The organism is Klebsiella sp. NPDC088457 (genome assembly GCF_044900465.1).
In the GTDB taxonomy this organism is placed as follows: domain Bacteria; phylum Pseudomonadota; class Gammaproteobacteria; order Enterobacterales; family Enterobacteriaceae; genus Klebsiella.
In genome coordinates this window covers 1-57,047 of the sequence record NZ_JBJDNH010000032.1, presented here as the reverse complement: position 1 = coordinate 57,047, position 57,047 = coordinate 1, and the positions used below count along the sequence as shown (strand labels likewise).

The following is a 57,047-nucleotide window of genomic DNA, read 5'->3' as shown; positions in this document are numbered from 1 at the left end:
CAATCAGGATTGACTGGCCGGTGATATAATTGGAGTCCGGGCCGGCCAGATAAGAGACCAGGCTTGCGACGTCATCCGGCGTTTCAGCGCGGCCCAGGGCAATGCCTTCAACGTATTTTTTATAGGTTTCACCGACCGGCGCGCCGGTAATTTCGGCAAAGCGTTTGTCGATCTCGGTCCACATACCGGTCCCGACAATTCCCGGGCAGTAGGCGTTCACGGTGATCCCGCGGCTGGCGTACTCTTTCGCCGCCGCCTGGGTCAGGGCGCGAACGGCAAATTTGGTCGCGGAATAGATCCCCAGCAGGGCGAAACCGTCGTGCCCGGCAATGGAGCAGGCGTTGATAATTTTGCCGTTCTGCTGACGATCGATGAATTTTTTCGCTGCGGCCTGAATCCCCCACAGGGTCCCCTGGACGTTGATGCGCATGATGCGGTCAACCTCTTCAGGCGTGACGTCGGCGAGGGCCTGCACCTGAGCAATCCCCGCATTGTTGACGATAATATCAAAGCCGCCGAGCTCCGCTTCCGCCCGATCGACGGCGGTAAATACCTGTTCACGATCGGCGATATTGGCGACGAAGGTGGCGGCTTTGCGGCCCAGGGCCTCGACTTCCGCGGCAACCGCGGCAATCCCCTCCGGATTGACGTCGACGAGCATCAGCGACGCGCCATCGCTAGCCAGACGTAAAGCAATACCGCGGCCAATGCCCTGGCCGGCCCCGGTCACTAAAGCAACTTTATTTTCGATAGCCATGTTCTGTACTCACCTTGTACTGATTAAGAAATGTGGGATGCCTGATGGGCAAAGGCTGGCCGCGTGAAGCCGCACGTCTGGCGTAGCGCCCATCGGTTACCGTGGATAAAACTACTCTATAGGTATGGATAACCGTGGCCTACCCCCCGGTTGGGGGGGATAATGGGGAACGCATGGGATGAAGAGGTAATGGCGCTATGGAATTTTTGCCCTCTACGGATGAGTCACTCACCGCGTTTGTTCACCAGGAACCGTTCCGCCTGACGCGCGGCTTACCGCTGATCGCCACCCGCTTTACGCCCCCGCGTTCGCCGGGCGCGCTGCAGCGGCGCGAGCGCCTGTTACAACGCCTGGATGCCGCTGCCACCAGCGCGTTGACGTTGGTGTGCGCCCCTGCCGGATTTGGCAAAACCACGCTGCTGGCTCAGTGGTATCGCCACCGCCAGCAGCAGGGCGATACGCTGGCGTGGCTGAGCATCGACGAAGACGACGGTACGCCCTGGCTGTTTATGCGCTATCTGCAGGAGGCGCTGCGTCCACTCTGGCAGGAGGGCAACCCGCCGTCGGCGGGGAATCCAGAGGGAGATTTCCGGCTGTTTCTGGCGGAGCTGATTAACCAGCTGCATCGCTGCCCGGCCCCGCTGTATCTGATTCTGGATGACTACCAGAATATTACCCACCCCGATGTGCATGATGGCCTGAACTGGCTTTTACAGCACGCGCCGCCGGCCTTGCATCTGATTATCGCCAGTCGCCGTCCGCCGCCGCTGACGCTGAGCCGTCTGCAAATCGAGGATCGGCTGGTGGAGATCTATGATAATGAACTGCGTTTTGACCTTACCGAAGCCAGCACCTACTTTGCGAACGCGCGATCGCCGACGCTCGACCCGCAGGATATTCCCCGGCTGATAGCCCTGACGGAAGGCTGGATCGCGGGGATGAAAATGACCGCGCTATCCTGCGGCAACGCCCATGCTTATCATCCCGACGGTAAGCTAAACACCGCTTCCCGCGCTATCTCCCGCTATCTGGACGAAGTTATCTTCGCGCCCCTGCCGACGGAGGTTTTCGCTTTTCTCCTGCACACCTCGATGCTTAACCGCCTGCACCCGGCGCTGTGCGATGCCGTCACCGGGAAAAACAACGGCGAAGCGATGCTGGCGTGGATAGCGCAACGCAATCTGTTTGTTTCCGCTCTGGACGAGAGGGGGTTGTGGTTTCGCTACCATCCGCTGATGCGCGAAGCGCTGCTGGAACGCCTGCGGCAGAGCACGGAGGTTGATATCCGCGCCCTGCATGAACATGCCAGCAGCTGGTTTGCCGGCCAGCAGCTGTGGGCGGAGGCGATACGTCATGCGCTGGACGCCGGAAAGGCGGGAGCCGGGCATGCGGAAGCGGGGGCGCAGTCGCTGGCGGAGGAGGGGGATATCGACACGATGGTGCGCTGGATCCGCTATCTGCCGGCGAATCTGGATCCCTCAAGAATTGAGCTGCAAACCCACCTCGCGTGGGCGTTAGCGCACCGCTTTCGCTTTCAGGAGGCTCGCCAGCTGCTGGATACTATCGAATCGCTGGCGGCGGCCAGCCGTAGCGAACTAGCCCACAGTTCATGGGTGAAGTTACGCGTGGTTCGGGCTATTTGCGAAGCTTTTGCCGACAATATTGCGCAGAGTATTGCGATCGTCGAACCCTTATTGCATGAGGTTCCCTGCGGTGATGTTTGGGTCGACGGCCTGGTGTGCAATATTCTCAGCTATTGCCATCTGGCGCACGCCCGGCCACAGCAGGCGCTGGATGTGCAGCAGCGGGTCGCCGGCGTGCGGACGGCAAACCGCAACCTGTTCGTGGCCGTGTATCGGGCTTTCGTGATGGCCCAGGGGTATCTGCGCCAGGGCAACCTGGCCGAGGCGGAGCGACAGGCCATGCGCGCGTTCCGTCACGCCGAACAGCATACCGGCCCGTATTCCAGTAGCGGCGCAACGCTGGCGCCGATCCTCGCGGAAATTGCCTGGGAGCAAGGCGAGGTGCAGCGCATTCATGGCCTGCTGACGCTACGCCTGGCGATGATCGATGACTTTTGCCCACCGGAGGGCTTTAGCCGTTGTTATATCGTGCTGGCGAGGCAGGCGCGGCTCAACGGTCAGCCAGACGAGATGGCCTCATTACTGCTGCATGCCGAAGGTCTGGCGGTTCAGCGCGGGTGGCTCCGGGCGCAGGCGCCGCTGTTGGCAGAACGTATTACCCACGCGCTTGAGGCTGGCGATCGCGCCGCTGCCGAAGGCCTGCTCCAGCGGCTACAGCGGCTGGCGGGGAGAAATGACGGGGTTGCCGCCTGTATTATGTTGAGTCAGAGCCGCCTGTGGCTGGCGACGGGAGAACCTCTGGCGGCCGCGCGGCAGCTGGATTCACTGGCCGATGAGCAGGAACGCGGCGGGGAGTGGCTGTTCGCCGTGCGTCTGCGGCTCATTCAGACCGTCGCCCTGTGGCGGGCGGGGGAGCAGGAGCAGGCGCTCGCGCTGTGCATTCCCGTGCTACGCCGCGCGTTTCGCCAGAAGCTTTTACGTAGCCTGCTGGATGGCGGGAGGGATCTGGCCTTGCTGCTGGCGGTTTTGCAGCAGCGCGGCGGACAGGACGAGGCATTCAGCGACGATCTGGCGCAGCTCATCGCCAGATTTAGCGCCGCCGGGATCCTGCCGGCAGCCCCTCGCCTGGCTCCGGCGAATCTCCGCTTAACCGAGCGGGAACGGCAAACCCTGCTCCTGATTGCCGAGGGCTACTCGAATAAAGAGATGGCGCGGGCCTTAGGGATTTCAGCGGAAACCGTGAAATGGCATCTCAAGCAGCTGTATGAGAAGCTGCAGGTGAAGGGGCGCATTCAGGCGCTAAATCAGGCGCGGGAATGGCAGGTATTAAACTAACGCCCTGCTCCCGGGGCGCTTTTTGCCGCCCCGTCGGCAGGCTTATCGTGCTAGCTTCTCCAGCGCCGGGCCGCGATAGTCCCCGCCTAACGCCTTGATCAGCGTAATGTCGCTACTGAGCTGCTGCGCCTGAATATCCAGCAGCAACAGCTGCTGGGCGATAGCCGGACGCCGCGCTTCCTGGGCCGCATAGTAGCTGACCAGCCCCCGCCGATAGTGGGCGCTGGCGCTGTGAGTGGTCGCCATCGCCGCCGTCACTTTCAGCTTTTGCAGCGCTACCTGCTGGTTAAGATCGTTCAACTGACTGGAGCCGATCGCCACATCGCGCACGGCGTCCAGCACCGCCTGATTGTACTGCTTGATCAGAATATTGCTGGCTGTTCGCACCGATTTCAGATTGGCATTCAGACGCCCGCCGTCGAAGATCGGCAGATACAGGCCCGGCAGCAGATTGATCTGCTGGAATGATGATTTAAACAGATCGCCGACGCTGAGCGCGTTGTATCCCCAGAAGGCCTTGATATCGAAGTGCGGGTAAAATGCCGCTTTCGCCGCGTCCACCTGGCTTAATGAGGCGGTGACGTAGCCGCGCAGCGCCTGGAGGTCCGGACGGCGGGCCAGCAGCTCAAAGGAGAGCGAGTCGGGCAGCGTCTCCTGCAAGGTCGGCAGCGGCACGGGATGGATCGCCGGCATGCTCTGCGCGTCGGCGCCGATCAGCGCCCGCAGCGTCTCCCGGTACTGCGTCAGCGTGCCTTTGGCCGTAATCACCTGTTGCTGCGCCGCCAGCAGTTCGGCCTGGGCATTGGCGATATCGACGCTATCCTCAACCCCGCGCCGAGTGCGATGTTCATGCGCCTGCACCGAGAGGCGGGCAATCTCCTCCAGCTGGTTGAGCAGCTCAATCTTCTGGAAGGTGGCCTGCATCGCAAAGTATAGCTGCGCCACGCTGCTGGCGAGATCCAGCTCAATACCGGCGGTCTCAGCCTGGCGGGCGTTTTTTTCGCCAATGGCGGCGGCAACGTGGGCGCGATCGGCGCCCCATAAATCGATATTCAGCGTCGCGCCGACGCCGACGGTATTCAGCGTGTACCAGGGGCCGTTTTTATCGACCGGCAACGAATAAGAGTAGGGCCAGGTGAACTGCTTGTTGGTCACCCGCAGCCGGTTCTGCGCCGCCACGGCGGTGGCCTGCACGCCCAGCGCCGACTGCGCCAGCTCAACGGTGGACTGCGATTGCGCAATTCGCAGCCGGGCGGCCTGCATCGTCGGAGAGTTTTGCAGCGCGCGGTTAACCAGCATGTTGAGCTGGGCGTCGTGATAGCCTTCCCACCACCTGGCCGTCGGCCAGCCGCTGTTGGCCAGGTGAATCACCTGCGCGAGTTCGGCCTGCTGTGGGTTCACTATTTTCACCTGGCCGGGGTCGTCCTGAATTAACGCGCACCCGGTGACCAGCGTCAGGGCGAAGGCGAGGGGGGAATAGCGCAGGAAGCGCGCCACGGTGTCCATTTTTTTCATGACTTATCTGCCTGTCGCGGGATCGCTGAAGGTGTGGACGACCACCGCGGGAGTGTCGTCAGCAAGGTGATCAGCGGCGCGCCAAAAGGATTATGGGGATCCGGATGTAGCCCGCCGGGGCGCGCCGGGGCCGCCTGCTGCTCAATATCATCGGCATAGGTCTGGAGCTGCGCGGCGCAGTGCTGGAGAAAATCATCTCCCGGCGCGGCATACAGCCGGTAGCCTTCGCTAAAGCGCACGATCTCCTGAGCCTGGCCGTAGGTCGCCTTCACCGGCCACGTTTTTGCCTGCGGATATGGGTGGGCCCAGGCATTGAGCGGTTCCGCCGCGACCCGGTGCATCAACGTTTCGGCGCCGTTCAGGGAGTGAAAGAGCGGCACCAGTTCGACCTCATCATCGCCGGCGCGCAGGGCATCCGCTATCTGCCGGTAGAGTCGCGCCAGCCGGGATTTAAGCTGCAGGGCTTCGCTATCCGGCCACAGGTAGAGATGCACAAGTGAGGAGACCAGCATGCCGAGCAAAATGCCGATCACCCGATCGCGCAGCTCGGTGAGATTGGTCAGCGGGCCAAACCAGCTGAGGAACGCCAGCGAAAAGGTAAAGCCGATCTGAATCCCGGCGTAGGCGATGCGTTCCGAGCCGGCCGCGATCCAGGCCGACAGCGCCATCACCGGCAGGGTCATGGCCAGTAGCCCGACGATAGATTCAGTATGCGGCTGCACATACACGATCATCAGCAGCGCCAGCAGCGTCGCCAGCAGGGCGCCGCCAATCCGTAGCCAGGTTTTTTGCAAGGTCGCGCCCAGTCCCGGCTGGGCGACAATCACGCAGCTGAGCATAATCGTGTGGATGCCCTGCCAGTCGGCGGCGGTGTAAAAAACGTAGCACAGCAGCGTCGCCAGCAGCGTCTTTAAGGCGAAGTGCAGATAGGCCGGATTGGTCCAGGCGTCGGGCAGCAGCAGAGGCGCTTTTTCCTCTTCCCCGGCCGGCAGCGCGACCGCTTCGCCGCGCGCCAGTTTGCGCAGCGTGGCGGCCATTTCCTGCAAAATGACGCTGTTTGCCGTATCCCGCGCGATCGCGTCAGGCTGGTCGGCGCTCAGCGCGCCGCCGTGCAAATGTTCTGCCAACGATGAGAGCGTAGCGGAAAGCCGCTGGCGCTCGGCGGGGTGGTCATCCCCCGGCTGGAGCAGCGCGGACAGATGGTAGCAATGCAGCGCGGCCGCCATCAGCGACTGCCACGCCTGCGGGTCGGCGGCAATCTCAGGGCTGGAACGGGTAGCCAGCTTAAACAGGGACTGCAGCTGGGTCGATTGTTCGGCGATCGCTTTAAAGGTCGGCTGGTTTTGCAGCGTACCGCTCTGTACAACCAGCTGCGCCACCTGGCGCAGCAGTACGATGATTCGCGCTTTGAACTGATAGCCGGGAAACGCCTGTTGAAAGCAGGCGTTAACCAGCAGGGTGACCACGATGGCGAGGTTGATGACCACCCACAGCCACAGCAGCAGGCGCACCAGAATCTCACTCTGGCTGGTCATCGACGGGAAGGTCTGGGCGTAGATCACCACCAGCGCCACCACGAAGAAGGCCATCCCCAGCTTGCCCAGCACCCGCATCAGGTAGATGGCGCCGAAAAACAGCAGCACCGAGGCGACGAGGCGGATTAGCGGATAGTCATAGGTCCATTTGATGATCAGCAGCACGCAGCCCAGCGCGATGCTGACGGTGAGAAAAAACACCACGCTCACCAGTTTGATCATCAGCACATTGGGCTGGCTGACGTAAAACACCACGATCAGCGCCACGGCTAAAAAAGGGATCTGCAGGGTCATAAACAGGGTAATCAATACCGCGCAGCTGAGGGTCAGACGCAGGGTATAGTTCGCCCGCCCCGGCACATCGCGGAGTTCCCGGTGCAGAAACGACCACAAGTTGTGCATACCGCTTCCTTATTGAGGCTGAAGCACGGCGCTGGCCGAGGCGCCCATGCGGAACAGTTCCGGGTCGGGGTCTTGCACCGCGATTTTCACCGGGAAGCGCTGTGAAACGTGGACCCAGTTAATACTCTTCTGAATAATCGGCAGACCTTCAATCACGCTCCCGCCTTCGGGCAGTACCCCGGAACCGACGGAGTCGACCACCCCGGCGAAGGATTTGTCATGGTTGGTCATGATGGTGACCCGCGCCGGTACGCCGGGACGGACGTTTTTAAGATCGGTTTCGCGGAAGTTGGCGATCACGTACCAGCGATCGTCATCCATGAGGGTAAAGACCGGTTTCAACGCCGAGGCGTACTGGCCGACGGTGGTTTTCAGCGCCACCACCACGCCGTTGAACGGGGCGCGGACTTCGGTAAATTCAAGGTGCAGTTCGGCCAGCGCAATCTGCGCCAGAATCCCCGCCCGCTGTGCGACCATCGCATCGACGCCGGTGACGGCGGCGGAAGCCTGCTTCGCCTGTAATAGCGTCGCCGCCAGTTCAGCGCGGGCGGCTTTTTCCGCCGTCCTGGCCTGATCGAGATCTTCCTGCGAAGCAAAACCCTGCGGCACCAGCGGTTCCAGCCGCGTGCGCGACGAGGTGGTTTGTTTAACCAGCGCTTTGGCGCGCTCCACGGCGGCGGCCACCGACTGTGCGTTGTACTCCTGAGCCTTAATCGTACGTTGGGTCAGCATGATTTGCGCATCCAGGGTGGTGAGTCTCGCCCTGGCGTCATCGAGCATCGCCTGATAGGGACGTGGATCGATACGAAACAGCAGCTCGCCTTTTTTCACCCGCTGGTTGTCGCGGATCGGCAGCTCGACGATCCGACCGCTCACTTCAGGCACCACATCGATGGTGTCAGTATAGACATAGGCGTCATTGGTTTCCGGCGACGTCTGGAGCTGCCAGATAACCAGAATGAGCGCCACGATGGCGGCGAGGACGAGGGCCAGCAGAGGCCACTTTTTGCGGAATACGCTTGGGCTGGAGTTTGTCATAGCGGCTTAGTTAGCAAAGAAAAGGAACCACAGGATCGTGGCGAACAGGAACATCAGAGCCAGGTAGCTGAATACCAGCGGCGAAAACCGCGCTTGCCAGCCTTTACGGACGATCAGGATATGGCAGGGGATAAGTAAAAGCACACCGCCCAATAAACAGAAAAACCAGCCAGGAAATACGGCGCCTAATACCGGAATCGCTGGCGATAATGTACAACCAGAGAGGGAGAATAAAATTAAAAATAGTGCCGGGCGTGCCAGCTTCACCAGACGATTCAAGGGATCTTTCCTGAGCGCTCATACCATTGTGGAGTGAGTTTAATCGCCCTTATCCATAAATAAAAGCCAGCGGACAGACTAACTTCTTCTATTTCTGCCGTTCGTTGCGGGAAGGTTTGGCTAAAAAGATGAATAGCAATGCGTTTATTTCGCATTAACAATGGAGCGCCTGGCATATATCAGCGAGCGGTTTCTGTTGACGCCTGTGGCCAGCATCTGTGGCGAGGACTATGCTTAGTTGCTGAATAATAAAAATAACGGAGGCAATGTCATGGATAAGGAACTGCTGGAAGCGGGCTACCGTGCCTATAGCGGAGAGAAGATAGATGTCTACTTCAATACGACCATCTGTCAGCACTCGGGTAACTGCGTGCGCGGTAGCGCAAAGCTCTTCAATCTGAAGCGTAAGCCGTGGATCGTCCCGGATGAAACGGATGTCGCCACGGTGGTTCGCGTCGTCGAGACCTGCCCGAGCGGCGCCCTGAAGTATCGCCAAAAATAAGCGAGGAGATAATGGAAATACTGGAAGGCCACAATAAATTTTACGTCAATGATGCCGAAGGGAATCAGGTCGCTGAAATTGTGTTTGTTCCCACCGGCGAGCATCTCAGTATTATTGAACACACCGATGTCGACCCCAGTTTGAAAGGGCAGGGGGTAGGTAAAAAACTGGTGGCGAAGGTGGTGGAAAAAATGCGGGGCGAGCAACGTAAGATCATCCCGCTATGCCCGTTTGCCAAACATGAGTTTGATAATACCCGCGCGTATGATGATATCCGCGCCTGAAATAAAGGCACCGGTGAAAACCGGTGCTAAATTTCAGGCTGCTGTGATGAAGGAGGAGCGTCTGCCTCCTGAAGATAAATCAGGTTACGCTTTCATTTTCCAGCTTCTGCCTTTTGCGCAGATGCGGGAAAATGGTCATCCATATGGCAACCACCACCAGCGTGCCTATACCCCCAAGGGCCGCAGCCGGAACGGCACCCATCCATGCGGCTAGCAGGCCGGATTCAAATTCCCCAAGCTGGTTCGAGGTATTAATGAAGATGGCGTTCACCGCATTCACGCGACCACGCATCTCATCCGGCGTATCCAGTTGCACCAGCGCGCCGCGAATCACCATGCTCACCATGTCGAAACCGCCAAGCGTGGCCAGTGCCAGCAGGGAAAGCCACAGCTGCGTGGAAAGCGCAAACACCAGTGTCGCCAGGCCAAAGCCGGCGACCGAGGCAAACATGATCAAGCCAACGTTTTTCTCCAGCTTGTGGCGGCTAAGCCAGACGCCTACCAGCAGGGCGCCAACCGATGGCGCACCGCGCAACATCCCCAGACCCCAGGGGCCAGTATGCAAAATATCCTGGGCGAAGATCGGCAGCAGCGCCGTCGCCCCGCCGAGCAGCACGGCAAACAGATCGAGTGAAATCACGCCCAGCACATCTTTGCGCTCACGGATAAAACGCACGCCGGCAAACAGGTTAGTGAGATTCATTGGCAGGCGGGTTTGCGTCGGCCGCTCGTAGCGCAGTCGGCTAACCAGCACAAGAGAGAACAAATAGAACAGCGCGGAAACGCCATACACGACTTCCGGACCCGCCACATACAGCAGGCCACCCAGCGTCGGGCCGATAATTACCGCCGCCTGCCCCCCGACTGAGCTGGCCGCCATCGCGCGTGCCAGGATCGGCGGCGGTACCAGCGCCGGCAGCATCGAGGTGATCGCCGGCCACTCGAGGGCCTTCGCCACCGAAATCAAAAAGACCAGTCCCCAGATCTCAATCTTGTCCGCCCAATGCAGCAGCGTCAGCGCCACCAGCCCGAGCAGCGCCACCCATTCAATGAATTGACCCAGCAGCACAATCCTGCGGCGATCGAACTGATCCGCCAGATGTCCGGCAGGTAAGGCCAACAATACTGAAGGTAAAAATTGCATCAGACCGATCATCCCGAGCGCCATCGCGCTATGGGTGATGGCATAAATTTGCCAGCTTACGGCAACTGAAAACATCTGAAAACCAAATGATGAACAGGTACGCGCCAGCCAAAATGCGACGAACGACCTGTGCCGCAGCAGTGAGTCTTCTGCTGTGGATACCTGTGAACCCATAGTCTTATCCCATTCTTGAACAAAATTATTCCGGCCGGCGTCGTGGCACCGGCCTGGTGAAAAGTCCGTAACGGACTCTCCTTATCTTTTTTCAGGTGACAAAGTGCGGCATCTTGTCTGTTCAGGCAGTGGCAAGGCGTGCGCTTTGCAAATCGTGCCTTATCTTAAAGAGTTTTATAGAAGTGCGTTAGTCATCGTTCAGGCCATAAATGGAGGCGATGTCAGCGGAGGGCCGGAGCTGAAACCGGTGACCATCTGGGGAACGTCATGGGCCGCTCTCAGCCCCGCTTCGGCGAAGCGCGGAAGATAGGCCGCACGCCGGAGCGGTATTTGAACAGCTTAACCATCCGCTGGAGGCCGCGCGCTATCCCGGATGCCGCTTTCCTGCGATAGGCGCCAGAAATCGTGACCCGCCGGATATTGATATAAGCGCAGGGAGAATTGTCCGGCGACCGCAGTAATATATTCAAATATTGCTGATTGAGTATTCTCATACTCCATCCACAACGTAGAAGAGGTAAAGCAATAAATTTCCAGCGGGATCCCGGACGGCGAGGGCTTCAACGTCCTCACCACAATGTACATATCTTTAATAATATCCGCTCGTTCGGCGAGATAGGCCATCAGATAGTGACGAAACAGCGTTAAATTCGTCAACCCGTTATCCATAAACCAACTGTCCGCCACCCCGGAGGGATCACGGCCATCGAGCAACTTTGCCAGCGGCTCATTCACCCCCCGTAGCGCAAGCATCGGGGCCAGCGTCTCCTGAGAGAGAAAGTTCACCGAGTGCTGATCGATATAGGTACTGCGCATAATTCGCCGCGCCCCGGAAGAAAACATGGCCTGCCAGTTGGTATAGGTTTCGGTCAGGAAATTTTTAGTCGGAATTCGTGAGATCGTATTATCCCAGTTGCGGATAGTAATCGTGTGTAGCGCAATATCGGTCACCTCGCCGCTCAGGTTTTTATCGGGCATTTCAATCCAGTCCCCCAGCTGGAGAACGTCATTTGACGAAAGCTGGACGTTGGCGACGAGCGACAGCAAGGTATGCTGAAACACTAACATGAGCACCGCCGCCACGGCGCCGAGGCTGGAAATAATGATGGCGGGCGATTTGTTCGACATGACGGCGAGGATCATAATCGCCGCAATGACGTGAATTAATATTTTTCCTATCTGGATATAGCCTTTAATCGAGTGATTTTTACGCTTGGTTTTGCGCAAATAAGAGCTGTTGACAATATCCAGCATCTCATTGAAAAAGACAGACAGAAAAATAAAAAACAAAATCCCACAGAAGGTATTAATCGCCGTCACCAGCGATGCCGGCATATTCGGCATAAACTGCAAAACGTAATAGACGATAATAACCGGAATGAAATTTGACAGCTTTTCGGCAATGCGCCGGTCCTTCTCCAGAGGAACGTCGTGTTTATGGCTGGCGAAGAAGACTCTGCGTACCACTTTAATCAGCAAAAATTTGCACATAAGGTGCGAAAACAAGCCAGAAATGATCAGCAGAATGATATTAAAACCCACCGCCAGCGCAGGATTTTGTTCAATAAATGTTAATAAATAATTCAAGTACGCCATCGTTCATCGCCTGAATAAGTATGCCATTTTGTATTCGCCACCGCCGGTGGACGACATATACAAAAATTTAACCCATTCGCATCATGACATGTCGGGGAGGTATAAGTCCACGCCTTAGGGCGCCTGACGTACCGGCATAAACTGTCACGCTCAGCCCCACCGTATTGTTGCAATTCAACCGAGATATCGCGTCTATCGCTTGAACTCACCGCCAGAAGTGGACGGTGAGATACCGCTTTAAGGCCATCAATTGCAATCAACCTGCTACCACCAGGGAATAATAATGGCGTTGCGTAGCCGTTAGCGCTATTAATATTGTCCTTTCATCCGTAGGGACTATCGCTAAGGAGTAATAAATGATCTCGTTTCACTCAATGACTGAAGACGAGTACCCTGCTTATCTTGAATATTTTATTCCTGATTACGCAGATGAGATCGCGTCAAATTATGGACTATCCCGCAGTGATTCCCTCGCGAGAGCGAAGCAGGAAATAGCGGAAGCGCTTACTGAGGGAGTTAATACGCATGGGCAAGTTTTACTGTCTCTTGTTGCGCAATTAGATGAGTCTGACAGGCATGTAGGCTATCTGTGGTATAAACCAGATGCGGCCAGGCGTAGCGTTTTTATCTATGATTTTCATATTTTCAACGCCTGCCAGGGACAGGGGCTTGGCAAACAGGCTCTGCGTGCTTTTGAAGCGTATCTGCGGGAGAAGGGGGTCAATGAGATCAGACTGCGTGTTGCAGGAGATAATACCCGTGCCCGCCATATCTATGAGACCAGCGGTTTTGGGGTCACGGGTATCAATATGCGCAAGGCTATCGCGGACTGAAATACTAAGTGCCTATCCCATTAGGGCTATTTTACTTGCCATTTTGACGCTGCGCAGCGCTCGAAACCCTCACGTACTACGTGTACGCTTCGGTTTCTCCGCGCTGTCCGTGGTCAAACGGCCTGCGATAATAACGCCTACAGGGATAGGCTCTAAAGAATAGTCAGGGTAATGAGGATAATACGCTCGCGCCTCGCTCATTGCCGTCCTTTACTCCTGATGCGGCTCGTTTCTGCCAGAGGCTGAGATGACGAACATCGCGATACGTCGTCAGTCGCCGCAGGGCACGGCGCTGCGTGCGATGTCTTTTGTCGCTTTCGTCATCCGGCCTACGGCTGGGGAATGGCGCGGTCACTTATTCAGTAAACAGCGATTATCCGGCAATGCTGGTGGGGTAACGGCCGGGTGAAAAACGCTGGATAAGAGCCGTCAGATTGTCGCCGCTGACCGGCGGGGAGATCAGGTAGCCCTGAAAACGATCGATGCCCAGCGTCTTCAGCCGGTTAAATTTCTCCAGGCTGTCAACCCCCTCGGCAATACAGCGGCTGCCGGAAAGCTGGCAGTAATAGATCAGGCTTTTGATCAGCGCCAGCGCCTGCGGGTCGCTCTGCAGATCGTTGACGATGCTCATGTCCAGTTTGTACTCATTAAAGCGCACCGATCTGACCGGAAACATCACGCTGCTTTGTGAAAAGCAGTCGTCGAGCATAATACGAAAGCCCTGCTGCTGTAATTGCGTGATATTTTCACCGATTTTGCCATGACGGTTAAGATCGACAGTTTCGGCAAATTCCAGTACCAGCCTGTCCGCCCACGCAGGCTCCAGCAGCTGCTGCCGCGCCGTCTCCATCATGCGGATAATGTTGTCATTCCCGGCAATCTCCGGCGGGACGTTAACGGCAAAATAGTAGTCGCCCGGGTGTTGGTTAATCTGTTGTACCGCCTCCTGCAGGACAAACGCGGTTAACAACAGCCAGGCGTATTCCGCTTTGATCTGCGGCAGAAACTCGCAGGGACGCAGTACCTCACCATTGCGTCGCCAGCGGGAGAGTACTTCGATACCCTGCAACATCAGACGACCGTCGGTAATCGGCTGGAACACCGGAAAGATTTGCCAGCAGTGAATGGCATGGACAAACTCGCGTTCAAAGGCCGAAAGCGTGGTGAAGATCCGTGCCTTCGGCCCTTTTATCTGGCTGCCGGGAAAGCGGCCGGCCAGGTGGGGATGATGTTCCAGCATCTTTTTTAGTCCTGAGCTTCTCTGGGTATAGAGGGTTTTGTGGCTGAGCCCCCGCCGCTGCGCCTGGTGATTGATGCTGTCTCCGGCGAGCCAGCCCAGCGCGGTCTCCAGCTCCGGTTTACTCACGCCTGCCGCCGGTTTGCCGCAGGCGGCCATCTCCTGAAACGCCAGTTGCTCCAGTAGAGGATACTCCGGCAAAGCATTGTGCCTGAGCAGCCTTGCCAGCTGCCGGCAGGGCAGGTCTGAGGCGACCGCGCGTACCGCCCCGAGATGGCGGCGGTGGGTGACCTGATAGAGCAGCGTGTGCCATAGCCAGTTTGCCGGGCTGCGGCTGAGAATCAGCATCGGCAGCGGAGCGGGGCTCTGCTGCAGTAGTCCTGCCGCCTGTCGCAGGGTGAACAGCAGCCAGAAGGGATCGTCCGGCAGGAACACCACAATGCGTCTGACCCTGGCCGTGTCGGCAATCCCGCGCCGATCGTCGGGGCGGAGGGATAAGCGCGCGGGGCGATATGGGCCGCCGCTCATCAGCGAGGAGAGCCCCTCGGCGGCCATCGCGCAGGGGGAGAGAATGTAGTCCTCCTGCGTCGCGTCCGGCGCCGGGCCGGCATTATTGATAGACAAACGTCACTCCAATAATGGACTGCACGTTGCCCGCCGTCACCTGACCGCTGGTTCGCGCGTAGGTGGCGGTTAAACCGAGGTTCACCGGCGAGGTGCCGACCGTGCCGAGAGTGACCGTGGTGTTGGCGGGCACGATGCCGCCGTTACGCGTCATCTGCACGCCAATCCCCTGCGCCGGCGAGGAGGACGCGGTATTGCTGAAAACCGAGTTGGCGGTATCGGCGGTGGTGCCCGAGAGATAATAACCAAGGTTCTGATTTTGCGCGCAGTGCACCGTGACCGGCACGGCCATCGAACCCGGGTAATCCGGTAAGGTCACCGTGACATCGCGGGCCGAAACATCACAGCCGCCGGTCGGCACCACCACATCATTATTCGCGTAAATGTTCCACACGAACTGAAAGTCGTCGCCGTCTTTGTTGTTGGTCTGCCGGAGAATAAGCACGGCGATTAATGATCCGGCGGAAATCGCCACCCCGCCAGCGGTGCTGACCGGCGTCAGGTAGAGCAGGGTCGGCCATGGCTTATCGGTTTTCGAGTCATAAATGACGCGGGCGGTTTCCGTGGTGGTGGGAAAAGGATATGAGGAACCGTTGTATTTTACGGTGCCGGAAAAGTTCGACAGCACGCCGCCGTAGGCCGAGCCGCGCTGCAGGGTCACGTAGTCGGTAATGGTCTCCGGGTAATCGTTATGGCAGAAGATCTGCGTCGACAGATCGACCACCAGATTCTGCCCGACGTTGACCGCGGGCGTCAGGTTGACGTAGACGTTGGCGCTGCCGCCGCCGATGGGAATCGTTGCTCCGGAGGCGGTTTTACAGGCGAAGGACCAGGCATTGAGCGACCAGCTCATCAGCAGCAGCGTGGTTAACAGGGTGATCACTTTTTTCATCAACTTACTCTCCTGTTTCAGGCGTAGGTGTAGGTGACGTTAATCACCGCCTGAAGGGTCCCCTGGGTGGCGCCGCCGTTGACCGTCAGCGCTCTGACCTGCAGCGGGAAATGGGCGGACTGCGTCGCATCATCCACCTGCACCGATTTCTTCGCCCCATTATTCAACGTGGTGCCGCCGTCATCCTGCAATTCCAGCTGAATATTGCCCGCGGTCCCCTGGTTTTTGTAATACCCGGTGGCGTCCGCGGTGCCGCTAAAGCTGGCGGTGACTCGCGAGGTGCCGATCGGGCAGTTGCTCAGATCGAGCGCTACGCTGTGCCAGGCCGAGGCGGAACCTGGCGAAACCAGACTGAAGGTGTAGAGATCGCCGAGATCGACGGTGGCATTGGTGGTGGAAACCGTGCACGGTTTGGCGACCACCTTGCCGTTTACGGTGATGGTGATATCGGCCGCCTGCTGCGGGAAGGAGGCCAGGGCCAGCACGCTCGCCAGAAGCCATCCTGGGTGAGTCCATTTCATCTCAGCCTCCGGTTATTGAAATTCCAGCGTGAATGTCGCTGTCGCGTTGACGTGCCCGGCGGTGACCGGTACCTGGGTAGCCATCAGACGGGCATAAAAGTTCAGGATATTGGTTTGCCCGGGCGATAGGGTGGTCCAGGCGATGGTTGGCGAGGCGGCGTTCAGCGGCAGCATACTCTGCTGACTATCCAGAATTTGCACCCCCATGCCCGCCGCCGCCGAGGCGCCGCTATCGAGCTTTAACAGGCTGGCGTTGTTGCTATCCGCCACGCCGGTAAAACCGACTTTGACCGCAGTGACCGAGGTGCCGCAGGGCGACAGGACGATGCGAAACGGCACCACGGGAGTGGTGGCGCCGATGGTATTGAACTGTTTGGCGGCGTTATCCATCAGATCGACGGTAAAATCTTTCGACTCTCCCGCTACCGCGCAGGCGTTATCCCGGACATAGCCGCTAATGGAGATGGTGCTGTCCGCCGCGCACGCGTTGGCGATGGCCAGCGACAGCACGGCCGCCAGCAGATACAGTGATTTTGTCATCATCATTCCTTCCTTAGCGACACACGGCCGACAGCTGGCTCAGCGCCTGCTGCTGGCTCTCTGGCGGCAGGCGATAGTCGGCCACGCAGCGGGCGTCAGGCCCTTCTCCCCACGTCACCTGCACCCGGCCGGCCAGCGGCATCCCGCTGAGATAGACCTGGCCGTTATCCGCCACAATGCTGCCGTTCTGGTTACTCGTTGACGTCACCATGGCGCCGAAGGGGATCGGCTTGCCGTTGCGGGTCAGGGTCATCAGCAGTTTCATCCCCACGTGCGCTTTGAAATCAGCGCGCACGATGGCGCCGTGCGTCGGTACCACGCTGACCACCGCCTCATCAAGATCGACGTTGTCCGCCAGGGTATTGGTGTCCAGCGCCACCCGGTTTTCGCGATATTCGGTGGCGTAAGGCAGTACCGCATATCCGCGCCAGTCGGTACGCACCCCGGTCTGGTTTTCGACCTTCACGCTATCGGCCCCCGGGGCTTTGATCAGCACCACCGTGTCGTTCAGCGGCTGGCTGAGGGTGACCCCGTTACTATGGGCGAGCACGCCGCCGCTGACGCCGTAGTACAGCTGCTTCAGGCCATCGCTGCGGCTGTAGCCGACGTTGGCGTTGCCGTAACCGCCGCGATAATTCAGCGCCGCGTATCCGGTGCCGCCGCTGCTGCCGTTGCCGCCGCCAGCATAGCCGGTCTGCACGCTGTAGCTCAGGTTATTGTCCTCCAGCAGCGTGCCGTACAGCCCGGCAAGGTTACTCATCCGGCCGTCGAGATCGTGCGACATGCTGTAGCTGGCGCTGGCATGTCGCCAGACCGATTTGCTGTCGGAACGCATCCAGTGGCTGAACGGAATATTGACGTTGACCGCCAGCATCTGATCGCGCCCGTCCTGCCAGGCGTTTTTGTTCACGCTATAGCTCAGCGTCCAGTTGATGTCGTCAACGGCGGCGTTAAGTCCGGCCTGTAATTGTTCATCGGCTTTGTCGGTACCCCAGTAGCTTTGGTGGCTGCCGCTTAAGTAGAGCGTGGCGGTCCGCCCGAGCTGCTGGGTCACGCTGACCTGTACCTTGCCGCGTTTGCTGTAGGCGAGGTTGTAATAATCGGTGAACTTCGGCTTCACCTGAATCACGCCGTCCTGAGTCTCTACGTCATAGCCGCTCATCCGCCGGTAGGTGGTATCGGCGAAGCTGTAATAGCCGCGCGTGGAGTAGCGATAGCCGACCAGCTGGATATTGGTACCCACTTCATTGAGCGATTTGTTGTAGAGAAAACGCAGCGATTGTCCCTGGTGCTCGCTGTTGTCTGGCAGCGTGGCGTTGGCCTGGGTGACGTCCAGCGACACGGCGCCGAATTCCCCCATGTTTTTACCCACCCCGAGGTTAAACGCCCGGTAGCGGTCTGCCAGCTGGGTGCCGCCGTATAGCGTCCAGCCCTCCGGTAGCCCGTGCAGCAGCGTGCCCTGGACGAATTTGGGTTTTTCCTGTTGGCCGTTACCGCTGCGGTATTCGCCCGCCGTCAGGGCATAGCGGGTATGACCTTCACGCTGCAGCACCGGCACCGTGGACCACGGCACGGTAAAGACCTGGCGGGTGCCATCGGCTTCTTTCACCGTCACCTGCAGGTCGCCGCCGTTGCCTGCGGCATACAGGTCGTCAATGGTGAACGCCCCCGGGGGAACGGTGCTCTGATAGATCTCATAGCCGTTTTGTTTAATCGACACCTGCGCCGTACCGCGGGCAATGCCGTGGATCACCGGGGCGAAGCCCTTCTGGCTGTCCGGCAGCATATTGTCATCGGAGGCCAGCTGGGCGCCACGGAAGTTAATGCCGTCGAAGACATCGCCGTTGGTGTAGCTGTCGCCCAGCGTCATGCGTGAGCGTAAAGGGACGATGTCCCGCTCCAGCCAGCTGTTCACATGCTGCCATTTATTCTCGTTTCTCGACGAACTGCCGCCGCTGCTATAGCTCCAGGTGGTGTTATCGCGCAGGCGCCAGGCGCCGATATTCAGGCCGCTTTGCAGATTTAGCCAGGCGTAGCTGCTGCTGCCGCCAATGTCGTTATGCACGTTGTTGCCGGTGAAGTTGTAGTTCAGCAGCCCGGCGGTAATGCCGTCATCCCACAATTCCGGGGGAATATACCCGCGCGCGCGATTGCCCATAAAAGCCTGGGGAACGGTGAGATACAGGCGCTGCTGGCCCACGTCGAAACGGCTGGTGGCGTCCTCGATCATCTCCGTCAGCGGGACGCAGGCATCGGCGGCCAGGGCATCCATTCCCGCTACGGCAGCGCTATTGACCCCCATGCTGACAAGCTGCGCGCGGGTCAGGCAGGGAGCCAGGCCATGATGATTCTCCGCGCCCTTAAAGGTGACATCGCGGGTGGTCATAAAGCCGTTATTCAGATAGATATCCACGCGATAGGTGCCCGGCGGCACCTCCTGCCCCTTTTCGAACCCCGACAGATCCGCTACCGCGGCCGGATCGTCGGCGAGAAAGCGCGGGTTAAAATAGAGTTCCGCCTGCGCGGAAAAGGCCTGCAAAGCAAGCAAAAGGGCAAAAGGAAGCGGGGCAAATACGCCAGCCGATCCCGCGCCGTCGCGCCGCGCACGCCGGATGCCCAAGCGGTCCAGTCCATATTTCAGATGTGACATAGTCCCTCCGGTCCGAAGTCGCCCGGCTGTCAGTTCTTTTTATCTTTCAGGGGATAACGCTGGTTTCCCCGTGACTATTGCAGTGTGCTCTTCATCCGAGGGGTCAGTGCGCCATAGTCGTTAATCGTCCGCCAGGTGATATCACGACCGGCGTCGGACGGTAATTTCACCGAGGCTTCGCCCATGGGGGGGACCAGCGCATTTTCCAGCACCCGGGTGCCGGCATTCAGTTCGGTGACCGTCAGATAGTAGGGCGTCGGATTTATCAGCGTGAGGGTGCCCGCGCTGCGGCGAAACGTCAGCTTTTCCGCCGCCTGATCCGGCGACAGGGCGAGTTTGGCCGGGCGATAGTAGAGCTTGATGCGGCTGATAATCGCCAGCTGCAAGGTGTTGTCACTGAGCTTTGATTTGTCCATTGATGGGATGGCCTTTACGTTCATCCAGAACAGGCTTTCCCGATCCTGCGGCAGCTGATTGTTGGTGGCATCGATAATGCGCAAGGTATTCTCTTTTTTCCCCTGCATCGCGAACAGCGGCGGGGTAATGACAAAGCGTCCGTCTTTCTGACCGTCGGCGTTTTCCACCCATGACTGAATCAGATAGGTGCTATTGTCATCATTGTTGGTTACCGCCAGCTGGACCTGCTTTTGTCCGGCCGGATAAATAACCCGGGTCGCACCGAGCGCCACGCCGGCTTCGGCACGGGCGGTGAAACCGGTGGTGACTATCATCAATAATCCCGCCAGTAAACAGCGCGTCATCCCCAGTGTTGTTCTCACGTTTTCCCCTTTTATACTCACCGTTGTTTCCTGCATCCGGTATGTCCGCTGGTTAATTACTGATAGGTCAGAGAAAACCAGGCCTGAGCATTTGCGGCTCCGCCGGTAACCTGATGCCCGGTCGCCCGATATTTGGCGACAAAATGGAGCGTGGTCGGCCCCGTATACAGCCGCGACCAGACGCCCGGTGGGCTATTAAGCGGAATCAGGCGATCTTCTTTATCAAACAGCGCGACGCCGATACCGGTCGCGATGCCAGGACCTTCGCCAACCGAAAGCACGTCCGGATTTTTGCCATCGGCCACGCCGTGAAACGCCACGCCCACGCGTTGGCTGACGGCGGTGCTGCACTCCTGGAGATGAATATCGAAAGGAACAGGGTCTGTATCTTCCCCTGCTGCATGAAAACGATTGCTGCTGATCTGCCCCATATTGACCGTCAACTGCTGGTCACCTGCTTCAACGCGGCAGGATTCGGCAATGATGACGCCCTGAAAGCGCATGTTTCCGCCGGGTAGCGTCACATTCCACTGGTTTCCGGCAAGCGCGAGCGGCGGTAGCAAAAATATCAACAGACCTGATTTCATTCCTTGCATCGTTATCACCCCAGTTCCGTAGTGGATAACGGGCCATCCTGGCCCGAAGTGCATCCCTGCCTGATGTGTCAATTATTCGTACTGAACTTTGAAGGTCGCGTCGGCGTTAGCGGTACCAGCAGTGGCCGCGCCGGTCGCGTAGTAACGCGCCTGGAAAGGAATGATGTTAGTGCCATCGTTCAGCGTGGTTGCCGCGCTGAACGTCGCGCCGTCCAGACCCAGAGCGGTACCGGTTTTGTCGAGGATCTGTACGCCAACGTTCGTCGCGCCGCCCGCTGCGGAGTTTTGCAGCGCCAGTACGGTGGTGTTGGTGCTATCTACCGCAGTACCGGAGAAGGCAACAGAGGCTTTGGTTGCCACGGTGGTGTCGCAATCATCCAGCTGGATGTTGAAACCAACGGCAGAGCTGGTGCTGCCTGCGGTGGCGAGTTTCGCTGAACGCACCTGGCCCAGTTGAACGGTCTGATCGATAGAGCCGGCATCTACTGCACAGGCTGCGTTGACCACTTCCCCTTTAAAGTGCACTGTACCGCCGTTTACCGTGGTGGTATCAGCCAGGGCCGCTGCGGAACTCAGGGACAGGGCTGACAGAACAACGATTGCCAGTGTTTTGATTTTCATGTTGTTTTCCTTTAAACAATGTCGATATTACGAACCGAAATTGGCAGTCGTTGTGCCTTCCAGGCATTCCCTATTTCAGCCGAATGGTCCGACTGCCGGCTCTGCGCAGTTTTCGCCCAACTGATGAGTCAATTGGGGCCATTTTGACTCATTGAGATAAAGTTCTTATTTTCCTGTTTTTGTAATAATATTTTGGTTTATTGAGCTGATTTATTTTATTTTTTGGGTTTATATTCTGTGGTGTTGCCGGGGAGAGTCGGGGGAAGCGGGCGAGGTCAGCGCGGATGATATTGCAGGTCAGCGGAAAGGATGGAAAGATAAGTAAAGTTTATTAAAGGTAAAATATGTTAATAATCAGGTAGATAAATTTAATTTGTGGAAATATATGCACTTGCCAGTTGCAAAAGATTGCAAAACATTTTTATGATATAAACAGTTTGGCCCCAATTGACTTGTTCACTTCTAAAATTATCCTTGTTTATCAAATAAATATATCATTTCTTTTGTCCGTGCGAATTTTCTTCCAGCAGGTTATTTCTTTCCCATAATCCGGCGAAACGCGCGGCATTGCTGGCGGTATAGCGCACGGTATGCCGAATATTACGATGACCAAGGTAATCCTGAATCAAACGTGTATCTGTGCCTCTTTCCGCGAGTTCATACCCGCAGGCGTGGCGCAGCATATGGGGGTGAGTATGGGTGGCGGTTCCGGCGACTTCGCCGGCGCTGCGAATAATGCGATACGCCTGCTGGCGGGAAAGCTGGGTTCCGCGGCGTGAGATAAAAATGGCGTTGGTTTGTTGCGCGGCCTTCCAGCCGGCACGGACCTGAGTCCAGCGGGCGATTGCTTCCAGCTCATCAAATCGCAGCGGGTGGATGGTGGAAAAGCCATTCTTTAAGCGTCGAACGTTGATTCGGCCCTCGTTGAGGTCAAGATCCCGGTAGTGCAGATCGAGCAGCTCGCTGATGCGCATCCCGTGCCGAAACGCCAGCAGGATCAGACAGTAGTCCCGTTCGCCGGTCGGCCCCTGTCGTGCCGCCAGCATCATGGCCTGCACTTCTTTGGCGGTAAGAAAACGACGTCGATTCACAATACATTGCTCCTGAAATAAAGTTGAACGAAGGTGCCCTCCTGAAGACGTTATCAGGACGGTTAAAAAATAATCCGCGATGTTAAAGGCGTATTATATGAAGGTATATATACCGTTCATCCTTCACGTTGCCATGGTGTTGGCACGGTAAAAATAGATGGTCACATTACATTTACACATAGTTAAAATATCGCCAGACGATAATTCTTATTTTTATAGATTTTATGTCATATCACAATAGCGCCATTCGTGCTTATTGCCAGGTATATCAAATTGCAGGGGGAAAAGTGAATGGTGGCGCCACTTTAGACGAAAAATATAATGCTGAATGGTTTTACCTGACAATAAATAGCGAATTGAAACCCAGATTATTTACAAGGATATCGGCGGTAGCGGCAGTGAGAATGAATTAAGAACTTGCAGGAACAATAATCATAATCACCGTATGGTTAATATTTATTAATGTTTTCAGCGGCCGCTGTTCACTTTAACGCCATCCATGGCGTTAAACGTCGCAGCCTGTCGTTGCCAGACGCCATTATTGCAAAATGTGGTTCCGCTGTTTCTCTTTCGCGTTGTCCCAGATTCCGTAAAAACGGCCTGCGTTGCTGGCGGTATACCAGACGGTATGGCGGATATTGCGGTGTCCGAGGTAGTCCTGGATAAGCCGGGTGTCGATCCCCATATTAGCCAGAGCGAACCCGCAGGAATGGCGCAGCATATGCGGGTGAATTTCAATCGTTAGCCCGGCGTTGCCGCCGGAGGACGAAATAATTTGATAAAACTGCTGACGGGAAAGCGGATTGCCTTTGCGGGATAAAAACAACCATTCGCTGTCAGCATGCGGATATGCCGCACGGATATCTAACCAGGTTTTGAGCGCCTGAATCTCTTTATTGAGTAACGGGTGAGTGGTCGAGAATCCTTTTTTAAGCCGATGGATGTAAATACACTTAGAGCGTAAATCAATATCAGAAATTTGCAGGCGACAAATTTCACTGGCGCGAAATCCATGAATAAAACAGAGTAATGTCAGGCAATAGTTACGTGCGGCATGCGTCCCTGTGTTGGCTGCTTTAAGAAGTGACTCAATCTCATTTTGAGTGAGGAAGTTCCTTTTTTTGATATCGGCGTTATTCTTCATTATATTCCCTTTTCTGTGCAGGCATATATTACATTCTGTCAGTCTTCGTCAGGCCAGCGTTATCGTCCGATTGCATTTGTAATCGTTTATTTTTTGCCATAGTATCAGGTGCTTTTTATAACGTATAAAGTTCTCCAGCATATATCATGCCGAACCGGGTTGTGAGAATGGCGCTATGGAGTTGAATCATGAAGTACCTCCGCCGGTGGGAGCGAGGCACTTCACGTAACATTCTGAGTCAAATGGATTTTTGTTAGTAAATGCTACATTTTCTGGAGGGGGCCACATCTTCCTCATCCTTCATTCCTCGTGGTTATGCGCTCCGGAAATACAGAGGCACAGGCTATCGGTCTGGCGATAACCCGACGGATAGACACACCATTATTCAAGTCGCGCGGTACGGAGAACTCCCGATGACGAGGTTCCCTCGCTGCCGGAGATGGATCAGTAACATTTTGATTCTCCCTTGCTGCCTCAGCGCAGATTGCATGAGTGTGTGGATAGTATGGTAATAATTAAACACCCGGAGACTCACCGTCATTACTCACACAGGAGAATCCTGGTTTCCGCTTCCGGTGAATATTGCGCAAGATGCTTCGCAGAGCTCGAAGAACGATATGACAGTCTGGATAGCATTCACTGCATCACTACAACGGCAATTAAACCATACTGCAAAATTATGTCAGAGAATAGCAATAATAAGCCTGGTGATATGAATGATACCCTGTATAGCTTAATTGACGAAGAGAGCCGTGAGTGAATTTCAGGACCTCATGAAGGCGTAGGGGAGAGGGAAAACAGTTTTTTTTGGAGTCTTTTGGAGTATGTTGTTGCAGGTGGTGAATGTATCTTATTATTTTTAAATAGCTTTAATGGTACCTGATGGTTTTTTATCAGTGGTTATTGGAGTTGTCAGGAGCTTGCTTTGCTGCATTTTTGACAACCTGCATTTTACACGTGGAATAGATCCTAAGCGCTCGCCGAAAAAATAGCTTTTTACGGCGCCGGACCTCTGTATACAGGGCTCAAATAGTTTAACGCAGGCGGTGATATATTTGTGCGGATTCGCTGGCGGCATTATCCCTGCCGGCTGTAGAAGAGCAGGAGCGCTATTGCCACCATAATGGCCCCGGACGCCATACTGACCCTTCTTGCCGCCTGCGGGCGGGTCGCTAATAGCCTTTTTGAACCGTAGCCAACCGCTAAATAGATCAGCGTGCAGGTCAGCAGATGGATACTGCCCAATGCCGACATTTGTATGGCCAGCTGTCGGCAGGGTCGGTAAATTGCGGCATCAGCCCCCGGAAACGCGAAAGATCGATATCGATTTTTTTCATTCGATTTCCATCAGCTGAGTATACTTGGCATAAACGTTAACCATCGGGAAGAAGGGAAACGCTTCTTTATGGAGGCGGCGTTCATGGCTGCTCAGCCGCGTTATGAGATTCCACAAGCGTCTCACGCTAGAATGGGCAGATGGTATGCGTATTCGCGGGCATGGTAACTCGCAATATCTGCGTTTTTCAGCGTGCCGGCAGGGCAGATCCCCTCCCTGCCGGGGGGCGATTCAGGTTCACATAATGGCAAAAAATGATGACAACTCGCATTCTCACTCGTGACCGGCGCCTGCTGTCGCTGGGGTTGCCTGTGCTGGCGCTGCTCTGGGCCGGGTTGGCGCTCCATGCGCACTGGGGGACTTTTCTTCAGTGGTGCCTGGCTACTCAGATCACGCTCCACCGCTATCTGGTGATGTATCTTTTACAGCTTAATAACCAGCAATATAGCGGCGGTATCTGGCTGCTGGGCGGAGCGTTTCTGTATGGCGTACTGCATGCCATTGGGCCAGGACATGGAAAATTCATCGTTACCACCTATCTCAGCACCCATCAGGAGAGTCTGCTGGCGGCACGAGTGGTGCCGTTTGTGGGTAGTCTGCTGCAGGGGGTAAGCGCCATCCTGTTTGTCTTTATTCTGGCGGTCGGATTGAATCTGGCGTCCGGCGATCTCAGCACCAGCCGTTGGTACGTTGAGAAAATCAGCGCGCTGATGGTAGGCGCCTTTGGCGCATATGTGATTTATCAAACGCTGAAAAGCCTGCGGCCGCGAAGAATGGTCAGCGGTTCGCTGGCTCCGCTCCATGACCATCCTGACCGCTGCGGCTGCGGGCACCATGGCGTCGGGCGCGAACTGGCGCACGTTGACTGGAAAACCCGGCTCGGCGTGGCGCTGGCGATAGGGGCCAGACCCTGCAGCGGCGCGATGATGATCCTGCTGTTTTCCAATGCGCTGGGGATTGTCAGCTGGGGAATCGCCGCGGTGATGACCATGTCGCTGGGAACGGCGTTATCGATTCTCGCTCTGTCTCTGGCGGTGCGCTACGCCCGCGAGCGTGCGGTCAGCCTGTTTGCCGTTCGGGACCGCCGCCTGAAATGGCTGGTGCCGGCGGTGAAAATTGCCGGCGGGGCGATCCTCATTTTATTTGCCTGCGTGCTGTTTCTGACGGTGATCCCGATGAGCGCCAACGGCGACTATATCGCCGCCGGCTGCTAGTCCGCTTCCAGCAGGCGCATAAAGACCGCCAGCGCCCGATCCAGCTGCTGGCGCTGTTCCGCTGATAGCCCCGCCAGCAGCTGGCGTTCGTTTTCTACGTGGGTTTCCACGGCCTTATCAATCCGCTCGCGTCCTTCCGCCGTCAGGGCGACCAGCAGACTGCGCGCATCGCCCGGATCGGGCAGCCGGGTGATAAATCCACGTTTTTCCAGCGCTTTCAGGCGGTGCGTCATGGTGCCTGAGGTGATCATCAGCGTGGAAAAAAGCCGGGTCGGCGAGAGAATAAACGGTGATCCGGAGCGGCGTAGGGTGGCCAGCATGTCAAATTCCCAGCGCACCAGATCGTGAGCCGTAAACGCCGCTTCGATACGCGGCTCCAGCAGCATGGCGCAGCGCTTCAGACGCCCCAGGGGGCCCATCGGGCTACAATCCAGATCCGGACGTTCCCGTTTCCACTGTTCCAGAATGCGATCTACGGCATCGGCCTGAGGTGATTTGTCCAATTGTGCTCACTTATCTTGATATCAAGATATTTATCGATACATACTTGAGTTACTAAATTACCTTGATATGAAGATAAAATCATGGCCTTTCTCTCACGCTCTCCCGGTGTCGATTTACTGTTGACCGCGTTGGCCCCGGCCATCTGGGGGACCACCTACATGGTAACCTCGCAGTTTTTGCCACCCGACCGGCCGTTTATCGCGGCGCTGCTGCGGGTGCTGCCGGCGGGGATCGCCCTGTTAATCTGGTGCCGTCGCTTTCCGCTGCGCAATGAATGGTGGAAGCTGGCGGTCACCGGGGTGCTGAATATTGGCGCCTTTCAGGCGCTGCTGTTTATTGCGGCCTATCGTTTACCCGGCGGCCTGGCGGCGGTCATTGGGGCGATACAGCCGCTGCTGGTGATGCTGCTGGCCTGGTGCGTGGACAGACAGCGTTCGCCGTGGACGGCGGTGCTCCCGGCGCTCAGCGGCATCATGGGGATGGCTTTGCTGCTGCTTTCGCCGCATACGGTGCTGGATGCGCTGGGGATTGGCGCGGCATTTTTGGGGGCGGTCAGCATGGCGCTGGGAACCTGGCTGTCTCGTCGTTGGGCGATAGCGCTGCCGGTGATGGCGCTGACGGGCTGGCAATTACTGATTGGCGGGGTGGTACTGGCGCCGGTGGCATGGTGGGTCGATCCGCCATTACCATCGCTGACGTTGACGCAGATCGCCGGCTATCTGTGGCTCTGCGTAGCCGGCGCTATGCTGGCGTACGGGCTGTGGTTTCGCGGGATTAGCCGCCTTCCCTCGGCGGCGGTGTCGGCATTGAGCCTGCTAAGCCCGGTGACCGCGGTCCTGCTGGGCTGGATTTTTCTCGGGCAGAAGATTCAGGGACTGGCGCTGGTGGGGTTGATGGTGGTCCTGCTAAGCGTGCTGTTGATTCAGCGCGCATTAACAAAAAAAGCCCCATAAGGGGCTCGACATTGCTGTGTGTTGATCAGCTGTGGGAGCGAGACGAGCCGCCGTCAGGCGGCCTGTCCGGCAGCTCCCTCTGCAACCATTCTCTTATTTAGACAGCTCGGCGGTCATATGCACCTGGTTACCGGTATAGGCTTCGGTAATGTGGTAAGACGCGCCCTGATCTTTAGCGATGGTGGCGATTTTTGCTTCCGCGCTGTCCAGGGTATCAGCGGTGACGCTGACCGGGTGTTGAGCGAAGCTGGCGAAAGAAACCAGGGATAGCATACCGGCAGCGGCAAGTAATTTTACGTTTTTCATGGTGTTTTTCCTTTTAACTTTTTAGGTGGAAAGCGCTGTGCTTTCGATGGGTTTATAATAAGCTTGCTAACTATAACGGGCGTTGCAAAAAGTGCGATTTAGATCACACTTTTATGGCAGCAAGATGAAGGCAGAGTAGGGGTTTAAATTATTTATTTAATAGAAACATATTGTTAGTCGAGTTTCTTCACCGTCTCGTTGAGCAAAAAAATGTGGCACGGCTGTTAATTTTTTTTAAGCGCCATGGTGACGCATGGTTTTGGTGAATGTCCTGGCGGTTTTTTGCCGCTGATGGCGGGGAGGCATACTTCGTTTACTGGCGAAGCATCGGGCTAACACTTCGCGATACCGTGGCGTCACCATTGCATGAGAAAGGACGACACGATGATTGCGGTACTCTTTGAAGCCGAGGTGACTCCGGCAAAGCAGGCACGTTATCTGAATCTTGCGGCGGAGCTTAAGCCGCTGCTCGTGACTATTGACGGCTTTATCAGCATCGAACGCTTTCAGAGCCTGACGACGCCGGGGAAAATCCTCTCACTCTCCTGGTGGCGGGACGAAGAAGCGGTGCTGGCATGGAAAAGGAATCTTTGCCACCAGGCGGCGCAGGCGGAGGGAAGAGCGACTATTTTTTCCGCTTACCAGATTCATATTGCGCAGGTTATTCGCGCATATGGCGTAGAAAAGCGGGAGGGACGCGGCGATGTATGATATTCATGTGATCCTGCCGAATCGGCCCGGGCAGCTGGCGTTGCTGGGGCAGACGCTGGGGAAAAACGGCGTCGGGCTGGAGGGCGGCGGGGTCTTCACCCTTGGCAATCAATGCCACGCCCATTTTCTGGTCGCGGAAGGGGAGCGGGCCAGAACGGTGCTGGAGCTGGCGGGGATCCCGGTGGTGGGCGTTTATCCGCCGCTTATCCGCAAGCTGAGACAGGAGCAGCCCGGCGAACTGGGCGCTATCGCCCATGCGCTGGCGGAGCAGGGGGTCAATATCCTGACCCAGTACAGCGACCATGCCAATCGTCTGATACTGGTGACCGATAATTTTCCGCTGGCGCAGGACGCGACGCGTTGCTGGGCCACCACTTTGTGAGGCGCTATGTTAAAACCTGCTGACGTTATTGTTAATGATGAGTCGTTGGCCGTCGCCATCACGACGGTGGCTTCCGCCATGGCGGACGCCTCGCGGGCGAAAATGCTCTGTGCATTAATGGACGGCCGGGCATGGACCGCCACGGAGCTGGCGACAGCGGCGGAGGTTTCCGCCTCGACCGCCAGCGCCCATCTCAGTCGTCTGGTCAGCAGCCGCCTGCTGGTGTGCCTGGCGCAGGGGCGGCATCGTTATTACCGCCTGGCGGGAGCCGACGTCGCCGGTTTGCTGGAAAATATGATGACGATGGCCGGGAAAAGCGCCATTGTGCTGACCACCCGGACCCCGGTCAATCTGCGAACGGCACGGACCTGTTACGACCACCTCGCCGGCGAAGTGGCGGTGGGTATCTATGATTTCTTATTGCGTGAAGCGTGGATCTCGCCGGACGGCAACGCGCTGACGGCGGCGGGGGAGGCGCATTTTGCTCGCCTGGGGATCGCCGTGCCGATCGGCACCCGGCGCAGAGTATGCTGCGCCTGCCTGGACTGGAGCGAGCGGCGCTTTCATTCCGGCGGGGCGGTAGGGGCGGGACTGCTGCGCCATGGTCAGCACAAAGGCTGGTTCACCCTGATCCCGGGGTTTCGGGAGGTGAATATCACCCGAACAGGCAGGCTGGCGCTGTGCGAGCATTTCCAGGTGACGCTCTAATGTGGCCGTTTAATGGCTGAGCCGCAGGCGACAGTGCCTGCGGGAGAATGTTTTATTGGGCTGCGCTTTGCTATTTCAGTAACCCGGGCCGCCGTATTATTCAGATTGTTCGCTATCGTCATGGAATAGCTTTTTTGCCATGATGTTTCCCTCCTCGATATATCCTTTGCGCCTTCTCCCCTCTGATGTAAATAACTTAATATTCGTTTTTGTCTATTGTTTTTTTATTTATTGATAGTCAAAAATTATCAATGGTGCGATGTAACAAGTTATAAGCAAATGTATATTTGTCGGCGAAAAATAGCATTCTTTGACGCCGACAGCATTAACGAATTCTTTAAACGGAGTTCGCGTCCTGACGCCTTAAATATTGCGGCTCCCGGTCAGTCGAAGTTTCTATTCACAGTTGCACAAGTGAGCATCGCATAACGCTTCTGACTTTTGTGCAGGTTTACTGTTGGTTTATTGATATAAAACTCACTCTGACAAGGAAATGGCAATGAAAAAGGTTCTTCTCTCTGCAGCGATGGCAACGGCATTTTTCGGTATGACTGCGGCAAACGCTGCTGATACTACCGTTGGCGGTGGCCAGGTTAATTTCTTCGGTAAAGTTACCGACGTATCTTGTACTGTTTCCGTCAACGGCCAGGGCAGCGATGCTAACGTATACCTGTCTCCGGTTACGCTGACCGAAGTGAAAGCGGCCGCCGCAGACACCTATCTGAAACCGAAATCGTTCACCATCGATGTCTCCAACTGCCAGGCAGCCGACGGCACCAAACAGGATGACGTGAGCAAACTGGGCGTGAACTGGACCGGTGGTAACCTGCTGGCCGGCGCTGCGGGCAAGCAGGTTGGCTATCTGGCTAACACCGAAGCCGCTGGCGCACAGAACATCCAGCTGGTTCTGTCTACTGATGATGCCACCAACCTGACTAACAAAATCATCCCGGGCGACAGCACTCAGCCTAAAGCAACTGGCGATGCTTCCGCCGTTCAGGATGGCGCGCGCTTCACTTACTTCGTCGGTTACGCGACCAATACCCCGGATACCGTCACGACCGGTGTGGTTAACAGCTACGCGACCTACGAAATTACTTACCAGTAATTCGCGTCTGAAAATAAAACCGCCTTTATCCCAGGCGGTTTAAAACAATGATAAAGCGGCAACGGCTGCCGCTTATTTTTTTCTTTTGAGGTCAGCATGAAGCATATTGTCCTTTTTTTCTATTTCATTTTTAGTTTTGCGGCCCATGCCAACAATATTATCGTCAATGGCACCCGCTTTATTTATCCAGGAAATGAAAAAGAAATAACGGTACAGCTTTCTAATACCGCCGACCGTCCGGCGCTGGCGCAGGCCTGGCTGGATAATGGTAATGCCGACGCTACGCCGGATACCATTACCACCCCATTTATTATTACTCCCCCGATTTCCCGGGTTGATGCGAAAAGCGGGCAGACCTTACGTATTAAACTGGGGAGCGCCGGCGGGCTGGCGCAAAATAAAGAGACGCTGTGGTGGCTGAATCTTCTGGAAATCCCCCCGGTGGTCGCCAATCAGAAAAATGAAGGTCAAAACATCCTGCAGCTGGCGATTCGCTCGCGGTTTAAGTTTATCTACCGCCCGAGCGGATTGGGCAACCGTGACGCTGCGCCGGAACAATTAGCGCTGGCCGCCAATGGCAGCAGCCTGTCGGTCACCAACCCCACGCCATTTTATCTCACCGTCAGCCGTATTTCCCGCGATGGCGGTAAGGCCCTGAACAGCAAAACGGTGATGCTTGCTCCGCAGTCCAGTCAGACCGTCGCCCTCTCTTCAGCAGTGAACCGGGGTGAGACCCTGACTATCAACAATATCAATGACTATGGCGCAGATGTGGCAGTGAAAGTAGCCGTTAAATAAGGGAAACGATCATGAAGCAGAGGTCCATCTGCCCGGGAAGATTAAGCACAGCGATCGCGCTGGCGCTGTTCTGCTTTCCGCCATTTTCCAGCGGACAGGAAAGCCCGGGAACGGTATACCAGTTTAACGATGGTTTCATCGTTGGCAGCCGGGAAAAGGTCGATCTGTCTCGCTTCTCCGCCAGCGCGATCGCGGAAGGGACCTATTCGCTCGATGTGTATACCAACAACGAGTGGAAAGGGCGCTATGAACTGAACGTCACCCGTGACAAAGATGGCAACATGGGGATCTGCTACACCCGTGAAATGCTCGAACGCTATGGTATTGCCGCGGAAAAGCTCAACCCGCAGCTGAGCCAGCAGGAAGGCTACTGCGGGCGTCTGAAGGCGTGGCATCATGACGACGCGGTGAAAGACAATCTGATTCAGTCCTCCCTGCGGCTGGAAATCTCCGTTCCGCAAATCTATGAAGATCAGCGCCTGAAAAACTTTGTCAGCCCGGAGTTCTGGGATAAAGGCATCGCCGCGCTGAATCTGGGCTGGATGGCGAACACCTGGACCAGCCACACCTCTGCCGCGAATGGTTCGGATAACAGCAGCGCCTATCTCGGGGTGAATGCCGGTCTGTCGTGGGACGGCTGGCTGCTCAAGCATATCGGCAACCTCAACTGGCAGCAGCAGCAGGGGAAAGCGCACTGGAACAGCAACCAGACCTACCTTCAGCGGCCGATCCCGCAAATGAACTCGATTGTCAGCGGTGGGCAGATTTTTACCAACGGTGAATTCTTCGACACCATTGGCCTGCGGGGGATAAACCTGGCGACCGACGACAATATGTTCCCGGACGGGATGCGTTCCTATGCTCCGGAAATTCGCGGCGTGGCGCAGAGCAATGCCCTGGTGACGGTGCGTCAGGGAAACAATATTATTTATCAGACTTCGGTTCCGCCGGGGCCGTTTACGTTGCAGGATGTTTACCCGTCCGGCTACGGCAGCGATCTGGAAGTTTCGGTTAAAGAGGCCGATGGTTCGGTGCAGGTCTTCAGCGTGCCTTATGCTTCGGTCGCGCAGCTGCTGCGCCCGGGGATGACCCGCTATGCCCTGTCGGCCGGTAAGGTCGATGACAGCTCGCTACGTCATAAGCCGATGCTGTATCAGGCCACCTGGCAGCATGGTCTCAATAACCTGTTTACCGGCTATACCGGGGTGACGGGCTTTGATGATTACCAGGCGTTTCTGCTGGGGACCGGGATGAATACCGGTATTGGCGCGCTGTCTCTGGATATCACCCAGTCGCGGCTGAAGAGCGACACCCTCGATGAGAAGGGGCAGAGCTACCGCGCCACCTTTAACCGGATGTTTACCGAAACCCAGACCAGCATCGTGCTGGCGGCGTACCGCTACTCCACCAAAGGCTATTACAACCTGAACGACGCGCTGTACGCCGTCGATCAGGAGAAAAACCGCAACAGCAACTACACCCTGTGGCGGCAGAAAAACGGCATGACCTTCACCGTCAACCAGAACCTGCCGGACGGCTGGGGCGGCTTTTATCTTAGCGGCAGCGTCGCGGATTACTGGAACCGTTCTGGTACGGAGAAGCAGTATCAGCTCAACTATAACAACATGTACGGTCGTCTCTCGTGGTCCGTGGGCGCGCAGCGCGTCTACACGCCGGATAACTCCGGCCACCGCCGTGACGACCGCGTTTCGCTGAACTTCAGCTATCCGCTGTGGTTCGGGGAGAACCGCACCGCCAACCTGACCTCAAACACCTCGTTTAGCAACTCGCACTTTGGCAGTTCGCAGATTGGGGTCAACGGCTCGCTGGATAGCGAAAACAACCTCAACTACGGCATTTCGACCACCACCGCCAGCGGCGGCCAGCATGATGTCGCGCTCAACGGCAGCTATCGTACGCCATGGACCACGCTCAACGGCAGCTATAGCCAGGGGGAAGGCTATCGCCAGAGTGGTCTGGGGGCCAGCGGTACGCTGATTGCCCACCGCCACGGCGTCGTGTTCTCGCCGGAAAGCGGCAATACCATGGCGCTTATCGAAGCCAAAGATGCCGCGGGCGCAATGCTGCCGGGCTCACCGGGAACCCGTGTCGACAGCAACGGCTACGCGATTTTGCCGTACCTGCGTCCTTACCGGATTAACGCCGTCGAGATCGACCCGAAAGGTAGCCAGGATGATATCGCCTTCGAACGGACCGTGGCGCAGGTCGTGCCGTGGGAAGGCAGCGTGGTGAAGGTGTCGTTTGGCACGACGGTGCAGAACACGCGCACCCTTCAGGCGCGCCAGGCAAATAGCCAGCCGCTGCCGTTCGCCGCCACTATCCTGGATCCGTCAGGAAAAGATATTGGCGTGGTCGGCCAGGGCAGCATGATGTTTATCAGTGACGCCAGCGTTCAGCGCGCGACCGTTAAGTGGAGCGGCGGACAGTGTACGGTGGATCTGGGTCAGGTAAAAACAAAGGAAACGGTATGTCGCTGAGTAAACGACTGATGATGGCGGTTGGCCTGCTGGCCCTGGGAACCTCCACGGCCTGGGCGGACTGCACGCGGAGAGCGGCCAGCACGGTTAAGCTGGATATGACGATGGGGCGCGTGGTTGTGTCGCCGGATCTGCCGGTAGGCGCGGTTATCGCCAGCCAGGACTGGACCATGCCAGCAGGCAACGGCGTCAGCTATTACTGCACTAACACCAACACCTTTAAAGCCGATATTGTTGCCGCCGGCGTCCAGGATCTGGGAAACAAGGTCTATTCAACGAACGTTCCGGGGATTGGCATGCGTTTTAGCCGCGGCGGCGCCACGGTCAATATTATCTATCCCGGGACCTTCACATCGAACGGCGGCAGAGGGACCAACTACTCTCTGGAAGGCTCGCGCTTTACCCTTGAGCTGATCAAAACCGCGGCGGTTACCGGAAGCGGTACCCTGGCAGCGGGAAAATATACCTCCTATGACTGGGAAAGGGGGAATAACCCGATTCTGGAAACCTACCTGAGCGCGAATGCGATCACCATCGTCTCCCCTTCCTGTACGGTGCTGAGCGGCAAGAATATGAATGTTGATGTCGGCAGTATTAAACGCAGCGATCTGCAAGGCGTCGGAACGACCGCTGGCGGGCGCGATTTCAATATTGAGCTGCAGTGTAGCGGCGGGTTGAGCGAGTCGGGATATGCCAATATCCAGACCTCTTTTTCCGGAACCCTGGCAACCAGCACGACGGTTAAGCAGGGGGCATTGCTCAATGAAAAAACCGGTAGCTCCGCCGCCAAAGGGGTCGGGATTCAGGTGCTGAAGGATGGCGTGCCGCTGGAATTTAACAAAAAGTACAGTGTCGGCACCTTGCGTTCTCAGGAGACGCGCTACTTTACGCAACCCTATCATGCGCGTTTTTACCAGTATCTGCCGACCACCAGTACCGGCGAGGTGGAATCGCACATGATCTTTAACCTGACATACGATTAATGCGGGAGGCGGGCATGAAGGAATATGGACGTGGCACCAACGGCAAACGGATCATCACGCTGGCCGTGGCAAGCGGGATGCTTGCCGCCTCATCGGCGTATGGTTTTATGACCAACGATGAACACGGGCGGGTCGAGTTTGTTGGCAAGGTGACGGATATCTCCTGTAGCGTAGCGCTTAACGGCGGCAATAATGCCGGGAGCGGCAATGTCTGGCTGGCGCCTGTGAGTCTGGCTGAGGTTCACGATCGCGGGGCCGGCGCCTTTATGAAGCCGCAGCCTTTTACGCTGGAGTTATCGAATTGCCAGTTACGTCATGATGGCGGCGCGGCGGATAAAAATGCCATTCGCTCGGTAAATGTGCGTTGGGTTGCTGGATTTACGCGCAATGACGTCGGCAACGAAGACGCGGGCTATCTGGCGAACACCCTGCCGGACGGCGCGCGCAATATCTACCTGGCATTGTCGACGAATGATAATAATACGTTGGATAAGCGTAATAAAATTGTCCCCGCCGACCCGGAGCAAAACCAGGTGTCGATTATGGAAAATGCGGTCAATGGCGGCGTATTTACCTATTATATCGGTTACGTCACCCCGACGCCGGAAAAAGCGACAAGCGGGCCGCTGACCAGCTGGGCAACCTGGGAATTAGTCTATAACTAACGGACGGTATTGTAGAGCATAAAAATACCGGATTGCTCCGGCATTTTTATGCGGTGATATTTTCCTGGACCAGCTGTTCAATGCTGACCTCTTTCCAGTAGTGACCCTGAACGGCAAACCACTCCATTCCCTGCAGCCAGTTTTTATGCGCTTCACTTTCTACGCCTTCAATAATGACATGATGATTATTACGAGCGAGGAAGGTTACCAGCGCATCCATTAATGGACGCCCCGATTCTTTCTGCATTAAATGCCAGAAAAAATCTTTATCAATTTTAACATAGTCAAAATGATATCCGCGGATAGCATTGATTCCGGCATAGCCTGAACCGAAGTCATCGAGCCATAACGTTGAGGTTTGCGGGTTATGCCAGTTGGCGAGTGCATTATTGAGCAGGTTGTTGGCATTTTCCGTGACCTCAAAATGCACACAGCCAAGACGCGCAATGTACTTTTCTATTTGAGGCTGATGTAGAATGCTGAGAATATGGTCATCAACGTTAATGGTGGCAGAGATACCGTTATTAATAAACCACGTTTTATGCTTTTCAATCAACGCCAGTTGTTCCATGAATATACTTTCACGTAGTGCTGCACTGGCATGGCGAAAGAAAAATTCCGGGGCCACGGGAATACAGTCGAAGCGACTCAAACACTCCACGGCGACCAGCGTGCCTTGCGGCGAAAACATTTTTTGGAAAACGTAACGCACAGAGATATCGCTACGGGATAACTTATAGTCGGAAAATATATTAGCGTCCATTTTCTCGTGTCAGGAGTTTTACGTACTATCGATGCAGGGTAAAATGATTATAAGTGACCTTTCTGCAGTTGGGAATGTTTATTAAAAGTAAGTTTTCAATTAATTCCCCGATTTTGATTGGCGGTCTGTTGCGTTTTTATACTCACGACGTTTTAGCATTGATAGAGGTTGACGATGCTGTTATGCATGGCCCTCGAATTGTCGATACCGAGCTTTTTCATGATATGGATTCGATGGCTATGAACCGTTTTATGATCAATGTCCAGCAGCGCGGCGATTCTTTTGTTGTTATGGCCAGCCACCGTCAGTTGCAGAACCTGGCGTTCCCGGGCGGAGAGTTTTTTCTGTACCGCCAAACCGCGCTCGTCGGCCGGTGTGCTGGCGACGCGATAAAAATCACTAAGTGATGATTTTTCTGTCAAAATCAATATATTGTCTATATCAATCAGCTCCTGGCACAGGCTGGCGATGTCGCTTTTGACCATCAGAACCAGCCGGGTACAGCGCAGCAGACAGCTGCGCATTTTGTTGAGTAACGACAGCGTTTCAGCAGCCGTCATCTCCTGATGAATGACATTAAAAATAACGATCCCGAGCAGGGGGGCGAGTGCCCCCTGGGTGATATCCTGATAACGAAAAGTGGTAATACTTTTATTGTTATCAATCATGTAGCGATGTATTGATTGGCCGATGATATTGTCATCGGTATACAGCAATATACTGTCCAAAGGGATCAGACTCTCTTTTTCCGCTTCGCTTCCAGAATCAGATCGAGCACCATTTTTTCTATTCTGGTCTTATCTTCATGATGGCGAAATTTAAACTGACAGGAAACCTGGTGATAGCTTTCTCTGTTTTCACTGTCTTCGTCGAATGTCATCTCGACCACATTCTTAACCGCCAAGTCGATGGTGATTTCACCATACTCGGCCAGCGAAAGAATTGAGTTTTTGAGAATCGCATTATGGGTGAGAAACTTCAGGTTGGGATTTTTGGCTATCAGCGCGCAGCCGCCATCTGAAATGTCTTTAATATCGAAAACATAGTTTTCACCGTTCTTATGCCGGCCGTGACAAAAAAAGTCATCGCGCTGGTGTAAGCGAAACCGGGGATCGCGACGTCGTTGAACCACCTGGATACATTCAGGTAACGCAAATGAGACTTTATTACCCTGGTGCGGGTCGGTTCCGTAATTCTTCTTCAGGGATGAGCAGAACTCTATCTTTCCTGAGTCACTATGCAGAATGAATTTCAATTTATGCCCGGGAGGGATTTTGCTGTGGGTGACGAGATGGAACTCAGCAAAATCTACCCTGGTGAGTTGAGTAATGATGTTTTTGTTATTAAAGAAAATTTCTATCTCTGACTGTTTCCTGAGTTCCTCTCTGAAAATAGCAATGATCTCATACTTACTGGTCTTTATTGTTCCCTCTGTCATGTAAATTCCTTGTTGATCTATTTATTGTGTGTAGTTAATTTTTCTTATAGCAATGACAACATTCTGATTGCATTAACCAGATGTTTTTATGAGCATTTGATGTTATTAGCTATCTTTGTCGCTAAATTGATTTGTATAAACGTCGAATCAGATATTGTTTTTCCTGTAATCAAGAGTGCGAAAAATTTTGGGAAGGGCAAAAACGACAGAGGTCTCCAATAAGGAGACCTGTCAAAATAGTATAACTCAATGCTGTATATAGGGTTATTCGCAGCAGAATAGCGCAGATCAACACCCATTTGTAGGATATATAGTGCCAGCAGTATTGGGTTAATTCCAGCCAAATAATAGGAGGGCGAAGGGCTGGGCGCCCGTGTAGCCGAAATCTGCACAGGCGCCGGGGGAGGGTATCAGACGGTTAATTTATCCAGGGTAGCAATGGCCTCGGGAGAGAGCGTTAATGCGCCCGCGGCGAGGTTTTCCTGCAGATGCTGGAGCGAGGAGGTTCCGGGGATCAGCAGAATATTAGGCGAGCGTTGTAGCAGCCAGGCCAGCGCGATCTGCATCGGCGTGGCCTCCAGCGCGGCGGCAATATCGTTAAGCTCCTGCGCCTGCAGCGGGGTAAATCCCCCCAGCGGGAAGAAAGGGACATAGGCGATATTCTGCGCCGCCAGTTGGTCGATCAGCCGATCGTCCTCGCGGTTGGCGACGTTATATTGATTCTGTACGCAGACAATGGGCGTTAGTTTTTGCGCATCCGCAACCTGTCTGGCGGTGACATTACTGAGGCCAATATGGCGGATCAGGCCGCGCTCCTTGAGCTCCAGCAGCGTCGTCAGCGGGGCTTCCAGCGACCCCTCTACCGGCCCATGGGTGCCGAGCATGCTGCGCAGATTGACCACCTCCAGGACATCAAGACCCAGGTTGCGCAGGTTATCTTCCACCGCCTGAGTCAGCTCTTCGGGCGACATCGCCGGCAGCCAGTTGCCTTTTTCATCGCGGCGGGCGCTGACTTTCGTCACGATGCACAGATCGTCTGCATAGGGATGCAGCGCTTTTCGAATCAGCTGGTTGGTAATATGCGGACCGTAAAAATCGGAGGTATCAATATGGTTGACCCCCGCCTCCACCGCCGCCTGCAGTACCCGAATGGCGTTATCCGGATCGGCCGGCGGGCCGAATACGCCTGGACCTGCCAACTGCATTGCTCCATACCCCAGGCGAAAAACCTGGCGATGGCCTAATGTTGCGCTTCCGGATAATGGTACGTTGGACATAGACTCTCCGCGACTCATGGGCAAACCATAAGTGTAAACCGGTCAGCGCGTTTCGAGTGGCGGGAATATTGGCAGAACGTGCGGCGACGGTGGTAACCGCCGCCGCAGGGGCGGGGCTAGCTAAAGAACATCACCGAAACGCAGAGTAAACCGACGACCAGAGTGATGAAATTCCCCACGGAGCGGTATGGCTTCAGCGTGGGAATGGTGTACGTCGACAGCGTTGGCATGATGAACAAAATCATGGCGATCAGCGGACCGCTGATGGCGTAGATCATTGAGATGGCGTTAGGGTTAACGAAGCAGACCACGAAGGTCAGCGTCGAAACCAGCAGAATCGACATCGCGCGATTAAAGGCGCGGCTTTTACGTATGCCGATCTGACCCAGAGAGGTTTTCACGATCTCGCTGGCTCCCTCTATCACCCCGAAATAGGTGCCGAGAAACGACTTCGACATCGCCACGACCGCCACCACGATCCCGGTCACCGCCAGCCATGCCGGGGAGCCAGGCATCATTGAGAGCGCGGAGAGAATCGTCACCCCTTCATTACGCGCGTTTTCAATATAAGAAACCGGAATCGCCAGCAGGCAGCTGAAGACAAAAAACAGTACGCTGGCGCAGATAATGGTGTAAGCCACCTTCATGATTTTTTTGCATTTACCCATGGCCTGCTCACCGTATTTCTCCTGCTGATCGATAGCAAAAGTTGAAATGATCGGCGTATGGCTAAAAGCGAAAACCATCACGGGAATCGAGATCCAGATTTGGTGGAACGTATGCGGATTCAGCTGCATCTGGCTGGTGAGATGTTCCGGTTGCCAGGCGCCAATCAAATAGATCGACAGGAACAGGAAACAGGCAATCAGCGGGAACACCAGAAAACCCATCACTTTAATCGTGATACGGCGACCCATCAAAAAGATCAGATTCAGTACCAGCACAACGCCCAGGCTGAGCAGCGCGCGAGCGGTTGGCGTAATCGGCATATGCCGGGCCAGCTGTTCGGCCAGCGAGTTGGTGATCGCCACGGCGTAAATCAGCACCACCACCAGGAAGGCGAGGAAATAGAGCGCGGTGATCAGGTTGCCGACTTTCTTGCCGTAGTAGTGGTTGACTGCGCCGGTGATCCCCGTACCGGCAGCGGCTTTAGCCGAGAGGATAAACTGACTCAGCGCTTTATGCGGCCAGTAGGTTAACGGCCAGGCGACCAGGGCGGTGATGAACAGGACAATGGCGCCGGCGGATCCCAGCTGGATCGGTAAAAATAGGGTGCCAGCGCCTACGGCAGTGCCATATAAGGCAAAACTCCAAAGAGTTTCTTCTTTAGACCAAATTTTAGACATTGTGTGAATTTATCAACCGTAAAACCAAAAAAAAGGAGTGTAATTTACCACAACAATCAATGAGCCGTTGCGATACTTTAGGCTGACAAATCCGACGGGAGAGCGCCGGGCGTTGTCCCGGCGCCGCGCAATCCGTCAGCTGCGGGCGAGGATCCGCCGCTGACGATACTTCAGTACCCGTACGCGCAGCGTATCCCATACCCAGTTGAACAGCATGGTATAGGGCAGGAAAAACAGCATGAAGCCGATTTCCAGCATAAACGCCTGCATCAGCGAGACTCCGAGGATCAATGCCACGGCGGTGACCCCGATAATGATAAATCCGGATTCAAATCCGATGGCGTGCAGGGCGCGGACTTTCAGAGTACGCACCACCCGCGATACCGGCCAGAGGCGGTCAAAAATCGCGTTATAAATCAGGTTCCACACCATCGCCAGGGTGGCGAGCAGGATGCTCAACCCACCCATTTCCACCACCGAGCGCTGCATTAACCAGGCGGCGGCTGGCGCGAGAATCAAGGTGGCGAGTCCTTCGAAACTGACCGCATGGATGACACGTTCTGTCAGCGTTTTACGCTGTAAAGCGTTCTGTTGCATGGCTTACTACCTCCGAAAAGCCGTGTTCTGCCCGCGGCCAGAGCGCCACGGGGGAAGCGATTACAGGAAATTACTCCGCATTTTATGGATAAATGTGATAAACAAAAGATGGATTCCATCGATAAAGTAGATAGTTTATGCGCTATTCTCCCGAAGCCCTGACCGCGTTTGTTGAAGCCGTTGCCTGCGGTTCGTTTTCTGCCGCCGCCCGTCGGCTGCGCAAAAGCCAGTCCACCATCAGTACCGCCATCGCCAATCTTGAAGCGGATCTCGGCGTCGCGCTGTTCGATCGCGCCACCCGCCATCCCACCCTCACGCCGCAGGGAGAGCAGGTGCTGAGCTATGTCAAAGCGATCCTGGCGGCCAGCGACAGGCTGGATGAACTGGCTGTTTCGCTCTCCGACGCCACGGAGGCGCGCCTGACCTTTGTGCTGTCCGATACCCTGCATCCGGATGTGCTGGAGGATCTTCTCCAGCAGTTCGATCGTCGTTTTCCCCATACGGAGTTCGAGTGTCTGATCGGTGAAGATGAAGATGTTATCGATCTGCTACAAAAGGAACGCGCGCAGGTGGGGCTGATTGAGGCCAGAGAGAGCTATCCGACGGAGATTGGCAGCACGCGCCTGCCGCTGCAAACCGCGATGGCTATCTACGTGGCGCCTGCGCACCCGCTGGCGGCGCAGGGCCGGGTGGCCTGGGATGAGTTGCACAGCTGGCGCGAATTACGCCTGAGCACCTTTCTCGCCAGCGCGTCAGAACCCGCCACAGGGCAGGTCTGGTCGGCGCCCAACTACCTACTGCTGCTCAGCATGGCGGTGCAAGGGCTGGGGTGGTGCATTTTGCCGAGCGCGCTGGTCGACGAGTTCGCCGGCTCCGGCGCGCTGGTCGCGCTGAATATTCCCGGCTGGCCCCGGGCGATCTCTGTCGATTTATTGTGGAATAAGAAGGCGCCGCCGGGAAAAGCCGGGAGCTGGCTACGCCAGCATTTGCAGCGCCATCAGCCCTGAGCGCGGCGCAAATCTTTGTGATTTGCCTCACTTTTTTTAAACAATTGCGAAATTTTTTGATAACAATTCTCTACTATGTTGCTGTTTCTTTGCGCAGAGGCAGGGCAGAGGTAGAGGATGAAAGATGTCGTGATCGTTGGCGCGTTGCGTACCCCCATAGGCTGCTTTCAGGGAATGTTGTCGCGGCACTCGGCGGTGGAGTTGGGAAGTCTGGTGGTCAAGGCGTTAGTGGAACGTGCCGGTATTGACCCGCAAAGCGTGGATGAGGTGATCCTCGGGCAGGTATTAACCGCGGGCACCGGGCAAAACCCTGCGCGTCAATCCGCGATTCGCGGCGGGCTGCCGAATACCGTTTCCGCGATAACGATTAACGACGTGTGCGGCTCCGGGTTGAAGGCGCTGCATCTGGCGACGCAGGCGATCCAGTGTGGTGAAGCCGATGTGGTGATTGCCGGCGGACAGGAAAATATGAGCCGCGCGCCGCACGTCCTTACCGATAGCCGCACCGGCGCCCGGCTGGGCAACAGCCAGCTGATTGATAGCCTGGTTCATGATGGTCTGTGGGATGCCTTCAACGATTACCATATGGGCGTTACGGCGGAAAACCTGGCGCGGGAGTATGGCATCAGCCGCGAACTCCAGGATGCATGGGCGCTCAGTTCGCAGCATAAAGCCCGGCGGGCGATTGATTCAGGGCGCTTTCGCGATGAAATTGTCCCGGTGACGACCGAGCTGAACGGCGCGCCGCGAACGATTGATACCGATGAGCAGCCGCGGGTGGATGCCAGCGCTGAAGGGCTGGCCAGTTTACAACCGGCCTTCGATCGGCTGGGTTCGGTGACCGCCGGCAATGCTTCAAGCATCAATGACGGCGCGGCGGCGGTGATGATGATGAGCGAAGCGAAAGCGCTGGAGCTCGGTCTGCCGATCCTCGCGCGGATCCGCGCATTTGCCAGCGTCGGCGTCGACCCGGCGCTGATGGGCATCGCGCCGGTACACGCCACGCGTCGCTGTCTGGAGAGGGCGGGATGGCGGCTGGATGAAGTCGACCTGATCGAAGCCAATGAGGCGTTTGCCGCCCAGGCGATTTCAGTGGGAAGAGTACTGGAATGGGATGAGCGTCGGGTCAATGTCAACGGCGGGGCGATTGCGCTGGGCCACCCCATCGGCGCTTCCGGCTGCCGTATTCTGGTCTCGCTGGTCCATGAGATGATTAAACGTGATGCCCGTAAAGGGCTGGCCACGCTGTGCATCGGCGGCGGCCAGGGCGTTGCGCTGGCGGTGGAACGCGCATAATCCTCGTCTACACTTCTGTTCTTCCAGGCCTCCGTCCGGAGGCTTTTTTATTGCCGTTTGTCTTGCCGGCTGTGACCGAATTCCGCGAAAACAGCGCCGCGAAGGCCTTTTTTGTTGAGCCTGGTCACGTCCTGCTGTGCCATGTTTTTTGAAACAAATAATTACGATCTCGATCACTAAAACGCGGGTGCTTAAAAAATAAAATGCAGTTTCATAAAATAGAAACATAATTTTAATTTTTAAAGGGGTACCCTATGTTTGCGAGATCTCTGGTCCTTGCTGCTCTCTGTGCCGCAACCTTTTCTGCTTCCGCTGTGACCGTCGATTTGCGTCATGAATTCATTGATGGTGGAAAAAGCGATAAGACCAACGCCGACCGCGTTTCTGTCTCCCACCGCTTTGCCAACGGCTTAGGTTTCTCCGTTGAGGCGAAGTGGAAGTCGGGAGGCGAGAATACTGACCAGCCTTATGCCGATTTCGTCGGCAGCGGTCATGAAGAGACCATTAGCTGGCGCTGGAAAGCGGCGCAGAACTTCTTTGTCACGCCTGGTTTCAATATTGAAAGTAACGACAGTCGTTCGATTTATAAGCCCAATCTGCACGTGCAATACAGTTTTGATAACGGCTTCTATCTCGCCGCTCGTTATCGTTATGAATACACGCGCTATCCGGCAAACGCCGGTAAAGACGACGATAAAGTGAACCGCGGCGATGCGTGGGCCGGCTTTGTTCTGGGCGACTGGCGTACCGAGCTTAACTACGTTTATGCCCGCAGTAGTGAAGGCGTGGCTCGCAATGACAACAAGCCGTACTCCCAGGAATATAATGTCAAAGTGGCCTATAAGCTGGATAAAAACTGGTCGCCTTATGGTGAGATTGGTAACGTTGGCGTGAACGATCGCAGCGATCGCCAGACCCGCTTCCGCGTCGGCGTGGCCTACTCTTTCTAAGCGCAGACAATTTTGCTGATTGCCCCGGAGCCGTTAGCCGGGGCTTGTTGTTTTTGTTGCCTGCCGGCGATGGCGGTTAGCAGAGCCGGCAGGCGGTAATGAAGCAAAAAAAGCCCTCCGTGAAGGAGGGCAAGGCCAGTGACAGAAACACTCACTCAAAAGGGGGGAAGCTCACTTTATGCCGGCAACATCACCGGTTGCTCCGGCAGCTTCGCAATATAGATAGCCGGCTTCCCGTCTTTATCCGAGCTGAACAGAATGGCGCTATCGTCCGGCGTAAAGGACGGGTGCGGATGGGTCACCTGGCGACTGTTGGCGACCGTGGCCCAGGAGGTATCATGGCGGGCTACGCGGCAGTAAGCCTGCTTCGCCACGTCGAAAACATACAGATAGGGGTCGTTATCAATGGTGTAACCGCTGGTATCGTTCACGTCGACCGGCGTCCCTGAACCGTCGCCAACCAGCAGCGTGCCGTCGAAATTACTCATCAGATGGGAACAGGCGGGCATCTGCATCAGCGCGGTGTTGACGCCGCTATCCGGGTTGAAGCGATAAATCGTCCGCCCCTGCTGGCCCTTCAAATAAGAGACATATATCAACGCCGAGCCGTCCGGAACCCAGAACTCGTGAGTACAGCTTTCACCCTCGGCGTGCGCTTTGACTTTACGCACGTTGCTGCCGTCTTCATTGACCAGCCACATGCGGGCGTCGACCAGATCGTGCGGCCCCTCATGGCAGAAGGCGACGGTATTGTCGTCGAAAGGTCGATAGATGGGATGGCCCAGCCAGTTCTTCTCTTCATGGATAACGCGGCTTTCACCGCTTTGCAGATCGACGCGGAGCAGGCGGCAGTGGGGGCCTTTATGGAAGAAGTCGTGGAATATTTGCCAGTCATTGAGCGGGGTCCAGTCGCTTTTTGCAATCTCGATGCCCACCAGCTGGCTGCACTCGCTGTTGGCGACCCAGGTGCCATAGCCGACCCACTGGTCAGCGACGCGATAGACTTCACGTTCCTGCAGGGTGGTGAGGTTCACTTCCCGCAGCGAGCGATCGTTTTTCACGTAATAGAGCGAAGCATCATCCGGCGAGAGAAAACCGCCGAAGGTATTATCGCCCGCCCCTTCCGTGAGCTGGATGGCCTCGGCTTTGGCGATATCTAACAGGTAGTAGTTCCAGTGGCCGTCGAACTCACCGGCAAATAACAGATGGCTGCCATCATTGAAAAAACATTTTTGATAGAAGTAGTTACGATGACAGGTTACTTCCGGAGGGGTTAAGCGGGTGATTTCCGCGCCGGTATCCGGATCGCGACTGACCTCATAGTTCAATGTTACCCGCATGCCTTTAGCCATGATGTGCTCCTTTTCCTTCCTGCGATGTCGCCTGCCTGGAGGGGACGTTTAGCCAGATGAAGTTGATTTAAAAGATGAGTGTCAATTTATCAAAACGACGTTTCATTATTTGTGATGGTGGGCGCAATTCGCCATAAAACCTTGCCCTGGATCGCAGTTTGCAGCCTCAGCGGGTGCCGATGTTCAGGTGAACTTTGTTTTTATGTTCGCTTTTTGCATTACGCTGTCGTTTTTCAAAGATCATTTAATTTGTTGTATTTTAATATATTTATTGGGTTTTCTCTCTCGGTGGATGCGCCGCTTCGTGATCCGTTTTGCATTTCTGGCAATTAGATGCTGAAAAGATGAAACATCGTTTTAATAAAAATTGAAAAGCGCTTTTTCCAGGTTTAAGATGTTCACGCCATTAAAACAAAACTATGTTTTATTTTTTTTGTGATGGGTAGCACCCGGAGCGTTTTCCCTGGTGTCAGAAGCCGTGCGGGTTGCGGATCGGACAAATAGAACCTTGCCTGTGTTGTACGGGCTCTGAAAGATTAAGGAACAAAGTATGATACTCGATGCATTCTCCCTACAGGGTAAAGTGGCGGTGGTGACCGGCTGCGACACCGGACTGGGCCAGGGTATGGCGGTTGGTCTGGCGCAAGCGGGCTGCGATATTGTCGGTATTAATATTGTCGAACCGGCGGAAACCATTGAGCGCGTCACCGCGCTGGGCCGCCGTTTTCTGAGCCTGACGGCCGATTTGCGCCACATTGATGGCATTGCGCAGCTGCTGGAGCGCGCGGTGGCTGAGTTCGGCCATATTGACATTCTGGTCAACAATGCCGGCCTGATTCGTCGCCAGGACGCCCTGGAATTCAGCGAGAAAGACTGGGACGACGTGATGGATCTGAACATCAAAAGCGTGTTCTTTATGTCTCAGGCGGCGGCGAAACATTTTATTGCTCAGGGCAACGGCGGCAAAATCATTAACATCGCGTCCATGCTCTCTTTCCAGGGCGGCATCCGCGTACCGTCCTATACCGCCTCAAAAAGCGGCGTGATGGGGGTGACTCGCCTGCTGGCGAATGAGTGGGCGAAGCACAACATCAACGTCAACGCTATCGCTCCGGGCTACATGGCGACCAACAACACCCAGCAGCTGCGCGCCGACGAACAGCGTAGCGCTGAAATTCTCGACCGTATCCCGGCGGGGCGTTGGGGTTTGCCGGACGATCTAATGGGGCCGGTGGTGTTCCTCTCCTCCCGCGCGTCGGATTACATTAACGGCTATACCGTGGCGGTGGATGGCGGCTGGCTGGCGCGCTAAGGCCGATGCAGACGGACAACAAACCCTGCTTTGACGGCAGGGTTTTTTATTGGCGGCTTTGCCCCGCGCCGGCGGTGTGGAGCCTGTACTCAGAAATTCAGCCGCGGAAATGCCGCGATTTTGGCATCACCTGTTCAACCGCCAGCAACCGGGGGGCGAACATGATTATCGGGCGACTTTCCTGACGCTGCTCGATACGATTGGCGCAGCGGGAACCTTCCGGCTGATCCCGGAAACCAAAAAGCGTCACGCTTGAGCATATCGAACGTAAGCTGATGTCCGGTGAAAAGCTGCGCAACATCGGCAATGAATTACAGCGACTCTCTGGGTAGCCACGGGCTGGCAATACGCACCGTGTCCCGATGGCTATCGCCGTTAATGATATGCAGGGCGCTCAGGCGCCCGATGTCGTAATGGGGTAGCTGAACCGTCGACAGCGGCGGTACAAACAGATCGCCAATCCCGACCATATTATCGTAACCCACCACCGCCACGTCCTGTGGAATGCGCAACCCCTGCGCCAGTAGCGTTTGATAGACCATAAACGCGATACGATCGTTGCCGCAGATGACCGAATCAAACCGAGGTTTACCGCGGTCGATATTGGCCAGCACCATGGCGGGCATATCACGATAGTGCTGATCGCCATATTCCATATAGCCATGTTCGAGGGTGTCCGGGTTGATACCGGCTTCCCGACAGGCGCGTTCCAGCCCCCTGCGGCGACGGACGGTCGCAAGATGGTTGGCCGGAAGATGCAAACAGAGCGGGCGACGGTAGCCCGCCGCGAGCAGAGCCTGCACGGCGGTGTACTGACCCTGTTCATCATCCGGAATATAGCTGGCGACCGGATCGTTGAGGCTTTCGCAGTTGGCGAGCACACAGGGGAGCGTTAACAGCTTGGCCGGCAGCGGCACCTGACGCAGCCCCATGGTGGTGTAGATAATGCCGTCAGGACGGTGCGAGAGCAGCAGGTCGACAATGGTTTCCGGGCTATCATCGGAAAACATGTTCACCACGAAGCTGTTCCAGCCGTGCGCGCGTGCGGTCTCTTCGATAGAGAGAGTGATTTCCACCGAGAACGGGGTGGTGACGGTATCCAGAGCCAGCACGCCAATGGTATTCGGCGTAGCGTGAGCGCCGCGGATCTTCTTGGCTGACAGGTCGGGGACGTAGTTGGTCTGTTCGATGGCTGACTGAACGCGGGCCAGGGTCTCTGGTTTCAGGCGCTCGGGGCTGTTCAGGGCCCGTGAAACCGTCATCAGAGAGACGTTTGCCAGTTTTGCCACATCTTTCAAGGATGCCATATTTGATACTCCACCGTTGCCACCATGCAACAGGCTATACAACTAAGTCGCTGATGTAAAAGGATCATACGATATTCTATCCCAGGCCGGGCGATCGCAGTGGAGAGGAATATTTGATCGCGATCTCATCTCTGTTATGTTAACGTTAACTTTTGTGATTAACATCATGTATCTCAGCAAAACGACATGATTTCGGTTTTTTGTTAACGTTACCATGCGTTCATTACTCCTACACGAGAATGTCATGATGAAAGCCCATCACTCTCACAGCTACCCGCTACTCAGTGCCTTACTGTTTTTCTTTTTCGTGACCTGGTCCGCTTCCGGATCGTTGCTCTCTATCTGGTTGCACCAGGAAGTGGGGCTGAAACCGGGAGATACCGGGATCATCTATTCCGTGCTTTCCGTTTCCGCGCTGTTTGCCCAAATCTGTTACGGTTTTATCCAGGACAAACTCGGGCTGCGTAAAAATCTGCTGTGGTATATCACCGCGCTGCTGATTCTCTCGGGGCCAGCCTATCTGCTGTTTGGCTACCTGCTGAAAATTAACGTTCTGCTGGGCAGCATCTTCGGTGGGATCTATATCGGCTTAACCTTTAACGGCGGTATCGGCGTGCTCGAGTCCTATACCGAGCGCGTGGCGCGCCAGAGTCAGTTTGAGTTTGGCAAAGCGCGCATGTGGGGATCGCTCGGTTGGGCGGTGGCGACCTTCTTTGCCGGACTGCTGTTTAACATCAACCCGCAACTCAACTTTGCGGTCGCCAGCTGCTCCGGACTGGTGTTCTTTATTCTCCTGGCGCGGCTGCGGGTCTCTTCCGCGCCGCAGGCCATGCAGGAGGCGATATCGGGCGGCAAAGTGACGCTGGAAGACGCTCTGCGTCTGCTGACCCTGCCTCGCTTCTGGGCGCTGGTATTTTTCGTGGTCGGGACCTGTATTTACGGCGTCTACGACCAGCAGTTCCCGGTCTATTTCTCGTCCCAGTTCGCGACCCTGCAGGAAGGCAACGCGATGTATGGCTACCTGAACTCGTTCCAGGTATTCCTTGAGGCCGCCGGGATGTTCTGCGCGCCGTGGCTGGTGAACCGCATCGGAGCGAAAAACGGCCTGATTTTCGCCGGGATGGTGATGGCGTTGCGTATGGTGGCCTCCGGCCTGGTGGAAGGGCCGCTGCTGATCTCCATTACCAAGCTGCTGCACGCGGTGGAGCTGCCGGTGCTGCTGGTCGCAATCTTTAAATACAACAGCGCCAACTTCGACAAACGACTCTCCTCCACGCTGTATCTGGTGGGCTTTGCCTGCACCAGCTCGGTGATTGCCACGGTGCTGTCGCCGCTGGCGGGCTATAGCTATGAGAAATACGGTTTCGCCCAGTCCTATTTGATTATGGGGCTGCTGGTGTTCTGCACCACCTTTATCTCCATCTTCTTGTTGCGATCCAGTAAGTCATCCGCCGAGCCGCGAATGCCGCAACCAACTGCTATCTGATTGAAAAGAGTGAAGAATATGATGTACTCAATTGCCAATGCTGAACAAGAACTGCAGGCTAAATGCGAGGCGCTGAACCCGCGCTGGTATCCACGCTACCACCTCGCCGCCCGTGCGGGCTGGATCAACGATCCCAATGGCCTGGTGTGGTTTGACGGCTGGTATCACGCTTTCTACCAGCATCATCCGTACTCCACGCAGTGGGGCCCGATGCACTGGGGCCACGCCCGCAGCAAGGATTTAGTCCACTGGGAACATCTGCCGGTCGCGCTGGCCCCGGAAGGGCCAGAGGATAAAGACGGCTGCTTCTCCGGCTCCGCGGTGGTGGACGGTGATACCCTGGCGCTGATTTATACCGGACATAAATTCCACGGTGACGCCAGCCATGAAGAGAATTTGTATCAGGTGCAGTGTCTGGCCACCAGTCGCGACGGTATTCACTTTGAGCGTCAGGGGATGGTACTGGATACGCCGCCGGGGCTGCATCACTTCCGCGATCCGAAGGTGTGGCGCGTCGGCGACAGCTGGTACATGATCGTCGGCGCCCGCGTGGGCGATACCGGTCAGGTGCGTCTGTACCGCTCGGACGATCTGCGTCAGTGGCATGAGGAAGGGGTCCTCGACGAAGCGGAAGAGAAGATGGGCTATATGTGGGAATGCCCGGACTTCTTCACCCTCGGCGATAAGCACGTGCTGATGTTCTCTCCGCAGGGACTGGCGGCGCAGGGCTACGAGAACCGTAATTTATTCCAGAGCGGCTACCTGCTCGGCGACTGGCAGTCCGGGCAGCGCTTTGCACGTGAAGGTCAGTTTGTCGAAATGGACCACGGGCATGACTTTTATGCTCCGCAAAGCTTCGAAACGCCCGATGGCCGCCGTATCGTCATCGGCTGGCTGGATATGTGGGAATCACCGATGCCGGAACAGCAGGACGGCTGGGCAGGAATGCTCTCTCTCCCGCGTGAGCTGAGCCTGAGTGAGGACAACCGCCTGCAGATGCGCCCGGCGAAAGAGGTGGAGTGTCTGCGTCGCGCCTGGTTCCCGTGGCCGGTCAGCACCGTGAAAAATCAGCAGTCGCTGATGGTGGAAAACTGCGAAGCGATGGAGGTTATCCTGCACTGGGATTGCGCCAACAGCACCGCCGAACAATATGGACTGAGCTTTGGCGACGGCCTGCGTGTCTACGTTGACGCCCAGATGCAGCGTCTGGTGCTCGAACGCCACTATCCGCAGTACGGCCTGTGCGGCGTACGCAGCGTACCGCTCACCGCCGCTTCGCCGCTGAAACTGCGCCTGTTCTTTGATAGCTCCTCGGTTGAGGTCTTTGTCAATGATGGCGAGGCCTGCCTGAGTAGCCGTATTTATCCGGACGCTACCCGCCGGGAATTATCATTATTTGCCTGGAGCGGTACCGCATTATTATCTGAGGGCGGCGCCTGGCAGTTAGAATAAATAAACTGAATGTTGTTAATAACCCGTCCGCGGCGACGGGCGGGTTATTATTGTCATCGTCGTCGCCGGTTTTTATCCATAAATAAAAAACTTCATTTAATTAAATAATAAGAAAGGGTTTACCGATGAAAAAGATCTGGGTCGGATGTTTGCTGACGTCTTTATTTACCCCCGTGGCTAATGCGCAGGAGTCGCTTTCGCTGGAAGCGCGGCTGGCGCAGATGGAGCAACGCCTGAAGGCGACGGAGCAAAGGGCTGCCAGCGCGGAGGCGGAGATTCGTGCGCTGAAGCAGCCTGCCGCCGTGCCGGTAACGGCAAGCGCGGCGCCGGTGAAACCGACATTACAGTTGAATGATTATGGCGAATTAAAATTCTATGGCGACGTTGAGTTTAATATGGATGGCGCCAGCCGCACCGGCAGCCTGACGTCGGTAAAAACCACTGCGAATAAAAACTGGGCGCCGGGGAATAAAGAACGCTGGGATATTAACGGACGTATTCTGCTGGGCTTTGATGGCCTGCGTAAAGGCGCTGACGGGAAATATTCCGGCTTCAGCGTACAGCCGCTGGCGGATATGACCGGGAAAATGAATCTCGATGATGCGGTATTCTTTTTTGGCCGCGAAGATGACTGGAAAATTAAAGTGGGGCGCTTTGAAGCCTATGATATGTTCCCGCTTAATCAGGACACCTTTATTGAGTATTCCGGTAATACGGCCAACGATCTGTACAGCGACGGCTACGGCTATATCTATATGATGAAAGAGGGACGCGGGCGTAGCAGCAGCGGCGGCAACTTCCTGCTCAGCAAAACGCTGGATAACTGGTACTTTGAGCTGAATACGCTGGTGGAGGACGGCAGTTCGCTGTTCGTCAACCGCAGCTATCACGGCAACGCGCTGGATAATCGCAAAAACGTCGCCTATGTTCGCCCGGTCGTGGCCTGGCAGTCCGGCGCCTGGTCGGTGGCGGCCGCGGCGGAGAGCAACCTGGTGAATAACGCCTACGGTTATGACAAGCAAAATGGCGGCTGGGTCGATCGGTCCAGCCGTACCGGTTATGGGATGACCATGAGCTGGAATACGCTGAAAACCGATGCCGAAAATGGGGCGGTGGTGAATCTGAGCACCGCCTATCTCGACGCGGCGGATGAAAAAGATTTCAGCGCCGGTATCAATGCGTTATGGCATCGCGTTGAGCTGGGCTATATCTATGCGCATAACAAAATCGACCAGTTCAATATGTCCGGGGTGAGCGGGGAATGCGACGGCGACTGCGCGATTCTGGCGCCGGGACGCTATAACATCCATACCATTCATACCTCCTGGCAGTTGCCGAACATCATGGATATGCCGAACTTTAATATCTACCTCGGGGCCTATGCCTCCTGGCTGGACTCTTCGGCGGCGAAAACCGGCAATACGGATGACCGCTACGGCGCCCGGGTGCGGTTTAAATATTTCTTCTGACAGGGATCCCGGGCGGCGGCGTAAACGCCTCGCCCGGGCTACCGGATCGCAGACGGCGGTAGCCCGGCTAAGCAGCGCGCGAGCCGGGACGTTGCCGAATCACTACACCTCCGCCAGATACAGCGCCGGCATACCCTCTTTATCGGAGGTAAACAGCACCCAGCGTTCATCCGGCGAAAAGGACGGATGCGGATGCGTCACCTGACGATCGCCGTCGAGCACTTTCCAGGTCGAGTCATGGCGGCAAATCGCTTTTTGCTCGCCCGAGCGAATATCAAATACCCAGATAAACGGGTCGTTTAGCCGAATCTCGCCGGTGTTATGCGGCGAACCGTCGCCGACAATCAGCGAACCATCGTGGTTACTCATCAGGTGTGAGCAGGGAGGAATCGCCATCAGCTGGCGGTTTTCCAGCGTTTGCGGAGCGGCGCGATACAGATAGCGCTGCGGATCGTTTTCCCGATGGGCGACATAGTAAAGCGCGGACCCATCCGGCACCCAGAACTCATGGGTGAAGCTTTCTCCCGGCCGATGCTGGCGAACGTTGCGCAGGTGGCTGCCGTCGGGGTTGATCAGCCACATTCTGGCATCGATCGCATCGCGCGGTCCTTCATGGCAGAAGGCGATAGTCTGGTCGTCAAACGGGCGATAGAGCGGGTGGCCCAGCCAGCGTTTTTCCTGCAGAACCACCGAGCGTGCCCCGCTGCGCAGGTCGATATTGATCAGCCGACACTCAGGATGGGTAAAATAAAAGGCGCGGAACTTGCTCCAGTCGGTCAGCGGCTGCCAGTCGCTTTTTTTGATCTCAATGCCCACCAGTTTGCGGCAATCGCTGGTGGCGACCCAGGTGCCATACGCGACCCACTCATCATCCACTTCGTAGATGACCTGTTCCTCCAGCGTCGCCAGTTCCACCCGGCGTAGCTGGTGGTTATTTTTGACGTACCACAGCGCGCGGTCATCATCGGATAAAAAACCGCCGAAGGTATTATCCCCCGGGCCATCGGTCAGCTGCGTGGCCTGTTGGGCGGCGAGATCCAGCAGGTAGTAGTTCCAGTGGCCTTCAAATCCGCCGCCGAAAATCAGTCGACCGCCGTCGCGGGTGAAGCATTTCTGGTAGAAGTAGTTGCGGTGACAGACAACGTGCGGCGGCGTCATCCGCATCACCCGATGTCCGGTTTCGCTGTCTTCCGTCGTGCGGAAATCCAACGGGATAATCTTGCCCTTCATGGCTCACTCCTGACAAAGAATACCCCGCAGCCGGCGCTGCGGGGCAGGGGAGATGGCAAACACTTAGCGCATGGCGCGCCGTAAAATGCGGTCAGACTGACGCTGGAAGTCCATCGCCGTTTCTTCAACGCTTTTTTGCCCGTAGTCGATGTATTGCAGCGAGGTGCCGAACTGGGCGACGATCTGCGGATCGTCGAAGTAAGGCGAAACCGGGAGTTTGGCTGGCAGCGACTGCGCCAGTTTCAGCCCGGATACCGCCGGATCGTCGGTTTTGATCGTTCCGTTTTCGGTCAGATATTGCACCGCCACTTTGCTGAGCGGCACGCCGCGCTCAAGGCCCAGGGTATCGACCCCCTCTTTGCTGTTCAGCAGGAAATTAATGACCTTCGCCGCCGCTTCCGGGTTTTTGGTCGATTTGCCGATCGAGAGCATCTGCGCCGGTTTGAAGAACAGACCGGCATCGGTGGCGCCCGGCAGCATCGGGTAGTCGCCCAGCGCCAGCTTCGCCGGCGGCTTCAGGTTATCGGAATATTTGTTAATGGTGGAGTTCCACATATAGGTTCCCGCCCACTCCCCCTGAATCCACGGCTTCATTTCATACATATTGCTCTTGCCGAAGGAGGCATAGTATTTGGTGTCCGGCATCACGTGGCTATCGATCAGCTTTTTATACATCTGGAAGAACTCGACCCACTGCTCTTTGCTGTAGGAGAATTTCTTCGTTTTCTCGTCGATAGCCGGCTGGTTGTACTTCTGAATCATGTAGGAGTTCAGCAGCGCCAGCGTATCCTGATGCTCCAGCACCACCGGATAGTATTGTTTCCCCAGCTTGCTCTCGAAGGTTTTACCTGCCGCCATCAGCGCGTCCCACGTTTTCGGGAATGCCACGCCGGCTTTTTTCCAGGTTTCATCGTTAAAGTAGAACACCCGGGCGGTGACGGAAATCGGGATACCGTTGAGTTTGCCGTTCACCGTCGTTGACTGCAGCTCTTTGGCATCGAACTGGCTGAGGTCGATGACATCCTTCATCTTATTCAGGTCGTAGAAGCCTTCGCCGTTTTTCGAGAAGATCGGCAGCCAGTTCCAGTTAGTCTGCATCACATCCGGCTCGGTGCCCCCGGCGATTTGGGTGGTCAGACGCGAGAGGTGGCCGTCCCAGCCGGTGTATTCGGCTTTGACATTAATGTCCGGATGCTGTGTGTGAAACTCTTCCAGCGCCTTCAGGGTGACCTGGTGGCGGCCGTTGCCGCCCCACCAGGACATGCGTAGATCGACATCCTTTGCCAGGGAAGGTAACGCGGTAAGGCCCAGAGTGGCGGAGATTGTGGCGCTTAAAAGCACTTTTTTCATTTTAATACTCCAGTGATTACAGAGAGATGTTCTGTTCGGTGGCGGCATCAAAGAGATGGCACTTATTCATGTCGAATTTGAACCACACCCGGCGATGAAGCCCTTTTGCAATCATCGGCTTCACTTCGTCGGAAGGGACGCGGGCGGTTAGCTCATAGTCGGCGACTTTCAGGTAGACGAAGAACTCGTGACCCATATTTTCGACCCGCACCATCTCGCCTGAGCAGCCGCCTTCGGCGAACGGTTCATCGGCAATGGCGACAAACTCCGGGCGGATGCCGTAGAACAGCGACGGATTTTTATAACCGCTGACTTTATCCTGCAGCGCATCGCTTAACGGCAGCAGCTCATCGCCGATGGTCAGGTGCAGACGGCCCGCGCGCTCAACCAGCGTGCTGGGGCGAATGTTCATCTCCGGCGCGCCGATAAAGCCGGCCACGAACATGTTTTTCGGTTTGTGGTACAGATTATCCGGGGTATCTACCTGCATGATGTGACCCAGTTTCATCACGCAGATGCGATCGCCCATGGTCATCGCTTCGGTCTGATCGTGGGTGACATAAACGGTGGTGGCCGGTTTGCCGGATTTCTTCAGCTGCTTGTGCAAATCGGAAATGCGGATACGCATCGACGCGCGCAGCTTGGCATCAAGGTTGGAAAGCGGCTCGTCAAACAGGAAGACGTCCGGCTTTTTGACGATGGCGCGCCCGACGGCGACGCGCTGGGCCTGTCCGCCGGACAGCTGGCGCGGCAGGCGGTCGAGGAGCTCCTCCAGTTCGAGTATTTTGGCCGCTTCATTGACCTGGCTGGCAATGTGTTCTTTCGGCAACTTGCTCAGCTTGAGGCCAAAGGCCAGGTTCTCACGCACCGTCATGTGCGGATAGAGCGCATAGTTCTGGAACACCATCGCAATCCCACGCGCTTTTGGCGCGAGGTTGTTGACGATTTTTTCGCCGATGCGCACTTCGCCGCCGCTGATGGTCTCCAGCCCGGCCAGCATTCGCAGGGTGGTGGATTTGGCGCAGCCGGATGGCCCGACGATCACCATAAACTCGCCATCGGCGATTTTCAGGTCGATAGCATGTACCGCTTTGAAGCCGTTGGAGTAAACCTTTTCCAGTTTGTTGAAAATAACTTCAGCCATGATATTTCCCTCTTAACCTTTAATTCCGCTGCTGGTTACGCCCTGTACGAAGTAGCGTTGTGCCAGGAAGAAGACGATGATGGACGGCAGAATGGAGATACTCGCCATTGCCAGAATTTCGTTCCACGGAGCGCCTTCCGTGACGTCGATGGACATTTTCAGCGCTAGCGCGATCGGATACTTATCGACGCTGTAGACGTAAATCAGCGGACCGATAAAGTCGTTCATCGACCACATAAACTGGAACAGCGCGACGGAGATAATTGCCGGTTTCAGAATCGGCACCACCACGTACCACAGCACCTGGATGGAGTTGCAGCCGTCAATCTGCGCCGCTTCTTCCATATCGCGCGGGACGCCGCGCAGGAACTGAATCAGCATGAAGACGAAGAACCCCTGGGAGGCGAAGGCCAGCGGCAGCAACAGCGGCAGA

52 protein-coding genes and 3 pseudogenes (1 of these 55 running past the window's edge) are annotated in these 57,047 nt (G+C 56.0%); 22 read left to right on the top strand and 33 right to left on the bottom strand.

What is annotated here, in order from left to right:
- Nucleotides 1-757, bottom strand: the 5' portion of a protein-coding gene (locus tag ACI2JR_RS19435; protein ID WP_462479242.1) for an acetoin reductase. 23 nt of this gene lie to the left of the window's left edge; only the first 757 of its 780 coding nucleotides appear in the window; its start codon is at nt 755-757; its stop codon lies beyond the left edge, outside the window.
- A gap of 197 nt (nt 758-954) precedes the next feature.
- On the opposite strand from ACI2JR_RS19435, the gene ACI2JR_RS19430 reads away from it, so the two are divergent.
- Nucleotides 955-3,675 (top strand): LuxR C-terminal-related transcriptional regulator, encoded by a 2,721-nt coding sequence (locus ACI2JR_RS19430; protein ID WP_462479241.1) that lies wholly within the window; start codon nt 955-957, stop codon nt 3,673-3,675.
- Nucleotides 3,676-3,717: 42 nt separating this feature from the next.
- Here the strand turns inward: ACI2JR_RS19430 and ACI2JR_RS19425 are convergent, their stop codons facing one another.
- Genes ACI2JR_RS19425 through ACI2JR_RS19410 form a run of 4 tightly spaced genes read right to left on the bottom strand, consistent with a single transcriptional unit; the run spans nt 3,718 to nt 8,444 of the window.
- The gene (locus ACI2JR_RS19425) at nt 3,718-5,181 is read right to left on the bottom strand and encodes an MdtP family multidrug efflux transporter outer membrane subunit (protein WP_462479252.1); all 1,464 of its coding nucleotides are present in this window, start codon (nt 5,179-5,181) and stop codon (nt 3,718-3,720) included.
- Nucleotides 5,182-5,186: 5 nt separating this feature from the next.
- Complete coding sequence (locus tag ACI2JR_RS19420) at nt 5,187-7,127, bottom strand: FUSC family protein (RefSeq protein ID WP_462479240.1); 1,941 nt, start codon at nt 7,125-7,127, stop codon at nt 5,187-5,189.
- 9 nt (nt 7,128-7,136) lie between these two features.
- The gene (gene mdtN / locus ACI2JR_RS19415) at nt 7,137-8,165 is read right to left on the bottom strand and encodes a multidrug transporter subunit MdtN (RefSeq protein WP_132730578.1); all 1,029 of its coding nucleotides are present in this window, start codon (nt 8,163-8,165) and stop codon (nt 7,137-7,139) included.
- 6 nt (nt 8,166-8,171) lie between these two features.
- Nucleotides 8,172-8,444, bottom strand: coding sequence for a YtcA family lipoprotein (locus ACI2JR_RS19410; protein ID WP_132730577.1), 273 nt, complete (start codon nt 8,442-8,444; stop codon nt 8,172-8,174).
- A 271-nt stretch (nt 8,445-8,715) separates the two neighbouring features.
- Here ACI2JR_RS19410 and yjdI point away from each other — a divergent pair, with 271 nt between their 5' ends.
- On the top strand, nt 8,716-8,946 hold the full coding sequence (gene yjdI / locus ACI2JR_RS19405; protein ID WP_462479239.1) for a 4Fe-4S mono-cluster protein YjdI: 231 nt from the start codon (nt 8,716-8,718) through the stop codon (nt 8,944-8,946).
- Nucleotides 8,947-8,957: 11 nt separating this feature from the next.
- The gene (locus ACI2JR_RS19400; protein WP_462479238.1) at nt 8,958-9,230 is read left to right on the top strand and encodes a GNAT family N-acetyltransferase; all 273 of its coding nucleotides are present in this window, start codon (nt 8,958-8,960) and stop codon (nt 9,228-9,230) included.
- Between the two features lie 79 nt (nt 9,231-9,309).
- On the opposite strand, the gene ACI2JR_RS19395 is transcribed toward ACI2JR_RS19400, so the two are convergent.
- From ACI2JR_RS19395 to ACI2JR_RS19385, 3 genes and pseudogenes are all read right to left on the bottom strand, one after another.
- Nucleotides 9,310-10,548, bottom strand: a complete 1,239-nt coding sequence (locus ACI2JR_RS19395) for an MFS transporter (protein ID WP_132730574.1) — start codon at nt 10,546-10,548, stop codon at nt 9,310-9,312.
- A gap of 339 nt (nt 10,549-10,887) precedes the next feature.
- Complete coding sequence (locus tag ACI2JR_RS19390) at nt 10,888-11,616, bottom strand: mechanosensitive ion channel family protein (RefSeq protein WP_462479251.1); 729 nt, start codon at nt 11,614-11,616, stop codon at nt 10,888-10,890.
- A 107-nt stretch (nt 11,617-11,723) separates the two neighbouring features.
- A pseudogene (locus ACI2JR_RS19385) lies at nt 11,724-12,144 on the bottom strand (hypothetical protein).
- A gap of 356 nt (nt 12,145-12,500) precedes the next feature.
- Between ACI2JR_RS19385 and ACI2JR_RS19380 the strand changes: the two are divergent.
- Entirely contained in the window at nt 12,501-12,977 is a 477-nt protein-coding gene (locus tag ACI2JR_RS19380) for a GNAT family N-acetyltransferase (protein WP_132730572.1), read from the top strand.
- Nucleotides 12,978-13,350: 373 nt separating this feature from the next.
- Here ACI2JR_RS19380 and ACI2JR_RS19375 read toward each other — a convergent pair whose 3' ends face one another.
- From ACI2JR_RS19375 to ACI2JR_RS19325, 11 genes and pseudogenes are all read right to left on the bottom strand, one after another.
- On the bottom strand, nt 13,351-14,769 hold the full coding sequence (locus ACI2JR_RS19375; protein ID WP_462479250.1) for an EAL domain-containing protein: 1,419 nt from the start codon (nt 14,767-14,769) through the stop codon (nt 13,351-13,353).
- Nucleotides 14,770-14,824: 55 nt separating this feature from the next.
- On the bottom strand, nt 14,825-15,730 hold the full coding sequence (locus ACI2JR_RS19370; protein WP_462479237.1) for a fimbrial protein: 906 nt from the start codon (nt 15,728-15,730) through the stop codon (nt 14,825-14,827).
- A gap of 17 nt (nt 15,731-15,747) precedes the next feature.
- Nucleotides 15,748-16,251 carry a fimbrial protein gene (locus tag ACI2JR_RS19365; protein ID WP_462479236.1) on the bottom strand — a complete coding sequence of 168 codons (504 nt, stop codon included), beginning with the start codon at nt 16,249-16,251 and terminating at the stop codon, nt 15,748-15,750.
- A gap of 12 nt (nt 16,252-16,263) precedes the next feature.
- Nucleotides 16,264-16,791, bottom strand: a complete 528-nt coding sequence (locus ACI2JR_RS19360; RefSeq protein WP_165905747.1) for a type 1 fimbrial adaptor subunit FimF — start codon at nt 16,789-16,791, stop codon at nt 16,264-16,266.
- Nucleotides 16,792-16,804: 13 nt separating this feature from the next.
- Nucleotides 16,805-19,441, bottom strand: coding sequence for a fimbrial biogenesis usher protein (locus ACI2JR_RS19355; RefSeq protein ID WP_462479235.1), 2,637 nt, complete (start codon nt 19,439-19,441; stop codon nt 16,805-16,807).
- 74 nt (nt 19,442-19,515) lie between these two features.
- Nucleotides 19,516-20,241 (bottom strand): fimbria/pilus periplasmic chaperone, encoded by a 726-nt coding sequence (locus ACI2JR_RS19350; RefSeq protein WP_132730568.1) that lies wholly within the window; start codon nt 20,239-20,241, stop codon nt 19,516-19,518.
- Nucleotides 20,242-20,276: 35 nt separating this feature from the next.
- Nucleotides 20,277-20,816 (bottom strand): type 1 fimbrial minor subunit FimI, encoded by a 540-nt coding sequence (locus ACI2JR_RS19345; RefSeq protein WP_132730567.1) that lies wholly within the window; start codon nt 20,814-20,816, stop codon nt 20,277-20,279.
- Nucleotides 20,817-20,888: 72 nt separating this feature from the next.
- Entirely contained in the window at nt 20,889-21,437 is a 549-nt protein-coding gene (fimA, locus tag ACI2JR_RS19340; protein ID WP_132730566.1) for a type 1 fimbrial major subunit FimA, read from the bottom strand.
- Nucleotides 21,438-21,931: 494 nt separating this feature from the next.
- On the bottom strand, nt 21,932-22,528 hold the full coding sequence (fimE, locus tag ACI2JR_RS19335) for a type 1 fimbria switch DNA invertase FimE (RefSeq protein ID WP_132730565.1): 597 nt from the start codon (nt 22,526-22,528) through the stop codon (nt 21,932-21,934).
- A 538-nt stretch (nt 22,529-23,066) separates the two neighbouring features.
- Nucleotides 23,067-23,672: a tyrosine-type DNA invertase gene (locus ACI2JR_RS19330; RefSeq protein WP_132730564.1), complete on the bottom strand. Its 606-nt coding sequence runs from the start codon at nt 23,670-23,672 to the stop codon at nt 23,067-23,069.
- Between the two features lie 1,080 nt (nt 23,673-24,752).
- A pseudogene (locus ACI2JR_RS19325) lies at nt 24,753-25,125 on the bottom strand (hypothetical protein); the annotation flags it as partial.
- Between the two features lie 140 nt (nt 25,126-25,265).
- Between ACI2JR_RS19325 and ACI2JR_RS19320 the strand changes: the two are divergent.
- A complete protein-coding gene (locus tag ACI2JR_RS19320) occupies nt 25,266-26,222 on the top strand; it encodes a nickel/cobalt transporter (protein WP_132730609.1) in 957 nt (318 codons plus the stop codon).
- On the opposite strand, the gene ACI2JR_RS19315 is transcribed toward ACI2JR_RS19320, so the two are convergent.
- Nucleotides 26,219-26,725, bottom strand: coding sequence for a MarR family winged helix-turn-helix transcriptional regulator (locus ACI2JR_RS19315; protein WP_132730563.1), 507 nt, complete (start codon nt 26,723-26,725; stop codon nt 26,219-26,221). The genes ACI2JR_RS19320 and ACI2JR_RS19315 overlap by 4 nt on opposite strands.
- A gap of 81 nt (nt 26,726-26,806) precedes the next feature.
- Here ACI2JR_RS19315 and ACI2JR_RS19310 point away from each other — a divergent pair, with 81 nt between their 5' ends.
- Nucleotides 26,807-27,679 (top strand): EamA family transporter, encoded by an 873-nt coding sequence (locus tag ACI2JR_RS19310; RefSeq protein WP_132730562.1) that lies wholly within the window; start codon nt 26,807-26,809, stop codon nt 27,677-27,679.
- 93 nt (nt 27,680-27,772) lie between these two features.
- Here ACI2JR_RS19310 and ACI2JR_RS19305 read toward each other — a convergent pair whose 3' ends face one another.
- The gene (locus ACI2JR_RS19305; protein WP_015585822.1) at nt 27,773-27,985 is read right to left on the bottom strand and encodes a YdgH/BhsA/McbA-like domain containing protein; all 213 of its coding nucleotides are present in this window, start codon (nt 27,983-27,985) and stop codon (nt 27,773-27,775) included.
- A 384-nt stretch (nt 27,986-28,369) separates the two neighbouring features.
- Here ACI2JR_RS19305 and ACI2JR_RS19300 point away from each other — a divergent pair, with 384 nt between their 5' ends.
- The 8 genes from ACI2JR_RS19300 (at nt 28,370) to ACI2JR_RS19265 (ending at nt 35,838) form a co-directional block, all read left to right on the top strand.
- Entirely contained in the window at nt 28,370-28,696 is a 327-nt protein-coding gene (locus ACI2JR_RS19300) for an antibiotic biosynthesis monooxygenase family protein (RefSeq protein ID WP_462479234.1), read from the top strand.
- Nucleotides 28,689-29,078 carry an amino acid-binding protein gene (locus tag ACI2JR_RS19295; protein WP_132730560.1) on the top strand — a complete coding sequence of 130 codons (390 nt, stop codon included), beginning with the start codon at nt 28,689-28,691 and terminating at the stop codon, nt 29,076-29,078. Before ACI2JR_RS19300 ends, ACI2JR_RS19295 begins: the two co-directional genes overlap by 8 nt.
- A gap of 6 nt (nt 29,079-29,084) precedes the next feature.
- Nucleotides 29,085-29,786, top strand: a complete 702-nt coding sequence (locus ACI2JR_RS19290) for an ArsR/SmtB family transcription factor (RefSeq protein ID WP_462479233.1) — start codon at nt 29,085-29,087, stop codon at nt 29,784-29,786.
- A 499-nt stretch (nt 29,787-30,285) separates the two neighbouring features.
- On the top strand, nt 30,286-30,894 hold the full coding sequence (locus ACI2JR_RS19285; RefSeq protein ID WP_132730558.1) for a fimbrial protein: 609 nt from the start codon (nt 30,286-30,288) through the stop codon (nt 30,892-30,894).
- Nucleotides 30,895-30,990: 96 nt separating this feature from the next.
- The gene (locus tag ACI2JR_RS19280; protein WP_462479232.1) at nt 30,991-31,692 is read left to right on the top strand and encodes a molecular chaperone; all 702 of its coding nucleotides are present in this window, start codon (nt 30,991-30,993) and stop codon (nt 31,690-31,692) included.
- 11 nt (nt 31,693-31,703) lie between these two features.
- Nucleotides 31,704-34,190, top strand: coding sequence for a fimbria/pilus outer membrane usher protein (locus tag ACI2JR_RS19275; RefSeq protein WP_132730556.1), 2,487 nt, complete (start codon nt 31,704-31,706; stop codon nt 34,188-34,190).
- Nucleotides 34,181-35,173, top strand: a complete 993-nt coding sequence (locus ACI2JR_RS19270) for a fimbrial protein (protein WP_132730555.1) — start codon at nt 34,181-34,183, stop codon at nt 35,171-35,173. Before ACI2JR_RS19275 ends, ACI2JR_RS19270 begins: the two co-directional genes overlap by 10 nt.
- A gap of 14 nt (nt 35,174-35,187) precedes the next feature.
- The gene (locus ACI2JR_RS19265) at nt 35,188-35,838 is read left to right on the top strand and encodes a fimbrial protein (RefSeq protein WP_132730554.1); all 651 of its coding nucleotides are present in this window, start codon (nt 35,188-35,190) and stop codon (nt 35,836-35,838) included.
- Between the two features lie 46 nt (nt 35,839-35,884).
- On the opposite strand, the gene ACI2JR_RS19260 is transcribed toward ACI2JR_RS19265, so the two are convergent.
- The 6 genes from ACI2JR_RS19260 to ACI2JR_RS19235 all read right to left on the bottom strand — a co-directional run bounded on the left by ACI2JR_RS19260 (nt 35,885) and on the right by ACI2JR_RS19235 (nt 41,259).
- Complete coding sequence (locus tag ACI2JR_RS19260) at nt 35,885-36,601, bottom strand: cyclic-di-GMP phosphodiesterase MrkJ (RefSeq protein ID WP_132730553.1); 717 nt, start codon at nt 36,599-36,601, stop codon at nt 35,885-35,887.
- Nucleotides 36,602-36,753: 152 nt separating this feature from the next.
- Nucleotides 36,754-37,329, bottom strand: coding sequence for a helix-turn-helix transcriptional regulator (locus tag ACI2JR_RS19255; protein ID WP_132730552.1), 576 nt, complete (start codon nt 37,327-37,329; stop codon nt 36,754-36,756).
- A gap of 5 nt (nt 37,330-37,334) precedes the next feature.
- Nucleotides 37,335-38,039, bottom strand: a complete 705-nt coding sequence (locus tag ACI2JR_RS19250; RefSeq protein WP_132730551.1) for a flagellar brake protein — start codon at nt 38,037-38,039, stop codon at nt 37,335-37,337.
- A gap of 410 nt (nt 38,040-38,449) precedes the next feature.
- Nucleotides 38,450-39,316, bottom strand: coding sequence for an aldo/keto reductase family oxidoreductase (locus ACI2JR_RS19245; RefSeq protein ID WP_132730550.1), 867 nt, complete (start codon nt 39,314-39,316; stop codon nt 38,450-38,452).
- 116 nt (nt 39,317-39,432) lie between these two features.
- Entirely contained in the window at nt 39,433-40,662 is a 1,230-nt protein-coding gene (locus tag ACI2JR_RS19240) for an amino acid permease (RefSeq protein ID WP_462479231.1), read from the bottom strand.
- 135 nt (nt 40,663-40,797) lie between these two features.
- Nucleotides 40,798-41,259 (bottom strand): multidrug/biocide efflux PACE transporter, encoded by a 462-nt coding sequence (locus ACI2JR_RS19235; protein ID WP_132730548.1) that lies wholly within the window; start codon nt 41,257-41,259, stop codon nt 40,798-40,800.
- Nucleotides 41,260-41,396: 137 nt separating this feature from the next.
- Between ACI2JR_RS19235 and ACI2JR_RS19230 the strand changes: the two genes are divergently transcribed.
- From ACI2JR_RS19230 to ACI2JR_RS19220, 3 genes are all read left to right on the top strand, one after another.
- On the top strand, nt 41,397-42,266 hold the full coding sequence (locus ACI2JR_RS19230) for a LysR family transcriptional regulator (RefSeq protein WP_462479230.1): 870 nt from the start codon (nt 41,397-41,399) through the stop codon (nt 42,264-42,266).
- 117 nt (nt 42,267-42,383) lie between these two features.
- The gene (locus ACI2JR_RS19225) at nt 42,384-43,562 is read left to right on the top strand and encodes an acetyl-CoA C-acetyltransferase (RefSeq protein ID WP_462479229.1); all 1,179 of its coding nucleotides are present in this window, start codon (nt 42,384-42,386) and stop codon (nt 43,560-43,562) included.
- Nucleotides 43,563-43,816: 254 nt separating this feature from the next.
- Nucleotides 43,817-44,512, top strand: a complete 696-nt coding sequence (locus tag ACI2JR_RS19220) for an oligogalacturonate-specific porin KdgM family protein (RefSeq protein ID WP_132730545.1) — start codon at nt 43,817-43,819, stop codon at nt 44,510-44,512.
- Nucleotides 44,513-44,688: 176 nt separating this feature from the next.
- Here ACI2JR_RS19220 and ACI2JR_RS19215 read toward each other — a convergent pair whose 3' ends face one another.
- Nucleotides 44,689-45,864: an oligogalacturonate lyase family protein gene (locus ACI2JR_RS19215; RefSeq protein ID WP_462479228.1), complete on the bottom strand. Its 1,176-nt coding sequence runs from the start codon at nt 45,862-45,864 to the stop codon at nt 44,689-44,691.
- Between the two features lie 550 nt (nt 45,865-46,414).
- On the opposite strand from ACI2JR_RS19215, the gene kduD reads away from it, so the two are divergent.
- Nucleotides 46,415-47,176 (top strand): 2-dehydro-3-deoxy-D-gluconate 5-dehydrogenase KduD, encoded by a 762-nt coding sequence (gene kduD / locus ACI2JR_RS19210; protein ID WP_132730543.1) that lies wholly within the window; start codon nt 46,415-46,417, stop codon nt 47,174-47,176.
- A 50-nt stretch (nt 47,177-47,226) separates the two neighbouring features.
- A pseudogene (locus ACI2JR_RS19205) lies at nt 47,227-47,508 on the top strand (MFS transporter); the annotation flags it as partial.
- On the opposite strand, the gene ACI2JR_RS19200 reads toward ACI2JR_RS19205, so the two are convergent.
- Complete coding sequence (locus tag ACI2JR_RS19200) at nt 47,488-48,483, bottom strand: LacI family DNA-binding transcriptional regulator (RefSeq protein ID WP_132730542.1); 996 nt, start codon at nt 48,481-48,483, stop codon at nt 47,488-47,490. The pseudogene ACI2JR_RS19205 and the gene ACI2JR_RS19200 sit on opposite strands and share 21 nt — an antisense overlap.
- 244 nt (nt 48,484-48,727) lie before the next feature.
- Between ACI2JR_RS19200 and ACI2JR_RS19195 the strand changes: the two genes are divergently transcribed.
- The 3 genes from ACI2JR_RS19195 (at nt 48,728) to ACI2JR_RS19185 (ending at nt 52,890) form a co-directional block, all read left to right on the top strand.
- The gene (locus tag ACI2JR_RS19195; RefSeq protein WP_132730541.1) at nt 48,728-49,969 is read left to right on the top strand and encodes an MFS transporter; all 1,242 of its coding nucleotides are present in this window, start codon (nt 48,728-48,730) and stop codon (nt 49,967-49,969) included.
- An 18-nt stretch (nt 49,970-49,987) separates the two neighbouring features.
- A complete protein-coding gene (locus tag ACI2JR_RS19190; protein WP_462479227.1) occupies nt 49,988-51,421 on the top strand; it encodes a glycoside hydrolase family 32 protein in 1,434 nt (477 codons plus the stop codon).
- Nucleotides 51,422-51,546: 125 nt separating this feature from the next.
- Entirely contained in the window at nt 51,547-52,890 is a 1,344-nt protein-coding gene (locus ACI2JR_RS19185; protein ID WP_462479226.1) for a carbohydrate porin, read from the top strand.
- A gap of 102 nt (nt 52,891-52,992) precedes the next feature.
- Here ACI2JR_RS19185 and ACI2JR_RS19180 read toward each other — a convergent pair whose 3' ends face one another.
- The 4 genes from ACI2JR_RS19180 to ACI2JR_RS19165 form a co-directional block, all read right to left on the bottom strand.
- A complete protein-coding gene (locus ACI2JR_RS19180) occupies nt 52,993-54,120 on the bottom strand; it encodes an oligogalacturonate lyase family protein (RefSeq protein WP_462479225.1) in 1,128 nt (375 codons plus the stop codon).
- Between the two features lie 63 nt (nt 54,121-54,183).
- Nucleotides 54,184-55,470: an ABC transporter substrate-binding protein gene (locus ACI2JR_RS19175; protein ID WP_462479224.1), complete on the bottom strand. Its 1,287-nt coding sequence runs from the start codon at nt 55,468-55,470 to the stop codon at nt 54,184-54,186.
- Between the two features lie 16 nt (nt 55,471-55,486).
- A complete protein-coding gene (locus tag ACI2JR_RS19170; RefSeq protein ID WP_132730536.1) occupies nt 55,487-56,614 on the bottom strand; it encodes an ABC transporter ATP-binding protein in 1,128 nt (375 codons plus the stop codon).
- Nucleotides 56,615-56,626: 12 nt separating this feature from the next.
- Nucleotides 56,627-57,047 (bottom strand): carbohydrate ABC transporter permease (locus ACI2JR_RS19165; protein WP_462479223.1); only part of this gene is annotated, 421 nt, incomplete at its 5' end.

Excerpts from the sequence above, each read along its gene's own strand:
- ACI2JR_RS19170 (WP_132730536.1), bottom strand. The coding sequence starts at position 56,614 with ATGGCTGAAGTTATTTTCAACAAACTGGAAAAGGTTTACTCCAACGGC.
- ACI2JR_RS19305 (WP_015585822.1), bottom strand. The coding sequence starts at position 27,985 with ATGAAAAACGTAAAATTACTTGCCGCTGCCGGTATGCTATCCCTGGTT.
- ACI2JR_RS19235 (WP_132730548.1), bottom strand. The coding sequence starts at position 41,259 with ATGCAACAGAACGCTTTACAGCGTAAAACGCTGACAGAACGTGTCATC.
- ACI2JR_RS19280 (WP_462479232.1), top strand. The coding sequence starts at position 30,991 with ATGAAGCATATTGTCCTTTTTTTCTATTTCATTTTTAGTTTTGCGGCC.
- ACI2JR_RS19195 (WP_132730541.1), top strand. The coding sequence starts at position 48,728 with ATGATGAAAGCCCATCACTCTCACAGCTACCCGCTACTCAGTGCCTTA.
- ACI2JR_RS19185 (WP_462479226.1), top strand. The coding sequence starts at position 51,547 with ATGAAAAAGATCTGGGTCGGATGTTTGCTGACGTCTTTATTTACCCCC.
- mdtN (WP_132730578.1), bottom strand. The coding sequence starts at position 8,165 with ATGACAAACTCCAGCCCAAGCGTATTCCGCAAAAAGTGGCCTCTGCTG.
- ACI2JR_RS19190 (WP_462479227.1), top strand. The coding sequence starts at position 49,988 with ATGATGTACTCAATTGCCAATGCTGAACAAGAACTGCAGGCTAAATGC.
- ACI2JR_RS19260 (WP_132730553.1), bottom strand. The coding sequence starts at position 36,601 with ATGGACGCTAATATATTTTCCGACTATAAGTTATCCCGTAGCGATATC.
- ACI2JR_RS19310 (WP_132730562.1), top strand. The coding sequence starts at position 26,807 with ATGGCCTTTCTCTCACGCTCTCCCGGTGTCGATTTACTGTTGACCGCG.
- ACI2JR_RS19380 (WP_132730572.1), top strand. The coding sequence starts at position 12,501 with ATGATCTCGTTTCACTCAATGACTGAAGACGAGTACCCTGCTTATCTT.
- yjdI (WP_462479239.1), top strand. The coding sequence starts at position 8,716 with ATGGATAAGGAACTGCTGGAAGCGGGCTACCGTGCCTATAGCGGAGAG.
- ACI2JR_RS19250 (WP_132730551.1), bottom strand. The coding sequence starts at position 38,039 with ATGACAGAGGGAACAATAAAGACCAGTAAGTATGAGATCATTGCTATT.
- ACI2JR_RS19400 (WP_462479238.1), top strand. The coding sequence starts at position 8,958 with ATGGAAATACTGGAAGGCCACAATAAATTTTACGTCAATGATGCCGAA.
- ACI2JR_RS19360 (WP_165905747.1), bottom strand. The coding sequence starts at position 16,791 with ATGACAAAATCACTGTATCTGCTGGCGGCCGTGCTGTCGCTGGCCATC.
- ACI2JR_RS19370 (WP_462479237.1), bottom strand. The coding sequence starts at position 15,730 with ATGAAAAAAGTGATCACCCTGTTAACCACGCTGCTGCTGATGAGCTGG.
- ACI2JR_RS19220 (WP_132730545.1), top strand. The coding sequence starts at position 43,817 with ATGTTTGCGAGATCTCTGGTCCTTGCTGCTCTCTGTGCCGCAACCTTT.
- ACI2JR_RS19365 (WP_462479236.1), bottom strand. The coding sequence starts at position 16,251 with ATGAAATGGACTCACCCAGGATGGCTTCTGGCGAGCGTGCTGGCCCTG.
- ACI2JR_RS19425 (WP_462479252.1), bottom strand. The coding sequence starts at position 5,181 with ATGGACACCGTGGCGCGCTTCCTGCGCTATTCCCCCCTCGCCTTCGCC.
- ACI2JR_RS19180 (WP_462479225.1), bottom strand. The coding sequence starts at position 54,120 with ATGAAGGGCAAGATTATCCCGTTGGATTTCCGCACGACGGAAGACAGC.
- ACI2JR_RS19290 (WP_462479233.1), top strand. The coding sequence starts at position 29,085 with ATGTTAAAACCTGCTGACGTTATTGTTAATGATGAGTCGTTGGCCGTC.
- ACI2JR_RS19345 (WP_132730567.1), bottom strand. The coding sequence starts at position 20,816 with ATGCAAGGAATGAAATCAGGTCTGTTGATATTTTTGCTACCGCCGCTC.
- ACI2JR_RS19420 (WP_462479240.1), bottom strand. The coding sequence starts at position 7,127 with ATGCACAACTTGTGGTCGTTTCTGCACCGGGAACTCCGCGATGTGCCG.
- ACI2JR_RS19200 (WP_132730542.1), bottom strand. The coding sequence starts at position 48,483 with ATGGCATCCTTGAAAGATGTGGCAAAACTGGCAAACGTCTCTCTGATG.
- ACI2JR_RS19225 (WP_462479229.1), top strand. The coding sequence starts at position 42,384 with ATGAAAGATGTCGTGATCGTTGGCGCGTTGCGTACCCCCATAGGCTGC.
- fimA (WP_132730566.1), bottom strand. The coding sequence starts at position 21,437 with ATGAAAATCAAAACACTGGCAATCGTTGTTCTGTCAGCCCTGTCCCTG.
- ACI2JR_RS19175 (WP_462479224.1), bottom strand. The coding sequence starts at position 55,470 with ATGAAAAAAGTGCTTTTAAGCGCCACAATCTCCGCCACTCTGGGCCTT.
- ACI2JR_RS19270 (WP_132730555.1), top strand. The coding sequence starts at position 34,181 with ATGTCGCTGAGTAAACGACTGATGATGGCGGTTGGCCTGCTGGCCCTG.
- kduD (WP_132730543.1), top strand. The coding sequence starts at position 46,415 with ATGATACTCGATGCATTCTCCCTACAGGGTAAAGTGGCGGTGGTGACC.
- ACI2JR_RS19240 (WP_462479231.1), bottom strand. The coding sequence starts at position 40,662 with ATGTCTAAAATTTGGTCTAAAGAAGAAACTCTTTGGAGTTTTGCCTTA.
- ACI2JR_RS19430 (WP_462479241.1), top strand. The coding sequence starts at position 955 with ATGGAATTTTTGCCCTCTACGGATGAGTCACTCACCGCGTTTGTTCAC.
- ACI2JR_RS19320 (WP_132730609.1), top strand. The coding sequence starts at position 25,266 with ATGACAACTCGCATTCTCACTCGTGACCGGCGCCTGCTGTCGCTGGGG.
- ACI2JR_RS19230 (WP_462479230.1), top strand. The coding sequence starts at position 41,397 with ATGCGCTATTCTCCCGAAGCCCTGACCGCGTTTGTTGAAGCCGTTGCC.
- ACI2JR_RS19215 (WP_462479228.1), bottom strand. The coding sequence starts at position 45,864 with ATGGCTAAAGGCATGCGGGTAACATTGAACTATGAGGTCAGTCGCGAT.
- ACI2JR_RS19390 (WP_462479251.1), bottom strand. The coding sequence starts at position 11,616 with ATGTTAGTGTTTCAGCATACCTTGCTGTCGCTCGTCGCCAACGTCCAG.
- ACI2JR_RS19295 (WP_132730560.1), top strand. The coding sequence starts at position 28,689 with ATGTATGATATTCATGTGATCCTGCCGAATCGGCCCGGGCAGCTGGCG.
- ACI2JR_RS19395 (WP_132730574.1), bottom strand. The coding sequence starts at position 10,548 with ATGGGTTCACAGGTATCCACAGCAGAAGACTCACTGCTGCGGCACAGG.
- ACI2JR_RS19375 (WP_462479250.1), bottom strand. The coding sequence starts at position 14,769 with ATGGCCGCCGAGGGGCTCTCCTCGCTGATGAGCGGCGGCCCATATCGC.
- ACI2JR_RS19265 (WP_132730554.1), top strand. The coding sequence starts at position 35,188 with ATGAAGGAATATGGACGTGGCACCAACGGCAAACGGATCATCACGCTG.
- ACI2JR_RS19275 (WP_132730556.1), top strand. The coding sequence starts at position 31,704 with ATGAAGCAGAGGTCCATCTGCCCGGGAAGATTAAGCACAGCGATCGCG.
- ACI2JR_RS19285 (WP_132730558.1), top strand. The coding sequence starts at position 30,286 with ATGAAAAAGGTTCTTCTCTCTGCAGCGATGGCAACGGCATTTTTCGGT.
- ACI2JR_RS19300 (WP_462479234.1), top strand. The coding sequence starts at position 28,370 with ATGATTGCGGTACTCTTTGAAGCCGAGGTGACTCCGGCAAAGCAGGCA.
- ACI2JR_RS19330 (WP_132730564.1), bottom strand. The coding sequence starts at position 23,672 with ATGAAGAATAACGCCGATATCAAAAAAAGGAACTTCCTCACTCAAAAT.
- ACI2JR_RS19355 (WP_462479235.1), bottom strand. The coding sequence starts at position 19,441 with ATGTCACATCTGAAATATGGACTGGACCGCTTGGGCATCCGGCGTGCG.
- ACI2JR_RS19245 (WP_132730550.1), bottom strand. The coding sequence starts at position 39,316 with ATGTCCAACGTACCATTATCCGGAAGCGCAACATTAGGCCATCGCCAG.